Raw genomic sequence first — 57,671 nt, 5'->3', positions numbered from 1 at the left:
TTATTTTTGTAAGCGAAGATGCTAGCAACTGGAAATACGCCGTACAAGCCGCAACCATAGTAGAAAATGGAATTATCACTATTACCGAAAGTGAAACTACAACCGTAACACAAGCACAACTTGCAGCTATTATTAACGCACTACCATAACACCTTTTTTGCCCCACTGTGCTCGTCTACTCAAAACGAGACAGACCTAACCTAATTTTTAACCCAGAAACTTTTGTTTCTGGGTTTTTAATTTGAAAAAAAGCCACTTATATAGGGTAACAAAAAGTATTTCTATTTGATATAATAGTATGAAGAAGAATCTCTTTTTAAAAATATTAATAATCTGTATTGTAGTTATACTCTGGGCAAACCTAGTTGTAATCTACACGCACTTTTTTAAGTAAAAAAGACCTTAAAAACACTTTATAATTTTTATCGACATTCTCTTTTGTATATTTATAAGCATATTAACTAAATGGTACTATGAAAAAATACAGCTTCCTACTTTTAACAATAGTCTTCCCTTTATTTATTCTTGGTCAACAACACATTACCGACACCATTACTAGAACCGCTACAATTAAAGCAAACGTTACCAACAACTCCGTTTTATTAACACCAGAAACACCTGCTTTAACACAAATAGCTGGTGCTCCAAAAGCCTTTTACACCCATTACTGGGAAATGGGAGATGGCACATACAGCACAGATCCCGAAGCAAGGCACACCTATAAAAAGAAAGGTGAATATGAAGTAAAACTTTGGGCAACCAATAATTACGACACCGGAAAACCACCAACAACACGTCCAAAAAAAATAAACATCACCTCTATTACCGATGATTATCAAGATGAAGCTTCTATGGAAGACGATTTCACGCTTAAAAGAAATAGAGAGCCAGTTCCTGAAGAAGAAATTGTAACTATTTTAAGCTACAAAAACATAAAAAACTATACTACCAACGGAAAAATATATCTATTTTATAATGAACATAAATACAAAGCTGATAATTTCGAGTTAACAGAAACTAGACTACATCATAACGAAAAAAACATATCAACCGATGCTTTTGCTTACACCAAAAACGTTGAAAACAATAACACCTATTTAGCATCTTCAAATAGCGAAATCACAAATTTTAGAAATGTAGAACAAGATTCTACCCTAAAAACCAATTTACCACTAACCTTATCAGAAGCTAAATCCATATACAAAAATTGGCGTGTTCTAGAATTCGATAACATGCAACCCGAAGAAGAACGTAATATCTTTTTCAGCTTAAAAACTACACCGGAAATGGTAAAAGATACCAGTGCCATAATTTCTGTTCGTGGTATTTATATTCCTGATGCTAATTACGACAATCATAAAGTGAAAGACATGGAAATGGAAATTGTAACCTCTCATGACCCCAATAAAATGTCGTCTAACGCTACATTTATGAATTATCGTTTGGTGCGTTTTAAAACTTTAAAGTATAAAATAAAGTTTCAAAATAATGGCGAAGGACCTGCAAATACAATCCGTTTAGAAACTGATATTCCAGACATGTTAGACAAAACGACCTTGAAGGTTCTCGATATGTATCCCAAATGTGAAATATGCCCAAAGCGTGAAGTGCTCTACAGTTGCCTCGATACTGCATTCACAAAAACGCAAGCTATTTTCACCTTTAAAAACATTTACTTACCTGGTAGCGAACAGAAAAACGTAAAAGAATACGATTCTACAAAAGGCTTTGTACAATACAGCATAAAATTTGCTAAGGATTTTCATAAAACAAAAACAAAAAGTAAAACGGCTATTATTTTTGATAAAAACGATCCCATAATTACTAATTATTCCACCACTCGATTTTTACCCGGAATATCCATTGGCGCCAAAATGGGTTATAATTCCTTTACTGATTTACGTAATTCCGAAAGTTATTTTATAGGAGCAACACTTTCTCCTTATAAATCGTACAGATTATATTGGCAAGTTGAACTTATGAATAATTTTCATAATTACGATAGTAACATCGAAGTAACAGAAGAGTTTGTAGACGGCCCGCAAGGTTTTCGCTTCTTTCAAAGTACCACAACCGAAACTTCTAACAAAAACATAGATTGGGACGTTCCCGTTTTACTGCGCTACAATTTAAACAACTATATTGGTCTTGGTGCAGGTGTACAAAACACTATATCTGTAAGTGAAAAATCTACTCAAAATATACTTATTGAACAGTTTGACGGTGATACATCTGAAGGTGATCCATTTAACACCTTTACAGAAACTAGCAGCACAAACGAATCTTTCACAAACTTAAGGACCGGTTTATTATTTGAAGCTACAGCTGGTTTTGCGAGAATAGGTCCTAGTGTAGGCGCACGATATATTCTAAATTTTGAAGACGATTTTAACTACTGGCAATTTTATGCTATATGGAAGTTTTAAGTATTACAATCTATAAAAAACAAAACTGCGATTTTGGATAAATACATGATTTCCAATATAACATGAAAACAATTAGCTTTCTTCTTTTTCTTATAACGTCACTTAGCTTCTCTCAAAATTTAGAGGAAACTATTTATTTAGCTGCAGAAACTTTTATTGAAGCTCCTAGCAGCAATACACTTAGAATTTTAAATAAAAAAGAAGAAACCTTTAAGCGGCAAGTAAAATCGAAAGATGAACAGTTGGCTCTTGTATTTTTACAGACGCACAAAGGCTTTTACTTATTTCAAGAATCGGAATTATCAAAAGCAATTTCTACTTACGAAGATGCTTTAAAACGCTATAATAGTAACGAACTCTCTCTAATTTCAGATTTCGATATTATTGAAAATTGCTTAAATCCGCTAGGTACATTATACACCAAAACTGGCGATTTCACTAATGCCTTAAACACCATAAATCAATATATATACTTAGCTAAAAACAACAAAAACAGCTCACACCAAATAAGTGGCTTCATTAATTTAGCTAAACTATATTACACTTTAGGCAAACATGAAACATCAATAAGCACAGTGGAAGAAGGCTTAAAAATCAAACCTATTACTCAATTACAAAAAACACGACTACTTCAAATAAAAACAGAATGCCTTGCTGCTTTAAATCAATTAAAGAATACTTCAATCAAAGATAGCGACAGAAATAATTATTTATTTCATCTGAAAAATAAAAGTTTTAAACAGGCCTTTATAGCTTTTTCATCATATAAGAAAAACCAATTAAAGCACGGTGCTACAAAACGTAAAATAGCCCAACTAGATATTGAAGAAGCCCAACTTCACTACCTTTTAAAACAACCAAACGAAGCCATAAAAAGCTTGCACGCTGCAATAAAAACGTTATTACCAACACACAACAGCAATAACTTACCAAATAAAAATCAATTATTTGCCGATAATACCTTTATTGATATTTTCGATATGTATGCTGAAATTGAAACAAACCCAAAAATAGCTCTAGAAAGTTTAGATCTTAGTTTTTATGTTTCTAATTTAATGCAAAACAGCTGGACCTCTCAAGAAACTAAGATATTAAACGAAACAAACAACCGCATACGAAGCGAAAAAAGCATAGACATTCTTTATGACACCTACGCTAAAACAAAAAACAAAACACTTTTAAAAACAGCACTCGAATATGCCGAAAACAGCAAGTCTTCGGTATTAAAAACTATATTTTTAAAGAAAAAACGCTTACAACATTTTCCTAATGACAGCTTACTCATAGAAGAGTTTCAACTTTTAAAAACTCAAGAACAGCTTACAAGTTTATTAGTAAAAGAAGATTTATCAGCTTCACAAATTAACAATTTAAGTAGTAAACTTAGTAGCATTAGTATTCAATTAAAAAAACTTAATTCAAAGATTTCAAAAAAACACCCAAACACTAATAAACCTTTTAATTTCAACAATTTAACATCTAAATTAAAAAAAGACAACGCCGTATTAATCGAATATTTTTATGGAAAAAATAGCATTTATCAATTTATAATTTCAGAGCAAGACATAAATTTAAATCGTATCCATTTCACCTTAGACATTAAGCAACAAGTTTCTAATTTCATCAACTTATTTAACAAGGCTTCAACCATAAATAATGATATTCAAAATTACACAACACAAGCTTTTGAGGTTTACAAGCTATTAAATCTTGACAAGGCTCCTTCAAGCAAAAACATAATTATAATTCCCGACGGTCTAATCAACTTTATCCCTTTCGAGGCTTTATTAACAAACAAGACTAAAACCACATTGTATTCTAAAATGCCTTTTTTAATCAAAAAGCAAAACGTAGTCTACAACAGTAGCACTGTTTTATATTTAAATGAAAGCATAAAGCAAAACACGAATACCGTTTTAGGTTTTTTTCCGGTTTTTGAAAATGAAACTCAAGCATTAACCTATTCTGTTAAAGAATCTGAAGCCATTGAAAAACACATGCCTTCAAAACTATTCATGAAAGCGAAAGCTAGTAAAAGTAACTTCTTCACAAATGCTCCAAACTACAATGTTATACACCTATCAACACATGCGAGCAGTGGCGATTTTGTAACCTCATCAAACTTATCCTTTTTTGATGACACCTTATTTTTAAATGAGCTTTATAGTTTAGATTTAAGCCCTAATCTAGTCGTTTTAAGCGCCTGCGAAACGGGTATTGGCAAATTATACAAAGGCGAAGGCGCCATGAGCATAGCTCGCGGATTTCAATATGCAGGAGCTCAAAATATTTTGTTTTCACTTTGGCAAATAAACGATTTATCTACGGCTCAAATTATGGAGTCTTTTTACAAAAACTACAGTACATCACAATCTGCATATACCGCCAACCAAGCCTCTAAAATAAGTTATATTAAAAACGAGTCGATTAATAATTCTAAAAAATCGCCATATTATTGGAGTGCTTTTGTTTATTACGGCGACCTTACGGAAGTTAAATCGCAAAACTTCACAATTTATGTTTGCATTGGTATATTTATTGTACTGTTTATAGTACTTTTAGCAATGAAATTAAAGCGTAAATGACAACAAACCTCCAAGAATTTCTTTTAAATAAGGGTTACACTAAAGTAAAACTGCATTTAACGAAAACAAATCATTTTGAAATAAAAGCGTCCATTAATGGTAAAAAAGGTTTGTTTATTCTAGATACTGGAGCTTCCAGCTCTTGTGTTGGTTTTGAAGCTATTGAAACCTTTAATCTTAATGCCGAAGACTCACTAATTAAAGCTGCAGGTGCAGGAGCAACAGACATGGAAACCAAAATGTCTAAAAAAAACAAAGTAAAAATCGGCAAATGGAGCAACAACAAAGTTGTTTTAGTTCTATTCAACTTATCTCACGTAAATACAGCTCTTATAAATCATAATGCAAAACCGGTAGACGGTATCATTGGTGCCGATATTTTGAAAAAAGGAAAAGGCATCATTGATTATGAAAAGAAATACTTGTATTTAAAGTTATAATTATTTAAATTACTTCGATATAGCAATTAACCTCTTCCTAGCAAATAAATAATGAACACAAATATCGTCATAGCAGATGATCATCCGTTAATGCTGCGTGGTCTTACCGATTTTTTAACCAACAAAGGGTTTAATATTATTGGAAGCGCCGAAGATGGTAAAGCGGCCTATAATTTAATTATAAAATTAGAGCCAGAAATTGCCATTCTTGATATTAGAATGCCCTTTAAAACAGGTTTAGAAATTGCTGAAGCCTGTAAAAAACACAATCTTCCCACCAAAATTATACTAATTACTTTTGATAAAGAAGAAGAAGTTTACGATCAAGCCATTCAATCTGGGGTATACGGATATATTTTAAAGGAATTTGCTGTTGAAGAAATTGAAACCTGTATTCAACACGTACTAGACGGAAAACGCTATTTTAGTGAAGAAATAGCATCTTACCTAAACCACAATAACAACGCGAGACCAAAGAATTTAGGGCTTTTAACTAAATCTGAATTAAGAATAGTACGATTAATATCGGAAAGCAAAACAAGCCAAATCATTGCTGAAGAGCTTTCTATTTCTGTAAGAACGGTAGATAAACACCGTAGCAATATAGTTTCTAAATTAAATTTGGATAAAAAACCAACATCTCTTGCCATTTGGGCAACCGTTAACAAAGAATTTTTATAAAAATAAGTAGAAGTGCGTATTTTTTCTTACGCAAATATAGTATATCTTTACAGTGCTATTAATTAGTTCTTAGGGAGAATTAAAAAAAGACTCTAAATCGTTATGATTTAGGGTTTTTTGCTTTTTACTACTTTCCAAAATATGGAAAAAACTTGCTTTGCATTCAACATCTTCTGCATTATAAAAATACGTACAATTGCGTATTTTTTTTTTCGAACCTGTAACATACCTTTACGGTGCTATTAATTACCAACAAATCCAGCGCAAGTCCAACCCTTAAAATTCTAGACAAATGCTTAAAGATCAAATCATGGAAGAAAAAAGCAACCCTGTAAATAAACTAGCACTCGCTGTTGTTTTTATTTTGGCTGTTATAATTGTATCGTTTAACTTATATATGTTGTTGTCTTAGTCTCTCTCAAATAAAACGACTAAAACAAATAAAAAAAGGGTGTTTCATAGATATGAAACACCCTTTTTAGCAATTAAAAATTATTATTTACTAAAGCTCTAAAGCCTTTTTAACATCATTATTCATCAATAATTCAGTTGGGTTTTCTAAAGCTTCTTTTACAGCAACTAAGAATCCTACACTTTCCTTACCATCAATAATTCTATGATCGTAAGATAAAGCTACGTACATTATTGGACGGATTACAACTTGACCGTCGATTGCCACAGGGCGCTCTACAATGTTATGCATTCCTAAAATTCCACTTTGCGGTGGGTTAATAATTGGCGTAGATAACATACTACCAAATACACCACCATTGGTGATTGTAAATGTACCACCTGTCATTTCATCAACTGTAATCTGACCGTCTCTTGCACGTAGAGCTAAACGTTTTACTTCAGACTCTACACCTCTAAATGATAAGTTTTCAGCATTACGAATTACTGGCACCATTAAACCTTTTGGTCCTGATACAGCTATACTAATATCGCAAAAATCGTATGATAACATTTCTTTACCATCCATCATTGAATTTACTGCTGGATACATCTCTAAAGCTCTAACAACTGCTAAAGTAAAGAAACTCATAAATCCTAAACCAACACCATGCTTTGCTTTAAACGTTTCTTTATACTCAGAACGTAATGCAAAAATAGGAGACATATCAACCTCGTTAAACGTAGTTAACATAGCTGTTGTATTTTTAACCTCAACTAAACGCTCTGCTACTTTTCTACGTAACATAGACATTTTACTTCTTGAAGTACCACGACTACCACCAGTTGGTGTTCCCATAGAAGGCACAGCGTTTACAGCATCTTCTTTGGTAATACGACCCGCTTTACCAGTACCTGAAACAGATGCAGCATCAATTCCTTTTTCAGCTAATACTTTTTTAGCAGCAGGACTTGCAGAACCTGTTGCATAAGTTTTAGCTTCAGCAGCTTTTGGTGCTTCTGCTTTTGGTGCTTCCACCTTAGCTTCTGCTTTTGGTGCTTCACCACCTGCTGGTTTTTCTGCACTTGTATCAATTAAACAAACTACAGCTCCAACTTCTACAGCGTCACCTTCTTCCGCTTTAAGCGTAATAATTCCGCTAACTTCTGCTGGTAATTCTAAGGTTGCTTTATCACTATCAACTTCTGCAATAGCTTGGTCTTTTTCAACGTAATCGCCGTCTTCAACTAACCAAGTCGCTATTTCTACTTCTGTGATAGATTCGCCTGGTGAAGGCACTTTCATTTCTAAAATCATTCTTTATAATTTTAATGGTATATGAATTTTATTCTTTTTATTTAATTTCCGAAAACCTCATCGATTACACGACGTTGCCTTCTTTTATCTCTAGTACTAGATCCTGGTGCTGGTACAGAATTAAATGGACGTGATATTACTTCTAACTTCACTAAATCCATGCGCTGTGCCATATGGCTCCAAGCTCCCATATTTCTTGGCTCTTCTTGTGCCCAAATATAATTTTCTACATTTGGATACTTGTCTATTACACTTTGTATTTTTTCTAAATGAAGTGGGAATAATTGCTCTATCCTTACTAAAGCAACATCTTCATTTCCTAATTCTTCTCTTTCAGCTAATAAATCGTAATAAAATTTACCTGTACAGAATACTAATTTCTTAACATTTGTTGGATTAATAGTATCGTCGATTACTTCTTCAAACTGACCAGAAGCTAAGTCTGATAAACTAGACACTGCTTTTGGATGGCGTAATAAACTCTTTGGAGTGAAAACAATTAATGGTTTTCTATAGTTACGTTTCATTTGACGACGTAACAAGTGATACATATTACCTGGCGTTGTACAGTCTGCAACAATCATATTATCCATTCCACATAACTGTAAGTAACGCTCTATTCTTGCCGATGAATGCTCAGAACCTTGCCCCTCGTAACCATGCGGTAATAATACAACAATACCGTTTTGTGATTTCCATTTATCTTCCGCAGCCGATAAATATTGATCGAATATAATTTGAGCACCATTACTAAAATCTCCAAATTGAGCTTCCCAAATGGTTAATGTATTTGGGTTTGCCATGGCATAACCATAATCGAAACCTAACACACCATATTCTGATAAAAAGGAATTGTAAATATCCATTTTACCCTTATTTTCAGGATTTGTATTTAGTAAGTTAATACGTTCTTCTGAAATTTCATCGCGCAAAATAGCATGACGGTGACTAAATGTACCACGCTCTACATCTTGCCCAGAAATACGAACATTGAATCCTTCTTCAAGCAAACTTCCGTAAGCTAAAGTTTCTGCCATACCCCAATCTAAGGTATCGGTTTCAAAAACCATTTTTTCACGTCCGGCAAGTATACGTTCAGCTTTACGTAAAAACTTAACACCTTTAGGAACTGTTGAAACAATTTTAGAAATCTCTTCTAACTTTTCTTTTGGATAGCCAGTATCTTCAGAAATAAGCATAGATTTTTCATCTTGACGTTCAAAATCTGTCCAGCGTTCTTGCATAAACTCACGAACTATAGAAGATTTAGCTTCTTTAGCTTTAGTATACTCTGCTTCTAAAGTCTCTTTAAAATCAGAAATAATACCATCTACATAAGCTTGATCAATTGTTTTTTCAGCAATTAATTTATCCGCATAAATTTTAAACGGGTTAGCGTGCTTAGCTATTTCTTTATATAATTTAGGCTGTGTAAATCTTGGTTCATCACCTTCATTATGGCCATATTTTCTATACCCTAATAAATCGATATAAACATCTTTCTTATATCTCATTCTGTATTCTAATGCCATTTCTACGGCATGAACAACAGCTTCTGCATCATCAGCATTTACGTGTAAAACTGGAGATAAAGTGACTTTAGCAACGTCTGTACAATAGGTACTAGAACGTGCATCTAAGTAATTAGTTGTAAACCCAATTTGGTTATTTACAACAATATGTACAGTTCCTCCGGTTTTGTACCCTGCTAACTGACTCATTTGTGCTACCTCATAAGCAATACCTTGCCCAGCAATAGCAGCATCACCATGTACTATAATTGGTAATATTTTAGAATCATCACCATCGTAATCCGTATCAATTTTTGCTCTTGTAATCCCTTCTGCTACTGGAGCAACGGTTTCTAAGTGCGATGGGTTTGGCACCAAATTCATCTTGATATCCTTACCGTTTTGGTAAGTTTTATCGAGTGTTAACCCTAAATGATACTTTACATCACCATCAATATCCATATCTTCAAAATCTTTACCATCAAACTCACTAAAAAGTTCGTGCAAAGGTTTTCTAAAAATATTAACCAATGTATTTAGACGACCACGGTGAGCCATACCTAATACACATTCTTTAACACCATATTTTTCTACGGCATAAAAAAGCACATTACTTATAGCAGGAATTAAAGACTCTCCTCCTTCTAAAGAAAAACGCTTTTGCCCAACATATTTAGTTTGCAAAAAGTTTTCGAAAGTAACCGCTTGGTTTAATTTTGAAAGTATATATTTTTTTGTTTCAGCCGAAAAATTTGGTTGATTATCATTTCTGTTAAGTTGTCCTTGCCACCAAGCAATAACTTCTGGGTTACGCAAGTACATATACTCTACACCAATAGAACTACAATATATATTGTCTAGGTGTATAATAATTTCACGAAGTGTTCTAGTACCAATACCTAAAATTTCTCCGGCAGTAAAAACGGTATCTAAATCGTTTGCGTTAAGTCCGAAATTCGAGATTTCTAGAGTTGGTGAATAAGTACGACGATCACGTACTGGGTTTGTTTTAGTAAACAAATGCCCACGCATTCTGTAGCCATCAATAAGTCTTACAACTTGAAACTCTTTTTGAAGTTGTTCTGGCACATCTGCCGAAACACCTCCTGTTGTTTCCCCGTCTAATTCCGAGTTTTCGCTACCAAAATCATAACCTTGAAAAAAGGCTCTCCAGCTCGGTTCTACCGAATCTGGGTTTTGTAAATATTGATCGTATAAGTCAGCAAAATATGCTGTGTGTGCTGTATTTAAAAATGAAAATTTATCCATTGCTATTTTTAATCCCTTGTAGGTTAGTCAAAATATTTTTCAAAAATACAACTTTTAGTAAAATTAGAGGTTTCTTTAACTATATTTATGGCAAATAATGTTCATTTCACGAATATGGCAGTGAAAACTGTTAAATTATTAATCATTTCTAATTCTTATGAAACTTTTTTTCCCAATTAACAAAGCAGTTATTGTTTTTTCAATATTTTTTATATCTCTGGTTAACCAATCTAATTCTCAAAATTTCAAAAGCGATTTTTGGGAGCATGTAAGATATGGAGGAGGTATTGGTTTAAATTTCGGAGACGGATTTTTCAGTGGTACTTTAGCTCCAAATGCAGTTTACGAGTTTAACAACTCCTTTTCTTTAGGTATAGGTGTAAATGGTACGTACAACAGTCAGAAAAATGTTTATAAATCTACTATTTTAGGAGGAAGTTTAATAGGTTTTTACAACCCAATTAACGAAATTCAACTATCTGCCGAGTTCGAGCACCTTAATGTAAACCGCAGGTATAATGTAAATTTAGATATCCCGAACGATAATTATTGGATTCCTGCCTTATATTTTGGAGCCGGTTATAGAAGTGGCAACGTAACTTTTGGTATTCGTTACGATGTATTGTACGACCAAGATAAAAGTATATATTCTGAAGCTTGGGCCCCATTTGTACGGTTTTACTTCTAAAAACAGACACACTTATTACATGTTCTAATCCTTTACTTATAAAACTGACTTTTGTCATATTTTACGAGTAAGCTTAGTATTATTTTTGATAAATCTTAATTAAGATAAATTTATCCTAATTAAAATTTAAATAAAATCACTAAAAAAATAATACTAATGAGACCATCCAACCTTTTATTAAGCTTAACTTTTCTAAGCACCCTACTATTAACGTCTTGTTTTAAATCGAAAGAACAGGAGTATGAAAATACCGCAGACATACCTGTAAGCAGAGAAATGATTGCAGAGTTAACATCTCCGCCAAACGTGCCAACTCCAGTTGGCCGACGTAAAGCAAAAAAACTGATTGTAAAAATGGAGATTCTTGAGAAAGAAGGCGAAATGACAGACGGTGTAAAATATATGTACTGGACATTTGGTGGCACCGTACCAGGCAGTTTTATTAGAACTCGTGTTGGTGACGAGGTAGAATTTCATTTACAAAACCACCCAGACAACAAATTACCACACAATATAGATATGCACGCCGTAACTGGCCCTGGTGGTGGAGCAGAATCTTCTTTTGTAGCACCTGGCCACGAAAAAACTTTCAGCTTTAAAACCTTAAATCCTGGTTTATACGTTTATCACTGTGCAACAGCCCCTGTTGGAATGCACATTGCCAACGGTATGTATGGTTTAATTTTAGTAGAGCCCGAAGGCGGTTTACCTCCTGTAGATAAAGAATATTACATTATGCAAGGTGATTTTTACACTAAAGGTGCTAATGGTGAACGTGGCTTACAACCTTTTGATATGCAAAAAGCCGTTGACGAAAAAGCCGACTACGTGGTTTTTAACGGAAAAGTAGGCGCTCTTACTGGCGACAATGCATTAACAGCTAAAGTAGGCGAAACCGTGAGACTCTTTGTTGGTAATGGTGGACCAGGATTAGTATCTTCCTTTCATGTTATTGGTGAAATATTCGATAGAGTACATGTAGAAGGCGGCGACCTTATTAACGAAAACGTACAAACCACATTAATTCCTGCCGGTGGCGCTGCCATGATGGAGTTTAAAGTTGAAGTACCTGGCACATTTATTTTAGTAGACCACTCTATTTTTAGAGCCTTTAATAAAGGAGCCTTAGGAATGCTTAAAGTTGAAGGAGAGAAAAACAAAACACTTTATTCTGGCGAAATACGCGATGATATTTACTTACCAGAAGGTCCTGGAATACAAAACATGCCAACAACAGATGAAATTATAGCTTCGGAAATTCCCGCAAAATCGTTTGAAGAACAAATGGAATTTGGAAAACAAGCCTATATGCAAACTTGTTTTGCTTGTCACCAAGGTGAAGGCCAAGGTATTCCACATGCCTTTCCCCCTTTAGCAAAATCCGATTATTTAAATGCAGATGTAGATCGTGCTATCGGTATTGTTCTTCATGGTAAAACCGGCGAAATTACAGTTAATGGCGAAACTTATAATAGTGTTATGACAAGACAAATGCTATCTTCAGATGAAATAGCAAACGTACTAACCTATGTATACAACAGCTGGGGTAACTCTAAAAAAGTAGTTACAAAAGAAATGGTAGACAAAGTAAAAAACAGTAAATAATTAATATTATGAAAAACCTAACCTTTAGATTCTTGCTTGTTTTGTTGGTTGTCCAAACATTGGCACATAGCCAATCTAAAGGTATGGTTTTTATAGAAGGTAGCCGATATATTCCTCTATATGGCAGGGACTCGACGGTTGTAGAAGTTAAAAATTTCGAAATGGACATCTACCCTGTTACAAATTTAGAGTATCTCAATTTTTTAAAAGAAAATCCAAAATGGCAAAAATCTAACATTCTAAAACTATTTTCGGATAAAAGCTATTTGGCAAACTGGAATTCTAATTTAGAATTAAAACCTACAGAAAATTTAAACAGTCCAGCAACCTATATATCTTGGTATGCAGCTAAAGCCTATTGCGAATGCCAAGGTAAGCGCTTGCCAACCGTAGACGAATGGGAATATGCAGCCATGGCAGACGAAACCACAAGAGATGCACGCGTTAAACCATCGTTTAATAAAAAAATACTAGCTTGGTATGAAGCGCCGCACTCTAATGAAGACACTATCGGGTTACACCCGAAAAATGTTTGGGGTGTTTACGATTTACACGGTTTGGTTTGGGAATGGACACTCGATTTCAATTCTGTTTTAATTACAGGTGAATCGCGAAAAGATGTTGATAAAGATTCAAATTTATTTTGCGGAAGCGCCTCTTTAAACGCCACCGATTTAATGAACTATGCTGCCTTTATGCGCTATGCTATACGCGGAAGTTTAAAAGCAAAATACGCTATGAAAAACCTAGGTTTCCGTTGCGTGAAACCTGTTAAAAATTAATTATTATGAAAGCATTAAAATTCATCCTTATACTATTTACTTCAGGGTTGTTACTACAAAGCTGCAAGTCTGATAAAAATACTGAAGTTTCTCAAGTTTTTAAATGCCCAATGGCCTGCGAAGGTGATAAAACTTATAGCACATCAGGGAATTGCGCTGTTTGTAAAATGGATTTAGTAGCCATTAATGAAACAGCTAAAATTATAAAAAACGACGATAACATTTCCGAGGAATCGATATTTAACCTAACCTCAAAATGGCAAACCGAAGAAAACAAAACCATTGAACTCAAAGCACTAAAAGGAAAAACTTTAGTGATGGTAATGATTTACACCTCGTGCAAAGCAGCATGCCCAAGATTAGTTGCCGATATGCGAAACATTGAAGCACAACTTCCTCCTGAGAAAATTAAAGATATTCAGTTTGTTTTAATAAGTATCGATCCATTAACCGATACACCAAAACGCTTAAAATCTTTCGCTATTGAGAATATTATGGATGGTGAACAGTGGATGTTTTTGCAAGGCACAGAAAGTAGCGTTCGCGAATTTGCTAATGTACTTTCTATGAAATACAAACAAATTTCTCCTATCGATTTCTCGCACTCTAATATTATAAGTGTGTTTAATCCGGCTGGTGAATTAATACATCAACAAGAAGGTTTGGGAGTTGATAATAAAGAAACTATTGAAACCATACTTAAAACAGTGCATTAATAGGTGTATTACATTTCTGTTTACAACTAAAACAAAACCTTTTAATCTTGTTTTTTTCGAATTAAATTAAACAGTATTAAAGTGATTCCGAAAGGCAATAAAATACTGAAATAAAACAATAATTGGTAATAATTTGGTAGCAACCCGCTTCCTGTAAAAAACTTATACCCCTGAATAAGCAACATTAATTCCGTTAAAACAAAACCTCCTAAAAAACTATATATCCCAAGATAAGCAGTTTTAGAATAAGAGAGTAAATTGTTTTTCAGAATGAAGGCAAACAAAAACCCAGAAACCACACCAAGCATTAATAAATGGATAAAACCAATTATAAAATTGCGATGTCCATAAACCGCATTGGCAAATTCCGAAAAAATAGAAGATGCTTGACAAATGGTTTTTAAAACAAAACACAACACAGCAAAACGATACAAATTAATTACGACAAGATTATCTCCACTAGCCACTTTATTCTCCTTAAACTTAATAAGTTTTACAAATAAAACAAGTAGAACTAATTGTAACACAACGCCAACACCATTTATCAAAGGGAATACCATATGCGGTGCAAACCATTGAATAGGTAGAGCAAACGTTAATACAGTTGACACGATTAAAACCCAATAGAAAGCACTAAATAATTTAGAATTTCCTATTTTAAAAAGATGAAAAAACACAGCCAAAACAGCAATTAAAAACCAACCATTAAATTGAAAATGTAAAAAAAATTGAATTGCTATTTGATAAAACGCAGAAGCTTGCCCCAACATAGAAACAGCAGGACCTAAACACCAAACCCCAATAGTAGAGGTTACCATAAACACGAGCGCTGTTTTTAATAAACGGCTAGTAACTGGTGATTCCGTTTTATGATGTTTCCAAACTAAGTAAGCAAAATAATAACTACAAAAAATATGCAAGGTTGAAAATGAAATTGAAACCACAGCATAACCTTGAAATGGAAAACTTAAAACCATACCCAAAACAGCAAACTGAGTAACCCAAAATAACTTGTTGTATACCGGCTTTTTTTCAGGAATAAAATAATGTACAATACAAACATAAAGCATTAAATACACCCAACCCAACATAGCAACATGAGAGTGCGCATGGGTTAAAAACCTATAATTTAAACCTATAGAATTTAAAAAGGAATAACGTAAAGCTAAACCCAATAAGGCTGCAATTAAGAAATTAAATAAACAAATTACTACTAACTTTTTAGGCATTATTATGGTTTCTGGCACACTAAATATAGTAAACCTTTTTATGGTAAATAAATATAAAACTAATTGTGCAACACGAGTATAGGTTTTGGTAATTTAGAAATATTGATTTTAGTATTTCCTTTTGAAAACAAATGCTCTAAAAAGCCTTCATGCCTTACAAACAAAGCCATAAAATCAACAGTATTTGTTTGCAAATAACCTAATACAGCATAATCTATAGGTACCATGTTTACAACATTATATTTACAATTTAATATAGATAAGCTAGATCTATCTTGTTTTACTATGTCTAGATTTTCTTTATTCGGCATAAGCCTTAAAACATTGAGGTGTAATTGATAGGTTTCCATAAACTCTAACAAATCGGTAAATTGATTTCCGTCTATAACATCTCTAGGCCCTACAGATAAAAGTAACTCTTTAATAGGTGTAAACCTGTAACCTTCTGGAATAGCCAATATTTTACAATCCACTTTCCTGATAACATTAATGGTATTACTGCCTAATAAAATTTCTTTGGCACCAGTAACACCATTGGTTCCCATAACAACAAAATCTATATTTCTGCTTACTACAGCCTGATTAATAGCATCAATAAATACATCAAAATCAATATGAATTTCAAATTGATAATCGAAGTTTTTATACGTATTCTCTAATTCTGCCTTTAGCACATAAAGTTTCCCTTTAGGCTCTCGCGTAATAGATTGATAAATACTTTCACCAGGGAAACGCATTAAATCATCGGAAGTGAAACTCCCAATTTTATGCACATTCATGAGATGAAATTTACATTTTTGATTCTTAAAAAAATGCATGGCGTAATGTATGGCGTTTATGGAATTAGCCGAAAAATCCGAAAGTAAGAGTATATTTTTCATAATGTTGCCGATTAGTCCTTCAATTTATTTTAAAAAAACTAAAAAAAACATGACCAAAATCACATAAACACCAATTAAACAAATAGTTAAACACTTAAACCTTATTAAAAACCGATACTTATAGACAAACAAAAACCCTAGAATATTGTTAGACCAATACTCTAGGATTTCGGAATTAAAACAACAATTACACTGTGCGTTTAAGCAAAACGTTTCTCTAATTTTATCGCCTCTGGAAATAAAATATTATTTTCTAAATGTATGTGTAAATGCAAATCTTTCTCAAACTCATCAAGCATAGCGTAGGTTACTTTATAAGTATTACAGGCATCTGCCGGCGGGTTGTAATTATCTGTAAGTTCAGCTATTTGTCTAAAACGTTCACCTTCATTATCATGTTCACTCATCATCATAGCTATTGGGTTTTTAACTGTACCAAAATGTGGTGCTTCAATAGCGTTATGATCTAAAGTTGCTTTTACCATTTTTTTTACAAAAGGAAAAAGCACAAGTTCTTCTTTTTTTAGATGAGCCGATAACTCTCCTGCCGAAGCTGTAAACAATTCGTTCACTTTAAAAAGTTCGGGATGGCGTTCTCCATGCACTCTACAAAGCTTATCTAAAAACTGGCGCAGCACCGGTATTTTCTCTTCCACATATCTGTGGTGCGTTTTTTCAATATATTCTGCCAGTAAATCTAATGGCCAAGATTTATAATCTATAGATTGGCCAGTAGTTGTGCTCAGTACAGACTCCAATTCTTCTAATAACATATTACTATCTATTCCCTTTTTTTCGCAAGCAGCTTCCACAGATCGATTACCATTACAACAAAAATCTATTTTATACTTAGAAAAAACAGCAGCAGTTCTAAAATCTTCTGCTACAAATTGCCCGATGTGTTTTTGTGCGTCTTTATGTAGTGTTTCCATAATTATTTTATTTCGGATAAATTTATCCTATTTATATTCAAATTTTTTTATGTCTTTAAAAATGCAGATCCCGATTTAATATTAAGCGCCAACTCTTCTAAAGTTGTGTTCTCTAGCATATTCTGAAGTTCATCTCTAACAATTTTAAATTTATCGTGTGCCGGACATGGGTGATTCTCATCGCATTTTTCCAAGCCTAAACCACAGCCTATATAAATACTGTCACCATCGATCGCTTTTACAATTTGGGCTAATTTAACCTGACTAATTCTATCTTTTTGTATTTCAAAACCACCGTAAGCCCCTTTAACAGAACTCACAATATCATTACGTACTAAAGATTGTAATATTTTTGCAGTAAATGCCTGAGGCGAATTAATTTTCTCGGCTATTTCTTTGGGACTAACACGCTTGTCTTCATAGGATTTTGTAGCAATAAAAATTGCTGCTTTAATTCCGTACTCACAAGCTTTAGAAAACATAATACTTATTTTATAATACAAATATATGAAGATATTTTTAAATAGGATAAAAACATCTTTATTAAATTTTAAGAATATTTATTTTTAAACCAAACCTTCTGCCATTCTCGTTTCAAAATTAAAAACATAACTTCTTCCGATAGTTTTAAAACATCATCTCCATTTAAAGCTTTCACATCTTTTTCGGGAACATCTATAATGTAAAGCAAATTTAAATACTCGTTAAATTTTTCTTGAATAAGCCTGTAAACCGTTTCATGAAGCAGTAACTTCAAGCTAGACGGTAAAACTTCTTCATGAAAATCTAAATCTACATTGGCCAACAAAAAATCTTTGTTAAGCTGTAAAATCAGTTTTTTATATAAATTTAAAGCATTTGCTTCTTCAATTAAATTATCAAAACTAGTGGGTAACTGCATCATGTAAATTTACACTTCCGTGGAAAAAATAAAAACTTAAACCGTACGGTTCATTAAATTACTACCAAACGTTTTAAGCATGGCTTTTTTATCCTCTGAAATATTTAAAGATTCCAACACCGCAAAGGCTTTTTCAGTATAAGCTAGTATTGCTTTTTTAGTAGCTTCCGCCGAACCTGAATTTACAAAGTATTGTTTTGCAGTTTTTATTTTAGCTGTAACATCTTCTGGATTAGAAGCAAATAATTGGCTTAATGCCTTAATATCTTCCTCATTAGAAAACTCTAAAGCTTTTAAATATAAATAGGTTTTTTTATTCTCAATAATATCACCACCAACTTGCTTTCCAAAGGTTTTTGGATCACCAAAAGCATCTAAATAATCGTCTTGTAATTGAAATGCTATACCTAAATAACGACCAAAACTATAAATATTATCCTGATCTTCTTTTGAAGCTTTCGCAACAATGGCTCCCATTTTCATGGCAGCAGCAACTAAAACCGCAGTTTTGTATTCAATCATTTTCAAATACTCAGGTACACTAACATCTGTTCTAGTTTCAAAATCAACATCATATTGCTGACCCTCACAAACCTCTAAAGCCGTTTTACTAAACAACTTAGCAAGCTCTAAAAAAACCGGAGCCTCGTAATTTTCAAAAAGTTGGTACGCCATAATAAGCATAGCATCTCCCGAAAGTATAGCTGTATTTATATCCCATTTTTCATGCACCGTTTCATGTCCTCTACGCAAAGGTGCATCGTCCATAATATCATCATGAACTAAAGAGAAGTTATGGAACACCTCAATACTTAAAGCGGCATTTAAGGCATTTTTATAATCGTCTCCAAAAATATCGGCAGCCATTAAGGTTAAAACTGGCCTTAATCTTTTGCCGCCTAACTCCAAAATATATTGAATTGGCGCGTAAAGATTTTCAGGCTCTTTTACAGTAGAATACGTTTCTAAATATTCTATAAACTCGTGTTGGTATTTTTCTATTGAAAGCATCGCGCAAAAATAAAGGAATTGAACATATTAAAAACCCTGAAAGTAAATTTAATATTAAAAAATGATTAAAACTCAGGAAACTATTTTTGTTTTTAAAGTTTCCTGTTGTACATTTGCCACGAATTATGAGAGAAAAAATAGTACATAAAGCCACCGATTTGTTTTTAAACCTAGGGTTTAAAAGCGTTACAATGGACGATATTGCTCACGAAATGGGCATTTCTAAAAAAACCATTTACGTGCATTTCGCCAATAAAACCAAGTTAGTAGAAGCGGTTTCTTTTTCTGTTTTCGATGTTATTTGCAATGGCATAGACAATATTTGCTGTAATTCCATAAACCCTATTGAGGAATTATACGATATAAAAATGTTTGTAATGAATCATTTAGAGAGTGAAAAATCGTCTCCTCAATTTCAACTTAAAAAATATTACCCTCAAATTTATGCAACGCTGCATTTAAAACAATTTGAAAAAATGCACGATTCCGTTAGTGATAGCCTTCAAAAAGGTATCGACACCGGCCTATTTCGTGCCAATATAGATATCAATTTTATTTCTAGAATGTATTTTAATGGAATGACGGGTATTAAGGATGGCACCATTTTTCCAACAGATTTATTCTCTATGGATTACTTAATGGAAAGTTACTTAGAATACCACTTAAGAGCCATTGTTACCGAAAAAGGATTTGAAACTTTAAATAAATTTATAACAAAAACTCAATCATAAAATGAAAAACAAACTAATTATATTTTTTAGTTTATTAGTTTCTATAACGGCTATTTCTCAAGAAGAAACCAATAGCTTTTCTTTAGATGCTGCTATAAATTTTGCCCTTGAAAATAATAGAACGGCAAAAAATGCTTCTAGAGATATAGATGCCGCTAAAGAACAAAAATGGGAAACTACCGCAGCAGGTTTACCACAACTTAATGCAGCCGTAGACTACCAAAACAGTATAAAGCAGCAACTACAAGTTGTTGAAGCCTCTGCTTTTGGTGGTCCAGAAGGCGAATACACAGCACTTGCTTTAGGCTTGGAACAAAGTTTAATTGGTTCTGCAACGCTAAGTCAGTTACTTTTTGACGGTTCTTACATTGTTGGTTTACAATCGGCCAAAGTATATTTAGAAATATCTAAAAATGCTAAAACTAAAACAGATTTAGAAGTTAAAAAAGCAGTAGTTAATGCTTATGGCAACGTTTTGCTAACAGAAGAAAGTGTTGCTATTTTAGAACGTAATAAAACGGCACTTCAAAAAAATCTTGATGAAATTACCAAAATTTACGAAAACGGTTTAGAGGAAGAAGAAAGTGTAGAGCAATTAAAAATAACATTATCTAGCATTAAAAGCACCCTAAACAATAGCATTAGATTGAAAAAAGTAGCTTACCAAATGCTTAATATCACTTTAGGTTTAGATATTGATAACAATACAACACTTACCGATAACCTAGAAACGTTAACGGCTCAAAACATCGATTTAGATTTAATTGATAATCCATTCAGTGTAGAAAACACCATAGATTATAAAATTGCCGAAAACGATAAAACATCTAAAGAACTATTATTAAAATTAGAGAAATACAAAAATCTACCTACGCTTAGTGCTTTTTTAAGTGGTGGTTATAGCGCTTATAGTCCTGAATTTACGTTTTTCAATAGTGATCAAAAATACTACGGTTATGCCATTTTTGGAGCTAAATTAAGTGTGCCTATTTTTACGTCTGGAGCAACAAAATCTAAAATGCAACGTGCTCAAATCAACTTAGAAAAAGCTGAAGACGATTTAACAGAAACCGAGCAACAATTAAAACTTCAAATTGCATCGGCTAAAAGTGATTATCAATTTGCTATTGAAGAGTACACCAATAAAAAGGAAAACTTAAACCTTGCCGAACGTATTGAAACTAAAAACCAAACCAAGTTTTTTGAAGGTATTGCTTCTAGTTTCGATTTAAGACAAGCACAAACGCAACTTTACACAGCACAACAAGAGTTTCTACAAGCTATGCTTAATGTTATAAACAACAAAGTAGCTTTAGAAACCATAACTAGTCAAATAAACTAATTCATCATCAAAATAAAATTTACTAAAATCAACAATACAATGAAACATATATATTCACTCTTAGCCATAGCGTTAGTTCTTTCTTCTTGTGGTAGCGAAAAAAAGCAATCTGTAGAAGATGTTATTGCAACTAATAACCTAGAATTAATTCACCAAAAGAAAGCCGAGTTAGAAACTATTGAGCAAGAACTTGCAGGGCAACTAAAACTTCTAGAAACAAAAATTAAGGAAATAGACCCTCTAGAAAAAATTCCTTTAATTACTACTTTTGAAGCTAAACACTCCGTATTTCAACACTATGTGGAATTACAAGGTAACGTAGACACAAAACAAAACATTGTTATTTATCCAGAATATTCGGGCGTTTTATCTAATGTATATGTTAAAGAAGGCCAACGTGTAACTAAAGGACAATCGCTTGCTAAAATTGACGATGGTGGATTAAACCAACAATTAGCTCAATTAAAAATTCAAACCGCTTTAGCAAAAACAACCTTTGAACGTCAAGAACGTTTATGGAACCAAAAAATAGGTAGCGAAATTCAATACCTACAAGCTAAAGCTAATTACGATGCACAAGAGCAAGCTGTTGGACAACTGCAACAACAGTTAAGTAAAACTATTGTTAGAGCTCCTTTTTCAGGAACTATAGACGATGTTATTACAGAGCAAGGTAGCGTAGTCTCTCCAGGACAATCGCAACTTTTTCGTATTGTAAACCTTCAAGACATGTACATTGAAACTGATGTGCCTGAGCGTTACATTACTGAATTAGCACCAGGGAAAGATGTAAAAGTAGACTTCCCTATTCTTAACAAACAAATAGATGCTAAAGTGCGTCAGGCAGGAAACTTTATCAACCCATCAAACCGTACGTTTAAAGTTGAAATAGCTATCGATAATAAAGACAGAAGTATTAAACCTAACCTAACGGCAAAGCTTAAAATTAACGATTACACCAACAACAGCGCTATACTTATTCCGCAAAGTATTATTTCAGAAAATGCTGAAGGCAAACAATATGTTTATTCTATTAGCGACAAAACGGATAACCAAGCTAAAGCAAAACGTGTTTTTATTGAAACAGGAAAAACGCAAGGCGATTACATAGAAATTCTTTCTGGACTAGAAAACGGAAGCGAAATTATAAACGAAGGTGCCAGAAGTGTAAAAGATGGACAAAGTGTAAAGATTTTAAACATTGAATAAAATCATTCTAAATTCTAGACCAATAATACTAACGTCTAAAGATTAAATACTGATGACTAAAAAGAAGAAAGAAGTACTAAAAGAATTTCGCTTAGCGTCTTGGGCAATAGACAATAAAACAACAATGTATGTTTTAATTGCGCTCATACTTTTTCTCGGAACAGGTTCTTACTTTAGCATGCCTAGAGAGAACTTTCCAGAAATTAAAGAAACTAAAATTTATATTAGTTCTATTTACCCTGGGAATACTGCCGAGGATATTGAAAAACTAATAACCGACCCAATTGAGGATAAATTAAAAACCTTAAGTAATGTTGTTGAAATCACCTCAACATCGCAAGAAGATTACTCTATTGTAGTTGTAGAATTCGACGAAAAAATTACTGTTGAAGCTGCCAAACAAAAGGTTAAAGATGAAATAGATTCGGAATCTTCGGGAGAAGATTGGCCAACATTTAACGGAGCTAAGGTAGAACCTAATGTTTTCGATTTAAGTATGTCGGAAGAAATACCCATTCTAAACATTAATATCTCTGGAGATTATCCTGTAGATAGACTTAAGGAGTTTGGAGAATATCTTGAAGATGAAATTGAAAACCTTCAAGAAATTAAACAAGTTGACATTCGTGGTGCTCAAGAAAAAGAAGTTGAGGTTGCTGTAGACATCTACCAAATGATGGCTGCTCAAGTAAGTTTCGACGATATTATTAATGCCATCGGAAGAGAAAACATGACTATGTCTGCCGGAAATTTAATTTCTAGCGGACAACGACGTACCATTCGAATTTTAGGTGAAATTGAAGACCCGAAAGAACTAGAAGGCTTTGTTGTAAAATCTGAAATGAACAACCCTATTTACTTGAAAGACGTTGCTAAAGTCAGCTTTAAAGACGAAGACAAAACTACTTACGCTAGAGAATTCGGACACCAAGTGGTAATGCTAGACGTTAAAAAACGTGCTGGTAAAAACATGGTAGCAGCAGCCGAACAAATAGAAGTTATTGTTAGTGATGCCATAAAAAACGTATTTCCACCAGATCTAAAAGTTACTATTGCTAACGACCAATCTTCTAAAACCATTGGGCAAGTAGACGATTTAGTAAACAACATTATTTTTGGTATCATACTAGTTGTCACCGTTTTAATGTTCTTTTTAGGATTTAAAAATGCACTTTTTGTTGGGTTTGCGATCCCGATGTCTATGTTCATGTCTTTAATGATATTAGACTTATTAGGCTACACCATGAACACCATGATTCTTTTCGGACTTATCATGGGGCTTGGTATGCTGGTAGATAACGGTATCGTAGTAGTAGAAAACGTATATCGCCTTATGAGTGAAGAAGGCATGAGTCGTGTTGAAGCTGCTAAAAAAGGGATTGGCGAAATTGCTTACCCAATTATTATATCTACAGCAACTACAGTTGCCGCCTTTATTCCTTTAGGTTTATGGCCTGGCGTTATGGGGCAGTTTATGAAGTACTTCCCGATTACGCTTTCGGTAGTTTTAGGATCTTCATTATTTGTGGCTATCTTTTTTAACTCTGTTTTAGTATCTAAATACATGACAGTTGAGGATAAAAATATGCCTTTAAAACAAATTATAAGAATTTCAGTAATATTTGGAGTCATCGGGCTCTTAATCATGCTCTTAGGCGGTACTTATAATGCCTTAGGAACACTAATGGTATCTGTTGTTGTTCTACTTTGGATTTACCGTTTATTCCTTAGAAATTGGTCTAATAGCTTTCAAAATAAAATATTACCTGTTTGGGAGAGAGCTTACGAGAAATCGCTACGTTACGCCTTGAGTGGCAGAAAGCCAATACTTATCACCGTTGTTACATTTATCTTGTTAATTGTAGCCTTTATGGGCTTTGGCGCATCGGTAGGAAGTCAACGTACTAAAGTAGAATTTTTTCCCGACAATAAACCAAATCAAATTATTGTTTATATCGAGTACCCTGAAGGTACAGATATTAAAAAAACCAATGCCATTACAAAAGAAATCGAAGGTCGTGTTTATAAAATCTTAAACGACGATATGTACATGAGTGGAGATTTCAACTTTTTAACAGAAAGCGCTGTGTCTCAAGTTGGTGAAGGCGCTGGAAATCCGCAAACCGATGGTGGTTCTGCTGCAGAAATGCCACACCGTGCTAAAATTACCGCGAGTATGCGCGAGTACAAATTTAGAGAAGGTGCAGATAGTCAAGAACTACTTAAAAAGGTGCAAGCCGATTTAAAAGATGTTTATCCTGGTATTGCTATTTCTGTCGAAAAAGACGCCAACGGACCGCCTGCAGGTTACCCTATTAACGTTGAATTAGAAGGAAATGATTATAGCGAACTTATTGCTACGGCAGAAAGCATGCGCGATTTTATAAACTCTAAAAACGTACAAGGTATAGATGAATTAAAGATTGATGTAAATAAATCTAAACCATCCATGCAAGTTATTGTAGATAGAAAGAAGGCCGGAGAACTAGGTGTTTCCACAGGGCAAGTTGGTCAGCAATTACGTAATGCAATTTTCGGATCTAAAGCCGGTATTTATAAAGAAGATGGTGAAGATTACGATATTTATGTACGTTTCAATAAGGAAGACCGTTATAATACTAGTGCTATTTTCAATCAGAAAATGACATTTAGAGACATGGCTTCTGGGCAAGTTAAAGAGATTCCGGTTTCTGCAGTTGCCAAACAAAGCAACACCTCTGGTTTTAGTGCTATAAAACATAAAGATGTAAAACGTGTTGTAACACTTTACTCTGCATTGGCTCCTGGTTATACCGATGCCGCTGCTATTGTTTCTAAAATACAAAATGAAATGAAAAGCTTTACCCAAAAGCCTTCTGATGTTACTATAGATTATACGGGGCAAATTGAAGAACAAAACAAACAAATGGCCTTTTTAATGGGCGCTTTTTTTACAGGTTTAGGTTTAATTTTCTTCATATTAATATTCCAATTTAACTCGGTGTCGAAACCAGGAATTATTATGCTAGCCATCTTTTTAAGTTTAATTGGTGTGTTTGGAGGAATTGTACTTACAGGAAGCTCTTTCGTTATCATGATGACCATGATGGGAATTATTTCACTTGCCGGAATTGTAGTAAACAACGGTGTGGTACTATTAGATTACACCCAACTTTTAATAGACAGAAAGAAAGCGAAACATAACCTAGAAGAAGATCAGTATTTACAAACAGCTGAACTTCTAGAAGCTATTATTACAGGAGGAAAAGCACGTTTACGCCCAGTATTATTAACAGCTATCACAACAATTTTAGGGCTAGTACCGTTAGCTATTGGATTAAACATTAACTTTTTCACCTTATTTAGTGAATTCAACCCTCATATTTATATGGGTGGAGATAACGTTATTTTCTGGGGACCATTAGCATGGACCGTAATTTATGGTTTATTTATTGCAACCTTTTTAACACTAATAGTTGTACCTATTTTATTTTACTTAGTAACAAGGTCTAAAATGAAAATATACAGCAATCGCGTTGTAGCTTTAAAACCAATTGATAACAAAGAAGTTTTTAATACGAATAAAAGAATAGAAGATTAATTTAATTGTGTGACTAACTCGATTAATAGCGAAAACCCAGACTTTCTTAATTGAAGCGTCTGGGTTTTTAGTTTTAGGAAAGCATCTGTAATCGCTAGATAGACGTATGCTCATGAAATTTTTTCGCGACACCTCATAGTCGGTATGACTTAAAAATAAGATAATTATATAAACTAAAAAGCCTCGTAAATCGATTGATTTACGAGGCTTTTAATATTAATAAACACTTTAATTCTTATTTTAAAACAAATGTTAATCTACCAAATACATAACGTCCGTTAAAACCAAATTGAGAGGTTCTACGTGAAAATATAAATTGATCTCCGTATTGAGAACCTTCAAAAGGAACCTCATCTGGATAAACATCTAATAAATTATTAGCTCCTGCTGTAAGTTTTAGGTTATCAGAAAAACTATAAGTTAAAGATAAATCTGTAATAATTTTTTCTCCGTAAGTAACTGGTGTAGTTGAACCTCTAAAATCAGGATCATTTACCGAACCAAAATAAACATTACGTAACATAAAATTCCAATCACCATTAGAGTAATTATTCGTTAAATTCACCTTAGCTCTTGGCATTGCATCTTCAATATACCCTTTAAGTGTTTCATCTAAAATTTCTGTTCCAAGAATAGATTTAACATTCTTTACTTCTGTTTTAGAAAACGTTCCAGATAATATATTATTTAAAGTTCCATTAGCACCAATACTTGTTTTATGATCTATTACAATATCTAACCCTCTAGACTCTGTATCAAAACCATTAGTAAAGAATTTAGCAGCACCTGCAGCTGCAGCATCAAAAATTTCTTGTTGCTCTGTTGTAGAAGGTGTATAACTTCTTGTTATACCAACCCTATCATCAACATTAACCATATATCCATCAATAGTTATTTTTAAACCAGCGCTCGGTATTTTAGCAGTAAACCCTAAACTAGCGTTAAAAGAAGTTTCTTCTTCCAGTTCTGGAATCGACAACAAATCGGCTAATCTACTATTATTTGCAAAAGTCCCTTGCTCAATTGGAATACCTGCAACAAATTGCGTTGCGGTAGCATTAAAATAAATTTGATGTAAATCTGGAGCTCTAAAACCCGTACTTATTGCACCACGTATTGCTGTGTTTTCTGATAATTTATATCTAGAAGATAATTTCCAGTTGAAGGTTTCTCCAAAATCGTTAAAATTCTCGTAACGCAATGCTGCACTTAATAAAAAGGCATCTGTTAAATCTGCTTCCAAATCAACATAAGCAGCATAACTATTCCTATTTTGATCCACTTCATTTTCTGGTCTATATCCAGGAAAAACTTGAGCCCCACCAGGAACACCTTCACCAAAATAACTCGTTACAATATTACTCGCATCTGTGTAGTTTGTAACAATTTCTCCGTTTGTATCATATTTTGAATAAGAAGCTTCTTCACCTGCAATTAACTGATAATTTTCAAGCCTATATTCCGCACCAAAAGCAACATTTAAACCTTCAAAAGTATCCTCATAAAAATTTGATAAATCGAAATTTGTAGTGTTTTGAGAAAAAGAAAACCCACCTGCTTCAAACTCTCTTGGTGACGATGCACCTAAGGTTGCATTAACCGTATTCTTAATTGTGAAATCGAAACTATTTACACCATAAGTGTTAGAGAAATCGATATCCCAATCACCTATTTTTCCTTTAATACCTGTTGCTAAAGACCTATCAATAACGCGAGAAGAAATATGTGGTAAGAATCCATCAGGTAAAGCCGCTGTATTTGCCCTTCCATCTGTATAGGCTGGCCTTCTATGAAATCCTGCTGCAATACCATCTCTAAAACTCATGCCGCCAAAAGAGTAAAACGCAGAACCATTATCATCTAGAGGTATTTCCATGTTCATCATAAACTGTCCACTTCTTAATTTAGACTGTCCAACTTTCATTCTAAAATCATCACGAGTTAAACCACGTTGTGCCAATTCGTAATCAGAAATAGGAGAAGAATTTGCTGTATCACCAACAAAAGTTGCCGAATCTGAATTAATAATATCTAAAAAAGAATTGCCTGCCGCAACACCATTATCATAAACAGTTTGTAATGTTGGATCTAAACCTGCAACGTAATTAGCTAAATCACTTGGATCCATAGCAAAAGCATTATCATAACCTAATGTTCTAGTAGCAATATCAAACATAGTATAAATAGGTTGCCCCATTGAATCACTTCTGTTGGTTGCTCCTCTTGTACTTAAAGAACCCGTAAAGTTAATATATCCGCCATTATCTCCTAAATCTAAACCGTAGTTAGCATCTAATTGAAATTTTTCACCATCAGTACCACCATCATTATATTGATTAGAGTGCTTACTCATATTTGCACCCGAATTCACGTTTAAAGTCAGCTCGTTTGTTGCTTTTTTAAGAACAAGGTTAATCACCCCAGCAATAGCATCAGAACCATATTGGGCTGCCGCACCATCCCTTAAAACTTCTATTCTTTCAATTGCTGCCGTAGGAATAGAGTTCATATCTGTACCAACTGTACCTGTACCAACTGTACCATTTACATTTACTAATGATGATTTATGCCTTCTTTTTCCATTAATTAAAACCAAAACCTGATCTGGCCCTAAACCTCTTAAAGAGGCTGGATCAACGTGATCTGTACCGTCTGAAACCGTTTGGGTTGTTGATGTAAATGAAGGCGCTACATAATTTAAAATCTCAGTAATAGTTGTTTGCGGTCCTGATGTAGCAATTTGCGACATATCAATAACATCTACTGGCACCGGTGTATCAATAGATGTTCTAGATTTATTTCTAGATCCAATTAACACCACCTCATTTAAGGCAACACCAGATTGCATGGTAACGTTCATAACCATACCTGTAACGGTTTTGTCTTGCGTTTCATAACCTACGTACGAAAATACTAAAACATCACCTGTTTTTGCTTTTACATTATACTTTCCGTCAAAATCTGTGGTTGTACCTGTTGACGTACCTTTTACAATTACAGAAACTCCGGGTAAGGCACCAGAATCATCTTTTACAGTTCCCGAAATTTCTTGGGCTAATGCCGCTCCTGATAGACCTATACAAAATAGAAACATCAGACATTTTAAATGTAGAATTTTACTCATAGTTATAATTTATTTGAATTAGTTCTAGCTAAGATATACATATTATCTTGTAATTTAAACACTTACCGATAAAACATTACTTACAAAACGGCTTTTTAACAGTAAAAACTTACAAGTAAAAAAATCTATTTTTAATCATTATTTCATAAACCTAAAAAGAAATAATCCTCTCAACCCCATGACACTCAACACGCTAAAAAATAAAAAAACAACTATTCAATTAAAAATAAAACGTACAATTAACGTTTTATTAGCGTTTGAGGATTATTTTAATTTTTCTAAAAAAAATGTTAAACTTAAAACGAAACCCCATATTTTGGTGTTTTTTCCAAAATCTGGGGTTTACATAAAACAGAAACGCTTAAATAAACATCTCTGCCAAAACAATAAAATGAGCTCTAGAATTTAAAAGCTAAGCTTGCATTTAAAACAGTACCATTAAATCCAAATTGATTTACCTCCCAAGGGTATTTAAAACGCCCTCCAAGATCGGTAACCACATCGCCTTTAGCATCCAATTCATCTGGATATACATTAAGTAAATTATTTACAGAAATATTACCCGATAGTTTTTCACTAAACTCATAACCAACAATTAAATCGGTGATTACTTTTCCGGCAAAAGTTTGATCTAGTGCTGGACTACTACCGTGTTGCCATGTAACTTCGCCAAAATAAGTGTTATTCAAAATAAAATTCCATTTATTCAAATCATAATCTAAACCTAATAACACTTTAGATTTCGGTCTTGATGATGTAATTCTAGCTTGCTCTTTTCTATTAAAGATATCATACCCGTTAGCCTCAAATAAAGCTGGAGCATCAATTTTACCTTTAATTGTAGTCTCATTAAAATTCGCCGCTAATGCAGCATTCAAAATACCTTCACCTAATTCAATATTAGTGTAGTTAACCACTAAATCAACACCCGAAGTATTAGTACTTACAGCGTTTACGAAAAACTTCAAACTTGTAATAGAATTAGCCACCAACACACTCTCAACAGGATTCATTGACGAGTCATCTCCATCAAACCCAATTTCACCAGTAAATAAAACACGATCATCAACTTTAACATTATAAAAATCCGCTGAAACAGAAAGGTTAGGCTTAATTTTATATGTAATACCAGCCGATATATTTTTAGACGTTTCTGCCGTAAGTTGTGGCACACCTAAATCTTCTCTAATAACAGGATCTACATTACTAAAGGTTCCTTGATTTGAAATACTCCCTCCAGAAACTAAGGTTTGCACATTACTTAAATATATTTGATGTAACGATGGCGCTCTAAACCCAGTACTATAAGAAGCTCTTATCGCACCCTTATCTCCTAAAGAATAACGCCCACTAACTTTCCATGATACGTTATCGCCAAAATCACTAAAATCCTCATAACGGATAGCTCCACCAATCAATAAATCTTCGGTAGGTTCCCATTCTAAATCTCCATAAACACCATAATTATGTCTATCGGCGCGCACTGCATTAGATGGCTGCAAACCTGGGAAAGATTGTGCATTACCATTCCCAGTAGGGTTGAAATAAGATGCAGCATCTCCAGCTCTAGCAGAAAAGTTTTCTTGCTTAATTTCTGCTCCAAAAGCAATATTAAGTTGCCCTAAATTTCTTGAGAAATCTAAATTCGCCAATGTATTACTAAACGTATAACCTCCAACTGCAAATTCTGTAGGACTGCTTGCTCCCAAATCTGGATTTAACGTGTTGTTCACATCGTAATCAATTCTATTTCTTCCGTAAGTCCCACTAAAATCAACATCGAAATTAAACAATTTCCATTTTACACCAGCTGTTAAGTTGTTATCCATAACATCGGTTTCAAAAGTAGGCTGAAACCCATTATAATCAGACCCCGCTTCATGTAATAAGTTATAAGGATCTCCCACCCAATAAGGCGCTCTGTATAAAGCAAAACTTGTTCCTTGTCTAGAAGTAAAACCACCAAAGGAGTAAAACTCACCAGAATCATTTTTAAAAGGAATTCCAGCATTAAAAAACAAATCGATTTTTTGTAATTCAGGCTGACCAACATTCATTCCTAAATCTGGATTATCAGCTAACCAAGCTCCCCAAGTTGGATCATTAGCCTCTACTCCAATTAAAGCATCTGATCCTGGAGACCCCGGTCTATTCGTTTTTTCTTGCTCATAATATCCAGCAGTAATATTTAAATAACCACCATTTTCACCAGTTAAACCTGTGTTTAAATCAACTCCAAAATTAAAACCATCGCCCTCAGTAGTAACACCAGAATTTACGTTTACCGTAGTATATTCAACATTCTTTTTTAACACCATATTAATTACACCAGCAATCGCATCCGATCCGTACTGAGCCGAAGCTCCATCACGCAAAACCTCGATACGCTCAATGGCTGCAGCTGGAATACTTTTTAAATCCACACCTACTTCACCTTTTCCAGGTGTATCATTAATATAAACTAAAGCACTTTGGTTTTTACGTTTTCCATTAACTAAAACCAATGTCCTACTTGGCCCTAAACCACGCAAATCTGCTGGATCAAAATGCGCAGTTGCATCAGATACGGCTTGGGTTGTAGAATTGAAAGATGGCACTTTATAAGTCAACATTTTATCTATTGTTGGTTGCCCGGTACTACGCATTTCATCTAAACCTATATTATCAATAGGCACAGGAGAATCTAAAATAGTTCTCGGTTTCGATCTATTACCTGTTAACACAACTGCATCTAGAGCAACACCAGATTGCATAATAACGTTCATTTTATTTCCACTAACAGTGTTTTCTTGTGTCTCATAACCCACATAAGAAAACACTAAAACAGCACCGTTACTAGCATTAATAGAATACTTACCATCGAAATCCGTGGTAGTTCCACTAGACGTTCCCTTTACAATTACCGATACACCTGGTAATGCTCCAGAGTCGTCTTTAACCACACCGGTTACTTGCTGTGCAATTACTAAAGCTGGAGCACCTAAAAAAAAGAGGAACATCAACCATTTTGTGTTCAAAAATTTACTCATAATGTTATTTTATTTAAAAGTTAGTTAATGCTAATATATGGATATAATTATTTCATTTACAAGAATATCGCAAAATATTAAGCTTAATTATTAGATTTTAATAGCTTTAAACACAAAAACCTAAAACATCAGTAAAATACAAATTCATATTATCACCTCATTACACCTATACAATCTCAACCTATTTTATCTCCTAACAATTTTAAAAGCTTCATTTACTCAAAAAAACAATTATAAAAATTTATACTCCGGCCTATTTCATTAAATTTGCACCTCAATTTTACAACAATGTACAGAAGTCATAATTGCGGCGAATTAACAGCCACACATATTAACACAGAAGTAACCCTATCTGGTTGGGTTCAAAAATCTAGAGATAAAGGTTTTATTGTTTGGGTCGATTTACGTGACCGTTACGGTATTACACAACTTGTTTTTGATGAAGAGCGCACTAGCAAAGATTTAATAGAGCAAGCCCAAAACTTAGGCCGCGAATTTGTAATTCAGGTAAAAGGAACGGTGATTGAACGTGCTTCAAAAAACCCAAATATCCCTACAGGAGATATCGAAATATTAGTTTCTGAGCTCGAAATTTTAAACCAATCGGTGCTCCCTCCATTTACTATTGAAGATAAAACGGATGGTGGTGAAGATATTAGAATGAAATATCGTTATTTAGATATTCGTCGTAATCCGGTAAAAAATAGTTTAATTTTCAGATCGAAAGTTTCTCAAGAAGTTAGAAACTATCTATCTAAAGAAGGTTTTATTGAAGTTGAAACACCATATTTAATAAAATCTACACCAGAAGGCGCAAGAGATTTCGTAGTACCATCTCGTATGAATGCAGGAGAATTTTACGCCCTTCCACAATCGCCACAAACCTTTAAGCAATTGCTTATGGTTGGTGGTATGGATAAGTATTTTCAAATTGTAAAATGCTTTAGAGATGAAGATTTACGTGCCGACCGTCAGCCAGAATTCACACAAATTGATTGTGAAATGGCCTTTGTTGAACAAGAAGATATTTTAAATGTTTTTGAAGGTTTAACCCGTCACTTACTACAGGAAGTTAATGGTGTTTCCATTGATAAATTCCCAAGAATGCTTTACGATGATGCCATGCGTTTATACGGAAACGATAAACCAGACATCCGTTTTGGAATGGAATTTGGCGAATTAAACGCAGTAACTCAACACAAAGATTTTGGCGTTTTTAATAATGCAGAATTAGTTGTTGGTATTGCTGTACCAGGAGGAAATAGCTACACAAGAAAAGAAATTGATAAATTAATAGATTGGGTTAAGCGTCCACAAGTTGGTGCCTTAGGCATGATTTACTCGCGTTGTAATGATGACGGAACCTTTAAATCTTCAGTAGATAAGTTTTACGATCAAGACGATTTAGCAAAATGGGCAGAAGTTACCGGAGCTAAACCAGGCGATTTAGTTTGTGTACTTTCTGGCGACAAAAATAAAGTACGCGCGCAATTAAGTGCTTTACGTATGGAATTAGCAGAACGTTTAGGTTTACGCGACCCGAAAGTATTTGCTCCATTATGGGTTATCGATTTTCCTTTATTGGAACTTGATGAAGAAACTGGACATTACCACGCCATGCACCACCCGTTTACATCTCCTAAACCAGGTCAACTAGAATTACTAGACACAAACCCAGGCGATGTAAAAGCAAATGCATACGATTTAGTTTTAAATGGAAACGAAATTGGAGGAGGATCTATTCGTATTCACGATAAAGAAACACAAGCCACAATGTTTAAACATTTAGGCTTTTCTGAAGAAGAAGCAAAAGCACAATTTGGTTTCTTAATGGATGCTTTTCAATACGGAGCACCGCCACACGGTGGTTTAGCTTTTGGACTAGACAGATTGGTTGCCATTTTAGGAGGCCAAGAAACCATTCGAGACTTTATTGCTTTCCCAAAAAACAACTCAGGACGCGATGTAATGATTGATGCACCTGCTCGAATTGATGATGATCAATTAACAGAATTGAGTTTAAAACTTAATTTAAAATCATAATATTAAAATCCTGCTTTTGCAGGATTTTTTAGTAAACTGAATATATGAAAAACTTAACCTTCTTTCTATTAGTTTTCGCTTCAACAATAGCCCTAGCTCAAACTATAACAGGCCCAGAATTATTAAAAAGATCAATCCAGTTTCACGATCCAAATAACAATTGGGAAACTTTCGATGGTAGTTTTATAGTAAGTATGAAAATGCCAAACAAACCCGAACGACAAAGCAATATTACAATAAGTTTACCTAAAGAATATTTTTCTTTACAAACCATAAAAGACAGTTTGGTAATAGAATCTGTTATTAATAAATTAGACTGTACCCTATCCATAAATGGGAGTACCGATTTATCTGAAACACTAAAAAAAGAACACAACCTAAATTGCAAACGTGCTAATTTATTTAAAGACTACTACACCTATCTGTATGGTTTGCCAATGAAATTAAACGACGAAGGCACCATAATACACCCAAACGTAACTCAAAAAATATTTAAAGGAAAAGACTATTTAGTTCTAAAAGCAACCTACTCCAAAGAAGTAGGTAAAGATACTTGGTATTTCTATTTTAACCCAGAAACCTTCGCCATGGAGGTTTATCAGTTTTTTAAAGATGAAACTAAAAACGATGGTGAATATATTTTGCTAACCGAATTAGAGACTATAAACGGAATTAAAATGCCAAAAAATAGGGCTTGGTATTACAACAAAAACGATAAGTATTTAGCTACCGATATTTTATCGAAAAACGCATCAAAATAAAATGCCTAAACAAACCGTTTTAAAACAGATACTTATTTGGAGAGCTAAGCATATTTCCAAAAAGCAATTCGTATACCTATTAAGTATCATTATAGGTTTTACCGCAGGTATGGGAGCGGTTGTTTTAAAGAATTTAACCCATTTTATTCAGCATTTATTAGAGGCTAAACTAATAAAACACTACCATCACGCCTTCTATTTCCTATTTCCTATTCTAGGTTTAACCTTAGTGTATTTAGGTATAAAATATATTATAAGAAATAAGGTAAGTCACGGTATTCCTTCTACGCTTTACGCTATTTCAAAACGTAAGGCAATCATGAAACCTTTTCAAATGTTTGGCTCTATTTTAACCGCGCCACTAACCGTTGGTTTTGGTGGGTCGGTAGGACTGGAAGGGCCAACCGTTGCAACAGGCGCAGCATTAGGCTCAAACATTGCCAGAATGTTCCATATGAACCAAACCACAAGAACACTACTTGTAGGTTGTGCTGCTGCTGGCGCCATGAGTTCTATTTTTAAAGCTCCCATTGCGGCTATTATTTTTGCAATAGAAGTGTTTAGTTTAGATTTAACTATTGCGTCAATGCTACCATTATTATTAGCTTCTCTTTCGGCAATTTTAACTTCTCAATTTTTCTTTGGAGACGATGTAATTTTACCATTTAGAATTGAAGATAAATTCTACCTTTCCGACGCACCATTTTACATCCTTTTAGGGGTTATAGCTGCTTTTATTTCTATTTACTTTACTGAAGTTTATGATCGCATCCAAAAACTTTTCGATTCTTTAAAATCGCCTATTAAAAAACTAATAGTTGGTGGTACCGGTATTGGTTTGCTAGTTTATTTAATTCCGCCATTATACGGTGAAGGGTTCGATGTAATTAACAACCTCATTGTTGGAACTCCCGAAAAAGCTCTCGAGAATAACATATTTGGTTTAGACCTATCAAATATCTGGAATGTTGTTGTTCTCCTTATAGCTCTTATGCTTTTTAAAATTGTTGCTAGTGCGCTTACTTTTGGAGCTGGTGGTGTTGGTGGTATTTTTGCTCCAACCTTATTTATGGGTAGCATTATGGGGTTTTGTTTATCTAAAATCATCAATCATAGTGGTTTATTAAACTCACCGCTTTCCGAAAGTAATTTCACCTTAGTTGGTATGGCCGGACTTTTAGCTGGAGTATTACATGCGCCACTTACAGCAATATTTTTAATTGCAGAACTTACAGGAGGTTATGAACTTTTTGTACCGCTAATGTTAACATCGACCATATCTTTCAGTATTACAAAATACTTTAAACCACACTCTGTTTACAACATGGAATTAGGCCGAAAAGGAGAATTAATAACTCACGATAAAGATCATGCGGTTCTAACTTTAATGGACATTGATAGAGTTATTGAAACCAACTTTACGGTTTTATATCCAACAATGACTTTAGAAGAAATTATTCAAAAGGCTGTAAAAAAATCAAAACGAAATATTTACCCCGTTATTAACAAGGAAAGCAAAAAACTCGTAGGCATTATTTTACTAGATGATTTACGCTCAATTATGTTCGATCAATCCCTTTATAAAGAAGTTACCGCTTCAGACTTAATGCAAAAACCGCCAGAAGTTATTAATTTAGATAAGGATAAAATGACCGATATTATGAAGAAATTCCAAGACAGTAGCGCATGGAATTTACCGGTTAAAAAAGATGGAAAATATTATGGTTTCATTACAAAATCAAAACTTTTAACATCATACAGACGTCAATTAATTAATTTACAAGCCGAATCTTAAATCTAATTTTTTATTCAAAACTTAAAATTTGTCCGATAATATCATGTAATGCCAAAAAAATTATTGAAATTCGTGTATTGGTGTCAAAACATGTAAATACAAACCATGATGAGTAAATGATACAGACGTTTAGTAATTTTTAATCATGCCTACAACTACTAAAAAAAGACTACGTAAATTTTTAATTTGGAAATACAAACATGTTTCCGAACCTCAATTTGTATATATTCTTAGTATTCTAGCTGGTTTTTTAGCCGGAATGGGCACAGTTGTACTTAAAAACCTCACACACTACATCCGTTTACTTTTTGAGTACGAAACGTTCAAAAATCACCACCACGCGCTCTATTTTATTTTTCCTATCATTGGGTTACTACTTGTGTATATTATAAAACAAACTTGGCTAAAAAAGCATATTGGCCACGGTATTTCTTCAACACTACATGCTATTTCAAAGTTAAATGGCATTATACCGAGATATAATATCTACGCATCATTAATAACAGCACCGTTAACAGCTGGTTTTGGTGGTTCGGTAGGTCTACAAGGCCCTGCAGTTAGTGTGGGTTCTGCGTTAGGGTCCAATGCCGCTCGCCTGTTTCATATGAGCAGTAAAACAAGATTACTACTCATTGGCTGCGCTGCTACGGGAGCTATGGCATCTATGTTTAAAGCCCCAATTGCGGCCATTGTATTTGCTGTAGAAATTTTTAGTTTAGACATTGCTTTCACATCACTAGTTCCTTTATTACTCGCGTCAGTTTCAGCTGTATTAACATCATATATGTTTTTAGGAACCGATGTTTTACTTCGTTTTGAACTAACTGATAAATTTGAAATTAAAGACATCGGTTTTTATGTACTTCTTGGTTTAGTAACCGCCATAGCATCAGTATATTTTTCTAAAGTTTTTTTCGCGATTACTAACTTTTTTAAACAGTTTGAAAGTAGAGCGGTCCGCCTTATCATTGGTGGTTTAGCCATAGGTACCATGTTGTATTTTATTCCGCCATTATATGGTGAAGGTTATGGGTTAATGAACAACCTATTAAAAGGCGACCATTTGGCTGCTATTGGCAGAACACCTTTTGATTTAGACCTCTCCAATATATGGATTGTTATAGCCCTACTTATTGGTATTTCAATATTTAAAGCCATTGCCATGACAACGACTTTTGGAGCTGGTGGTGTTGGCGGTGTGTTTATCCCAACATTAGTTATGGGTAGTGCTTTAGGAAATGCTTTTGCCAAAATTATTAATAATATCGGACTCGGATTTCACGTTTCAGAATCTAATTTTACGCTTATTGGAATGACAGGTTTAATGGCAGGTGTACTACACGCACCACTTACAGCTATTTTCCTTATTGCTGAAATTACGAGTGGTTATGAGCTTTTTGTACCATTAATGCTTGTTTCTGCTATATCTTTCAGCTTTACAAAATATTTTATTTCGCATTCTATCTACACATTGAAATTAGCTGAACGTGGCGAATTAATGACTCATGATAAAGACCAAAATGTACTTATGGTTTTAGATATCGATAAAGTTATTGAAACTAATTTTATAACGCTGAAGCCAGAAATGAAATTGGGAGATATCCTGAATAATGCAGTAGCAAAATCTTCTAGAAACCATTTTCCGGTGGTTAATGACGAACATGAATTTCTTGGTGTAATTAGACTAGATGATGTACGACATATTATGTTTAATTCTGATTTATATGAAACCGTAACAGCCGAAAGCCTTATGCATGCAGATGCCGGAATTATAGATTACGATGCCGATAACATGAACACCATAATGGAGAAATTTAAAACCAGTGGTGCCTGGAATTTACCAGTTATTAAAAAAGGTAAATACTTTGGATATATTTCTAAATCTAAACTTTTAACCGCATACAGACAACAGCTTATAAAATTCACAAAATAACGCTGTTCACCATAAAAAAAGAATAAATTAAAGCATGAAATACCTTATCACAATATTAACCATAGCGGCATTTACCAGTATTCTTCTCGGATTTTTTTTAGAAGTAGATTACGCTCAAAAACTTATAGGTTTTGGGGTTACCGGACTCTTCTTGGTTGTTTTCCCTATATTTTCATACTACAGATGGAAAGATAAAGACCCTAAAGATTATATGCTTACTAAGGAGAATTTAGAAAAAATGAACGCATCGCAACGCGACAAAAAATCTTAAATCCCGAAGATTTTATTAAGATAAACATAGGCTAACTACCTCCGTTTCATCTTTAAATTCTCAAATTAAATTTACTCTTAAAACAACACATGAAATACACAACACTTCCAAATACAGATATAAAAGTTAGTAAAATATGTTTAGGTTCCATGACATGGGGAAACCAAAACAGTGAAGCTGAAGGTCATTCACAATTGGATTTCGCATTAGAACAAGGTGTAAATTTTATTGACACAGCCGAACTTTATCCTGTTCCTGCAACAGCTGATACACAAGGCAGAACTAGTACAATTATTGGCACTTGGTTGAAAAAAACAGGGCACAGAGAGAAAGTAATTTTAGCGTCTAAAATTGCAGGTGTTGGCGATTACACAGCTCACATTCGTACAACTGGTTTTAGTCCGGAATCTATTCACAATGCCGTTAATGGTGAATTAAAACGCTTACAAACCGACTATATAGATTTGTTTCAATTACATTGGCCAGAAAGACAAACAAATTACTTTGGAACACGCGACTACAAACACAATCCGGACGATGCTTGGGAAGATAATTTTAATGAGATTTTAAATACTTTAGATAGTATTATCAAATCTGGTAAAATTCGTTATATCGGTATGTCCAACGAAAAAGCCTGGGGAGCCATGCGTTACCTAACAGAATCTAAAATTAACAACTTGCCCAGAATGGCAACCATACAAAATGCCTATTCTTTAATAAACCGTGTTTTTGAAGGTGACATGGCAGAAGTTTCAATACGCGAAAACTTAGGCTTACTCGCCTATTCACCTATGGCATTTGGAGTGCTATCTGGTAAATACATAAAGGGAACCGAAGCTAAAAATTCTCGACTTAACCTATTCCCTAGATTTGCAAGATATAGCAGTCCGCAAGCTACCGAAGCCACAAAATGCTACTTAAAAATAGCAGAAGACAACAATATGTCGCTTGCAGAAATGTCGCTTGCCTTTGTTAATCAACGTCCGTTTCTTACTAGTAATATTATTGGAGCAACGAATTTAGAGCAATTGAAAGAAAATATAAACACTATTAACATCACTTTAAACGAAGATATTTTAGAGCAAATAAACGCTGTACATGCAGAGATACCAAATCCCGCCCCGTAAAAAACAATTCCTTTTTATAAACAACGGACTTAGAAAAACAGATTTTATATTTATTTAAAATGAATATAAAAAACAATTTTGAATGACAACTATGTAGTGTTTTATACTTATTTCCAATAAATTAATAACCTTTTAAACACAGTACCAGATTTCACGTTAGCCAATGCGTTTCAACATTAAAACACTAATTACAGTTGCTGTTATATTGCTTTTAGTAAGCTCCTATTCTATATATCACGAATACCTTGAGACAAGCAGGATATTGCGACTTACAACTGCTATTAGTTTTTTTATTTTATTTCTTATAAATAAAGGCTATAAATACTACAAACTTCTGTTTGCTTTTTTATGTTTTGTAGTTTCTGATGTCTTTATGCTATTCTATGAAAACATTGTACTGAACAAACTCACATCCATGGTAACTGTAATAGGTTATGTTACCCTAATTAGCTATATAATTAAAAAGGTACAGGTAAAAAACCTTAATAAATATGTTATTAGTTTTTTTGTTGCTTTAATTCTTTTTAATGTTTACAAACTATACGACATTATTCACACTATTAAATACGTGCTTTTAGATCATGTTCAAGAAATGTTACTCTATATGTACGGAGCCTCATTAATAACCATGTGTGCGTTATCTGTTAATCATAATTTTAAAGAAAACACTAAGCGATCTATGTATTTCATGCTTGCAACATTTAGCTTAGCACTATCAGATCTTTGTGCTTTTACAGGCTACTACCACAAGATTTATTCAGTTTACTACGCAGATCGAGCTTTTTACATCTTAGCTCTATATTTTATTGTTCGCCACACGCATCAACTCTCACAGAAGGGAGACGAACCTATATTTTTCGTAGAATAATAAGCCTCTTCAACTTTTATTCCAGTAAAAAAAATAACAACTTAAAAAGCACTTTATTTCACTAACAGACAAACAAATAAGCCACAAAAACAGCTAATAATACAATATCCTTATGTGATAAAGAAATGTTAAACTCGATATAACGATTAAACACTAGAGTTTTTATATGGTCTAAATGGTATTAATAACATTAAAAAAAATATCATGAAGACTATATTAAAAACAACAATTGTCCTTTTATTAGTATTAGGTTTTTCAGCAACAAGTGTCGCACAAAACAATAAAAAAAACACAAAAAGAACAACTGTTACTAAAACCGTAACAAAAACAACAACCAAGGCAAAGCCTATTTCACGAAGTAAAGTCACTTACAAAACACCTACAAGAAAAGTAGTATCGGTTAGAAGTATACCAAAATCTTCTGTAGCCATAAAGCACAATGGTGTTTCTATATACTATACAAACAATAAGTTTTTTAGATTAAATGGTGGCCGTTATTTGCCAGTTGTACCAAGTGTTGGTTTTCAAATAAGAACACTTCCAGTAGGCTACAAAAGAGTTAATTTTAACAACAGAAGTTATTATGCACACAACGGTATTTATTTTGTGAAGGTAAATAACTACTATGAAGTCATTACTCCAGAAATTGGAACTGTAGTTTACGAACTACCTGAAGATGTTGAAAAAGTAACTATCGATGGTGCTAGATATTACGAATTTAACAATGTGCTTTACGAAAAAATACAAGTAGATGGCACAAGAGCTTACGAGGTTATTGGCTTTGTTGAAAACTAATTAACCGTTTTTTTATACGGCGTAAAAAGAACTTATTCGTCTAAAAACTCGAAGCCTTCTAGCCAACTTACAGCAGCCTCGTGCGTAGAAAACACTTTGTATTTATACTTTTTATTTCTAGCAATTGCACCATAAAGCGTGCTTATTGCGGCAGTTGCGGGGCTGTTTATTACAACAGCGCTTACTACTATAGTGTAGCATTTTAAAGACTCTGTTTTTACTTTATTAAAGGATTTTAATGCTTTGTATGAAAATGAAAAGGTAGCGTCTCTAGCATCGACCATGGTTCTTAATTGCCTTGGGTAACTTGTTTTCTCTTGAAAAGATTTTAAGTAACCAACGATGTCGTGCATACTAACATCGTCTTTAAATTGAGTTTCTAGAATCTTTAATTCTTCGTTATAAACGGAATGTATCATGCGAGGTTAAGTTTGTAAGATTTCGTTTTTTTTGGGGTCTGCAAAGGTATACATTAAAGATTATTATATTTAACATGATTACCGTAAAGTACTAAAAATTAACGAAACGCAACTAATTTAGTCGACAAACTGCGTTAGGGATTGGAGCATTGTTGGAGCTCTTTTTGTGTGGTTGCACCTATGCAACACAAAAAAGCGACTGCGGAAAGCCCGACCCTTGTGGTAACGCCTAGAATATGATTCATAAAAAAACCCTTACTAGATATTAGTAAGGGTTTTTTATATTATTTAATTTGATTACCATCTTCATCGAAAAAATGGTATTCTAGATACGTGTAAGCATCTCTTGGTAAAATTTTAACCCATTTTTTGTGTTCAAAAAACCATTTTGAACGCATAGATGGAAAGCCCTTGGTAATAAAGGCTGCTATAAAAGGATGTGTGTTTAAAGTCAACTTTTTATAGTCTTTTTTAATAAGTCTTTCTAGGTCGTGAGTAATTTTTTCCACGATACCTATTGGCGCTTCTACCTCGGAACCATTAATTATTACGTCGGGATTTTCCTCTCGTGTTTTAATGTTCATTTCTGGCCGAACGCGTTGTCTCGTTATTTGTATTAGTCCAAATTTACTTGGTGGCAATATTTTGTGTTTTGCCCTGTCATCCTTCATTTCGTCACGTAAGTGATTGAAGAGTTTTTGCCTGTTTTCAGCATTGGTCATGTCTATAAAATCGACTACAATTATGCCTCCCATATCGCGTAAACGCAATTGGCGAGCCATTTCGGTAGCTGCGATTAAGTTAACCTCTAGCGCTGTGTCTTCTTGACTGTTGGCTTTATTAGATCGGTTTCCGCTGTTTACATCTATAACGTGTAGGGCTTCGGTATGTTCTATTACCAAATAGGCGCCTTTTGCCATAGATACGGTTTTACCAAACGATGTTTTAATTTGTCGTTCGATGCCGAATTTTTCGAAAATCGGGGTTTTGGACTGGTGCAATTTAACGATTGATTCTTTTTTAGGTGCAATTTCTTGCAAATAGTCTTTAATTTGATCGAAAAGCGTTTCATCATCCACGGTAATTCCTGTAAAGGTGTCGTTGAATATATCTCGTAAAATTGATGAGGCTTTATTCATTTCGCCCAATACTTTACTGGGGTGTTGTGCTTTCGGTAATTTTTTACACATTGCGGTCCAACGACCTAACAATGTTTGTAAATCTTTATCCAGTTCGGCTACTTTTTTGCCTTGTGCTACTGTACGAACAATAATACCAAAACCCGGAGGGGTTATGCTTTTTACCAATCGTTTTAATCGGTCTTTTTCTTCACGGTCTTCTATTTTTTGAGAAATAGAAATACGGTTTGAGAAAGGAACTAAAACGATATATCTACCAGCAATAGAAAGCTCTGAGCTTATTCTAGGGCCTTTTGTAGATATTGGTTCTTTTACTATTTGTACTAATAGCGATTGGTTTGATTTTAAGGCATCGACAATTTTACCGTCTTTATCGATGTCTTTTTCAAATGGGAAATTTTTTAAAGAAAAATCTTTAAGTTTACCTGTGCTTACACGTTTTGTGAATTTTAAAAGTGAAGGTAGTTTTGGCCCTAAATCGTGATAATGCAAAAATGCATCTTTCTCGTAACCTACATTAACAAATGAGGCATTTAGACCAGGAACCGTTTTTCTTATTTTGGCAATAAACACATCGCCAACCGAAAAATTGTTACCATCTTCATCTTTCTGTAATTCAATAAGTTTTCCATCTTTTAATAAGGCAAAATCAACATGCTCGGAACTAGATCGAATAATCAATTCTTTATCCATTTTGTTAATTTTTATCCACCTCGAAAAAACCGAGACAGATGGATTATACAATATTTTGGTTTGGTAAATTGCTTCACCAAACTCACAGGATTTTTTAATAAATCTGTGGAGTCCATTATTTTTAATTGAATGAACTCATTTCAAAGAACTTTGTTTGTTTTTTAAAACCAAAAAAAGTAGCTAATCTAACTACTTTTTTGATTTATTTTTTCTTCTTGTGACGGTTAGCGCGTCTACGTTTTTTACGTTTGTGAGTTGCTACCTTATGTCTCTTACGTTTTTTACCACTTGGCATAAATAGAGTGTTTTAAAATTAATAATTCTGTAATACTGAAGCGATTCCAGTACTTGTGTTTTTATTTTACGTCTACATTTGTTTTAACGCCTTCTACAAATACTTTTGCAGGCTTAAATGCAGGGATGTTGTGTGCAGGTATTTTAATGGTAGTATTTTTTGAAATATTTCTACCTGTTTTTTCTGCTCTAGTTTTTATGATAAAGCTACCAAAACCTCTTAAATATACATTATCTCCACCTTCTAAAGAAGTTTTTACCTCTTCCATGAATGTTTCAACAGTTGCTTGAACATCTCCTTTTTCAATTCCTAACTTCTCAGAAATTTTTGCTACTATATCAGCCTTTGTCATTATTGCTATTATTTTTAATGTTACTATAAATTCTAAAAGGGATGCAAATATAGGAATTAAATTTTCAATATTTCAAACCTAATTCATTAAAATTTAAGATTATAAACGTTTATTTTTGCAGCCGCTATAAATTCGATTATGATATTCTCAAAAATTTTAATTAACTGGTACTCAATAAATAAGAGAGAACTACCATGGCGAAAAACTACAAACCCTTTTTACATTTGGCTATCTGAAATAATTTTACAGCAAACTCAGGTTAAGCAAGGGTTACCTTATTATGACGCTTTTACCGCTAAATACCCTACCGTTTTCGATTTAGCAAACGCAAATGAAGACGATGTTTTAAAACTTTGGCAAGGCTTAGGATACTACTCTAGAGCCAGAAATTTGCACGCTACAGCGAAACATGTAGCAACCAACTTAAATGGCAATTTCCCAAACACCTATAAAGAACTCTTAAAACTAAAAGGTGTTGGCGATTATACCGCAAGCGCTATAGCTTCTATTTGCTTTAACGAAGTTGAGGCTGTAGTAGATGGTAATGTTTACAGAGTACTATCTCGCTATTTTGGTGTTCCGACACCTATAAACTCCAGTAAAGGCGCAAAAGAATTTAAATTACTTGCACAAAAATTAATAGACAAGAAACAGCCTGCAGAATTCAACCAAGCTATTATGGAGTTTGGTGCTACGCAATGCAAACCAAAAAACCCAGATTGTAGTGTATGTCCTTTTAGTAAAGGCTGCATTGCTTTTAATAAAAATTTAATTGGCGAGTTACCAGTAAAAATTAAATCGGCCAAGGCTAAAAAAAAGCATTTCAATTTTTTAGTTTTTATTTCTGAAGATGAGCAAACTATTTTACAACAGCGCCAAGGCAAAGGCATCTGGCAAAATTTATATCAATTCCCTTTAGTTGAAACGGAAAGTACTGTAGATCCAAAAAGCTTTAAAAGCTTAATAAAAACACACGAATTACTCGCAAATCAACAATTTGAATTACTCTTATATAATAAGGAGGCTATTGTGCACAAATTATCGCACCAACATCTTTACACTCAATTTTGGATTGTTAATGTTGGAAAACTCCCTATAAATGGTATTCCTATGGAAAACATTCGCGATTTTGCTGTCCCTATTTTAATTGGTGACTTTATTGAAGCTTTTAATTTTTAACTAATTAATACACACAAACAATATTTTTTTATTAATTTTAGAAAAAGGAATAGAAAATACTTTTTTGCAAAAATTACGATCTACTTCGGTTGATTTTAAATAAAGATAAATAGGAATTATTTATCTATTTTTGCTTTCTCTTAAAACAAGAAATTATGTCTGGAACATTAAATAAGGTTATGCTAATTGGGCATTTGGGCGACGAAGTAAAAATGCACTACTTTGAAGGTGGCGGCTGTGTTGGTCGTTTTCCTTTAGCAACTAACGAAACCTATGTTAGCAAGCAAACCAATGAGCGCGTTACTAACACCGACTGGCATAATATTGTTGTAAGAAATAAAGGCGCAGAAATTTGCGAAAAATATTTAAGCAAAGGCGATAAAGTATATATCGAAGGCCGTTTGAAAACCAGAAAATGGCAAGACGAAAAGGGTAACGATAGATACTCTACCGAAATACAATGCAGTGATTTCACTTTTCTTTCAACTAAAAAAGAAAGTGAAAGCAATGCTAACAACGCAGCAACACAACAAAAACCTGCCGCAGCTAGTCCGCAACCTGCAAGTAAACCTATTGAAGACGCCGATGACGACTTACCATTTTAATTTTATTCTCGATGCTTTTTCGAGAACCCTGTGTTTAACTAAAACTCAAGCTCTTGGATCCTGACCCCACAAGTTTAATCAGTTTATTTGTAGCAATAGATTTTTCTGTTGCCTTAGGATACTTATTATTATTTTTACTTTTATTTTGCTCTGCACTTATTTCTGGAGCCGAAGTCGCTTTATTTTCATTATCAAAATCTGATATTGAAGCCGATTTGGAAGCGAAATCTAAACGTATTCAAATTATTTTACAACTTCTTGAACGTCCAAAAAAACTATTAGCCACTATTTTAGTTGCCAATAATTTTATAAATATTGCAGTTGTTATTTTATTCGCCTACCTAAGCAGTAGTTTATTTGAAGGCATAACAAACCCCGTTTTAAAATTCACTTTAGAAGTTATCATTGTAACCTTCTTAATTTTATTATTTGGCGAGATTTTACCAAAAATTTATGCCAGCAGAAACAACTTAAAATTCGCCAGCTTTATGGCTTATCCGTTAAGAGTTCTAGATGTTTTGCTTTCACCTATTAGTTTACCTATGCGCAGCGTAACATTAGCCATACACAGTAAATTAGGTAGGCAGAAATCGAATTTAAGTATAGATCAATTATCGCAAGCTCTAGAACTTACTAGCGAAGAAGATACTACTAAAGAAGAACAACGCATTCTACAAGGTATTGTATCTTTTGGAAATACAGACACCAAACAAGCCATGCGGCCTAGAATAGATATTTTCGCTCTTAATATTGATCAAAAATACGTGGATATTATGCCAGAAATTGTAGAAAACGGCTATTCTAGAATTCCTGTTTACCAAGATAATATAGATAATATAAAAGGCATCCTTTATGTTAAAGATTTACTACCTTTTATAGACAGAAAACAATTTGATTGGGCTACCTTAATCCGTGAGCCATTTTTTGTTCCTGAAAATAAAAAGCTAGATGATTTGATGGCGGAATTTCAGGAGAAAAAAGTCCATTTAGCCGTTGTTGTAGATGAATACGGTGGAACTTCGGGTTTAATTTCTTTAGAAGATATTATTGAAGAAATAGTTGGAGATATTAGTGATGAGTTTGACGATGAAGATTTAAAATACTCCAAACTAGATGATAATAATTACGTTTTTGAAGGCAAAACAGCTTTAAAAGATTTTTATAAAATTATTAAAATTGAAGATGAAACTATTTTTGAAGACCATAAAGGTGAAGCAGAAACAGTTGCCGGCTTTGTTTTAGAGATTTCAAGAAGTTTTCCGAAGCTCAACAGTAAAATAAATTTTAAAAATTACGTTTTCACTATTGAGGCTTTAGATAAAAAAAGAATAAGACTCGTTAAGTTTACAATAACATAATTATGAAAAAGTTTTACGCGTTTTTTTTAGCCATAGCGTGCTTATCTTGTAATGAAGATTACATACCAAAACCCAAAGCTTTTTTAAGCTTAGAGTATCCTGAACCAAATTATTCTAATACACACTTAGAGGCGCTACCTTTTACGTTTGAAACAAATGCTTTAGCTGAACAAATTAAAGTAAAACCACTACGTGCTTCAACGGAAAGTTATGGTCTAAACATTGAATATTCAACATTAAAAGGCACCATTTTTTTAACTTATAAAGCTATTGAAAAGGATAAAAACAACTTGGTTGATTTTATTGAAGACGCACAAAAACTAACACTAGAGCACACCAAAAAAGCTGATGAAATCCCCGCTTATCCATATGAAAATAACGACCGAAAGGTTTACGGCTTATTTTCTGAAGTAAAAGGAAACGTTGCCTCCCCCGCGCAGTTTTACATTACAGATAGTATCAATCATTTCTTAACAGCTTCACTTTATTTTAAAACAAAACCTAATTACGACTCCATACTTCCAGCAGCTCACTATTTACAAAATGACATGAAACGCATTATGGAAAGTATAAAATGGAAATAAAAAAAACGCTTCAGTTTAAAAAACCAAAGCGTTTAAAATATATTACTTAGTAAAAGTGTTAAGCTTTTTTAGCACAACAAGCTTCTTTACAATCGGTAGCGCAACTCATTTTTCCTCCTTCTTTTAAACCTGCAGTACAACAAGATTTTTCACATCCTGGCTCACATGCTTTTGCAGTTTCTTTTCCTGCTGAAAAAGCATTTACAGTCTTCATATCTTTTACGCTATAAATATCAGCAACACTTGTTACTGTTTTTGTAAGAGATTCTGGAGAAACTTTAGCTTCATCATATTCTACCATTGCTAATTTTTTATCAAAATCAACTTTAGAAGATTTTACACCTTCCATTTTTGCTATTTTTTTCTCAATAGTAGCAGCACACCCCATAGCACAAGTCATACCTTCAATAGTAAATTCTGCTTTAGCATAAGTTGCGTTTGGATCTAATTGAGCTACAGCCTCACTAGCGTGTTCAACTGTTTTAACTTCAGCTTTAGCTTCATTTTTACAACTAAATGCAAAAATAGTAACCACTACAAGCATTAAAATATTCTTTATCATTTTCATAACTAGTTTTTTAAGTTTATGGAATAACAAAATTACTAAATCCTTGTTATTTAGAGCATAGAATTGAGATTTTTTATGATTCTTATAACAGACTGATTACAATATTTACAGTCAAAAAACATTTAAATATTATGATAAATCACAAATTTTCACGAAATTGAAAAGAACTAAACTATAAAAACCATGAAAAAAATGTCGCTCTCACTTAGATTCGGACTCGTAACAAGTGCTGTATTAATTGCATATTTCTTGGTGTTGGGACTATTCGATTTACACAAAAATCCTTTATTTAGCTTATTCAATTCTGTAATTACTGGTTTTGGCATATATGAAGTAATACGACTGCGTAAGCTACAAAACATTAACAGTTTTAGTTATGGTGAAGGTTTTAAAACAGGAGTATTCACTGGGGTTATAGCAACTTTAATTTTTACAACTTTTTTTTTAATTTACTCTACAGAAATAGATCTAAATTATTTACCCGAACTCACAAATTCCATGAACGGGAACTTCAACATTAATGCGGGTTTAATCATATTTATAGTTGCTGTAATGGGTTTAGCAACAACAGTAGTTTCAGCCTTTGTAATCATGCAACGCTTTAAAATAAGCCGAAATATGCCTGAAAAAGAATAAATCGTTTGTAAATTAATTAATTAGCAGTATATTTGCACCCGCTTATGGACAAAATAAGCACATTTTATAAACAAATTAATTAATAAAAACGTTACGCTATGTACGCAATTGTAGAGATAGCAGGGCATCAATTTAAAGTTGAAAAAGACCAAAGAGTTTTTGTTAACCGTTTAGCAACAGAAGAAGGTAAGGAAGTTTCTTTCGATAACGTTCTTTTAATTGCAGATGGTGACAATGTAACTGTAGGCGCCCCAGCTATAGATGGAGCACAAGTAAGTGCTAAAATCTTAAGACACCTTAAAGGCAATAAAGTTATTGTTTTCAAAAAGAAAAGACGTAAAGGTTACCGTGTAAAAAATGGTCACCGTCAATCTTTAACGGAAATCGTAATTGAAAGTATTGCTAGTTCTGGAGCAAAAAAAGCTGCACCAGTAAAAAAGGCAGAACCAAAAACCGAAGCTAAGCCAGCTGCTAAAAAAGCAAAAGGTAAAGCAGACGACTTGAAAAAAGTTGAAGGTATTGGACCAAAAATCGCTGAAACTTTAGCTGCTGCAGGAATTGCAACATTTGCTGAATTAGCAAAAACTGAAGCTTCAAAAATTTCTGAAATCATCGCTGATGTTCGTGGTAACCACGTAACTGACACATGGCCAGCACAAGCTCAATTAGCTGCTGATGGTAAATGGGATGAGTTGAAAAAATGGCAAGACGAATTAGATGGTGGTAAAGCTTAATTGCTAAATCACTTAAGTATAACAATATAAAACCTTAGATCATGGCTCATAAAAAAGGAGTTGGTAGTTCGAAGAATGGTAGAGAATCAGAATCGAAACGTTTAGGCGTTAAGATATTTGGTGGACAAGCTGCTATTGCTGGAAACATTATCATAAGACAACGTGGTAACACGCATCACCCAGGTGAAAACGTATACCAAGGAAAAGATCACACTTTACATGCTAAAGTTGACGGTCTAGTAAAATTTACTAAGAAAAAAGATAACAAATCTTACGTTTCTATCGAAGCTTTCGAAGCTTAGAAACTAACTTTCTTAATAAAATTAAAACCCTTTCTGTTTCCAGAAAGGGTTTTTGCGTTGACAAAAATTAATATTTTCTAAATGTTTTTTTAATGTTAACTACAGATTAAACTAAAGTATTTTCTTCTACACAGTTAACGTTAATTTAAAAAAAGCATAATCCAATTTCATTCTCATTTTTATTATTTCGTCGAGACAAAATAACTAACAATAATCATGAGAAAAAACAATGCAATTTTAATAATAACACTACTACTTTCGTTGACAGGAATATCACAAGAAGGTAATATTCAAGGTGTTATTACAGATAGCGATGGATTAAAAGTACCTTTTAGTAATATTATAATTGAATCTTTAAAAAAGGGAACAATTTCCGATGTTGACGGAAACTTTACACTTGTTGGAGTTCCTGCTGGTAACCAAACCGTAACAGTAAAATATATTGGCTATGATGATAGTAGCGCGGAAGTTAATGTAAAACCAAACGCAACTTCAACTTTAAACTTCACTATTACTCCAAAAGCATTAGAACTAGATGGCGTAACTATTACAAGCTATGTAAGCGGACAAGCAAAAGCGCTTAATGCACAGAAAAACAAACAAAACATCACCAATGTAGTCTCTACAGATCAAATTGGTAAATTTCCAGATGCCAACATCGGAGACGCTATAAAACGTATTCCAGGCATTACTATGCAAGTAGACCAAGGAGAAGCTAGAAACATTATTGTTCGTGGTTTAGCGCCACAATTAAACTCTGTAACTTTAAATGGCAGCCGTATACCTTCCGCCGAGGGTGACAACCGAAATGTACAAATGGATTTAATTCCAGCAGACATGATTCAGCTTATAGAAGTTAGCAAAGCAGTAACACCAGATATGGATGCCGATGCTTTAGGTGGTTCGGTAAACTTAGTAACCCGAACGTCTCCAGAAGGTTTTCGAGTTTCAGCTACAGCCGGATCGGGTGTTAACTACATCTCGAATAAAAAAATACTTAATGGTTCTTTTTTAATAGGAAATAGAAGTAATAACGGAAAGTTTGGATGGATGCTTTCTGCTTCGGTTAACGACAACGATTTTGGAAGTCATAATTTTGAAGCCGAATGGGAAGATGAATTCGAATATAACGCAAATGATGACGAAGATAATTTAGAGGAGGTAAACGTTAATCCTTATGCAAAAACCTTTGAAATTAGAGATTATATTGTACAACGTACACGACGTAGTTTTTCGGCTAACTTAGATTATAAGCTTGATCAAAATAATAGTATTTATTTTAAATCTATTTACAATTGGAGAGATGATCGTGAAAATAGATTTAGGTTAGAGCACGAAATTCTAGACGGCGAAGATATTGCTTCAGGCGATTTTACTGTAGATTCTAGTGGTAACTTAAGTATGTTCCCTATAGAAGCAAAACGCCAAACTAAAGGTGGTATTAACAACGATAGAAACCAAAACACCAGATTAGAAGATCAACGCATGCAAAACTACAATATTGGCGGTGCACACTTAATTAACAAACTACAAATAGATTGGATGGCAGCTTACTCTAAAGCTTCTGAAGAGCGTTTAAACGAGCGCTACCTAGAATACGAAAGTGAGTATACCATTAACTACAACAACGACTCTAGACACCCTCTATTTACTCCCGTTGACAATAACGATGCCCTTTACAATAGCTTTGAATTTGGTGAATTAACCGAAGAAAACCAATACACCGAAGAAAAAGACTTTAACGTTGTGGCGAATTTCAAGTTACCTTTAAACTTATTTGACGATAATAACGGATCATTAAAATTTGGTGTAAAAACAAGATTGAAAAATAAAAACAGAGATAACGATTTTATTGAATATAGCCCAGAAGACTCAAGCTTCGATCTATTAGGAGGTATCCCAACCAGAGATTACAGTAATCCAGATTTTTTAGCAGGCAATCAATATGCTATCGGGTCTTTTGCAACTACCGAATTTCTTGGACAATTAAATCTAAACGACGCTACTTTATTTGAAGCTGAAGACTTACCAGAAGAATACCTAACAGCAAACTTTGACGTCGACGAAAATGTATTTTCTGGTTACGCCATGACAAGCCAACAAGTAACCGATAAATTAAACATTTTACTTGGTATTAGATTAGAGCACACCAGTATTAACAGCACAGGTAACGAAATTATTTTTGATGAAGATGGTGATTTTGAAGGAAACAATAGTGTTACAGATAAAAACTCGTACACCAATGTTTTACCTGGTTTACATTTAAAATACGACTTAACAAAACAAACCGTTCTACGTTTTGCATGGACCAATACTTTGGCAAGACCAAACTATATTGACCTTGTTCCGTTTAGAGAAATAAACAATGAAGATGAAGAAATTAAGTTAGGAAACTCAGAACTAGATCCAACAACATCTATGAATTTTGATGTTATGGCAGAACATTATTTTAAATCTGTCGGTGTTATTTCTGGAGGTGTTTTCTACAAAGATATTCAAGATTTTATTTATGTTTTTCAATATGAAGATGAAAATGAATACGAAGTTTACCAACCTTTCAATGGAGACCAAGCTTCTATTTTAGGATTTGAATTTGCGTTCCAACGTCAGTTGGATTTCTTACCAAGTTTTGCAAGAAACTTAAGTGTTTACTTAAATTACACCCATTTATCATCTAGCGCAGATGGCATTAGAAATGAAGATGGCGAAGAACGTACAGATTTAGATTTACCAAATACAGCGCCAAATATGTTTAACGCATCGTTAGCTTATGCAGACAAAAAATTTAACGCTAGGCTTTCTGGTAATTATTCAGGAGCTTATGTAGATGAAATTGGCGGTCGTGCTTTTGAAGACCGTTATTACGACAAACAATTTTTCTTAGATTTTAACGCTGGTTATAAATTCAACAAAAATCTAAGTATTTACGTAAGTTTAAATAACATAACAAACCAGGCTTTACGTTATTATCAAGGTGAAAAATCGAGAACTATGCAGTCTGAGTCTTATGGACAACGCTTAACTTTTGGCTTAAAATACGATCTATTTAAAAGAAACTAAACATAATGAATTACAATAAAATAATATTACTAGGAAGCTTAACATTATTAACTGCATGCGGCACTCAATTCCCAGAAATTGCACCAGATGTTATTACAGAAAACACGTTGCACGATACTGATGACCCTGCCATTTGGGTAAACCCAAACGATGCCTCAAAAAGTATCATTTTCGGGACAGATAAAGAAACCAATGGTGCTATTTACGCCTTTGATTTAGATGGGAAAATTATAGAAAACAAAACCATTAGAAACATAAAACGACCAAACAATATCGATTTAGAATATGGTTTTAAACTTAACGACTCTACCCAAACCGATATCATCGCCTTTACGGAAAGAGAAAACAGAACCATCCGTTTGTATTCGGTGCCAGATATGAAACCTTTAGACAACGGTGGTTTTCCTGTTTTTGAAAATGAAACTACGCCAGAGTTCGATGCTCCAATGGGTATTGCGCTTTATAAGTCGCCAAAAACAAATGATATCTACGCTATTGTTGGACGTAAAAACGGACCAAAAGAAGGCTATTTACATCAATACTTATTAACTTCAGATAGTTTAGGTGTGCACTCAAAACTAGTTAGAACCTTTGGAACTTTTAGTGGTAAAAAAGAAATAGAAGCCATTGCTGTAGATAACGAAACAGGTATGGTTTATTATTCTGATGAAATGCACGGTATTCGTAAGTATCACGCTGAGCCATCGCAAGGAGATAAAGAAATTTATGCTTTTGGAGGTGAATATTTTGAGCGCGACATTGAAGGTATTGCTATTGCAAAATACGCCGACAAATCGTTTTTAATAGTATCTAACCAACAAGCACATACGTTTTGCATTTTCGATTTAAAAACAAATGCTTTTATTAAGGAATTAAATTTAGGCACTTTGGAAACCGATGGTTGCGATGTTACAACAGTGGCTTTAGGTGATAAATTTCCGAATGGTGTTTTTGTTTCTATGAATGATGAAAAGAATTTCTATTTCCACGATTTAGCAAAGTTGAAATTATTAGAATAAATCACTTTAAATTTTAATTAAAAAGGTTCTTTGAAAGCATTTCGAAGAACCTTTTTTTATGATTTTAAAATATCGCGTATAATTTTTAAGTGATGATTGGTATGGATTTCTAAAAAATGAACAGTCTGCTTTTTATTAAGCATGCCAAACATAGGGTGATTAAAATAAGCGTTTTCCGGAAGCGTTTCTAGTTTTTTAATATGCGTTCTAGCAACTTGTAACTGATTATGTATTTCTGTTTCTACAATCGTTTCTGGAGGTCTTACTGATTTTGGCGCTCTAGCTTTACCTCTTGGAAAAAAACCTAATTTAAATAACACTACGCGCATAAAGCTAAAGTTCGATTTATAGGTTTCGGGATTAGAATCTATAGCTTGCTCACTTACCGAATTAATCACTTTTAGGGCATGATCTAAATGCCAACCCACGGTAGATTTAGAAATTTGGCTATTCTTTTTATCTTTAGAAGAAACACAATTCTCCAGTTTAAATAACATTTCTATTAAAATAATACTCATTCAATGTTAATTTAATAATTTTATTGAAAGATATTGAATAAATCATTAACTTTAGAGTATTGTGTTTGCAATTCCTTAATGTTTAATTTAATACTTACGCCTATGCTACCGTTTAGATCTGAAATTAGAAATTCCCCGAACCAGCAAGCTATCAAGATTTTTTTGAGCGATGAATCGTTAGACTCTAGAATTAAAAAGCATTTAGAACATTTTAATGAGATTGAAACCATTGAAATTACAGAAAGTATCGGACAAAATAGAGTTAGCGAAAATATCACCGTAGTTTTAAAGGATCATGCCGATATTACCAAAATGAAATCGTCTATAGATTCTAGTTTATGGTGGTATTTTGAAAAAGACCATGTGGATTAATTTGGTTTGACCTTGTATAAAAATAATTCTATTTATTATGAAATAACACTTTATTTTAAATGATAAGGTGTTATTATTTTACGTTAAAATTAATACCAAAAAAATAAATGAGCTTAACAACCATTAAAAAATCGAACTTAGCTTCGGATTTAATTATACTAAAAGGCAAACTAGAATCTGAAGGTATTACCTGTTACTTAAAAAACGAGTTTACAACGCAATTAATGCATTATGTACCTACTTGTGAAGTTGAACTTCAGGTGTTAAATTCTGATCTAGAACAGGTTGAGAAAATAATGAGTGCCATGCAAGTTTAATTGCATTACTATTCAATAGGTCGCAGAACTTTACGCGATAGTAATTGCAGCGGCATCCTTTTTGTAAAGCATTTAAATAGGCTATGCTTTAATTTTTAACTGAAATTTCTTTGGAATTGAACAGATCCTGAAACAAGTTCAGGATTGCTTTGCAAAAAGATATAGCGGAAAGCGCGGTTTATTTTGGCCATTAAAAGCCAAAATAAAATTGCCCAAATTATACTAAAATAAGTGCTTTGGATTAAATATTTATTACTTTAGTTGCATGATATTAGTAACGGGAGGAACAGGTTTGGTTGGTGCGCATTTGCTGTATAAATTGACTAAACAAAACGAAAAAGTTAGAGCAATTTATAGGAGTGAACATAGGTTGCCGTTGGTAAAAAATGTATTTGAGTCTTTGGATACTGATTTTGAATTGCTTTTTGATTCGATAGAATGGGTGGAGGCAGATCTTTTGGATATTCCTGCATTGTTGGACGCTTTTTTGGGGATTACCCACGTCTATCATTGTGCCGCTTTTGTGTCTTTCGAGCCTAATAAATACCATCTTTTAAGGCGTACAAATATTGACGGGACTGCTAATATTGTTAACTTATGCTTATCGGAAAAAGTTGAAAAACTTTGCTACGTAAGCTCGATTGCGACTTTAGGCAGCGAGTTAAACAACAAGCCTGTTAGCGAGGAAACCATTTGGAATCCGGAAGCAGACAATAATGCTTATGCTATTACTAAATACGGTGCCGAAATGGAAGTTTGGCGCGGTACTCAAGAAGGTTTGGATGCTGTAATTGTAAATCCTGGTGTTATTTTAGGTTCTGGTTTTTGGGACAATGGCACCGGTAATTTATTTAAAAAAGCTAAAAAAGGGTTTCCGTTTTACACCTCGGGAACTATTGCTCTAGTTACTGTTAATGATGTGGTACGCGCTATGACAACTTTAATGAATAGCGAGATTGCTAATGAACGTTTTGTTTTGGTGGCAGAACATTGGACTTACAAACGTTTTTTAGAAACTTTAGCGACAGCTGTTAATGGGAAACCACCTAAAAAACTAGCATCAAGTTGGTTACTAAATATAGGTTGGCAATTAGATTGGGCCAAAACTAAACTTACAGGTATACGTAGGCAATTAACGAGAAATTTGGTGCGCACGCTATCTACCGATACGCAGTACAATAGCGATAAAATAAAAACAGCCTTAAATTTTGAATTTAAAGCTGTTGATGATATTATTCGCGAGACCGGACGTCTTTATCTGAAATAGGTTTAACTAATTTCGATTTTATTTTTGAAAGTTTTTGGCGGTCTACACTTTCAATTTTCTCCAACACATCGTCGGTAACGGTTTTATTTTCTTCTATAATTTTATTAAACTTCTCTTTTAGCAAGGTTGTGTCTAATAAAATTTCTTTTTGAAGACGTGTTTTAATAGAATCATGAAGTTTTAAATTAGAAATAGAATCTTTTAATGTGGTTAGCATTTGCAAAGAATCTTGCTTTCTTTTTCTAGCAACTTCGGCTTCTTCTTTTTTCTCTACGTCTTTA

49 protein-coding genes (2 of these 49 running past the window's edge) are annotated in these 57,671 nt (G+C 33.6%); 33 read left to right on the top strand and 16 right to left on the bottom strand.

What is annotated here, in order from left to right:
• From BM246_RS07755 to BM246_RS07735, 5 genes are all read left to right on the top strand, one after another.
• On the top strand, nucleotides 1-149 hold the 3' portion of the coding sequence (locus BM246_RS07755; protein ID WP_074936937.1) for a hypothetical protein. The gene continues 829 nt to the left of window position 1, outside the view; 149 of the gene's 978 nt are visible here — the last part of the coding sequence; its start codon lies beyond the left edge, outside the window; its stop codon occupies nucleotides 147-149.
• A 324-nt stretch (nucleotides 150-473) separates the two neighbouring features.
• Nucleotides 474-2,426 (top strand): DUF7849 domain-containing protein, encoded by a 1,953-nt coding sequence (locus BM246_RS07750; protein ID WP_074936935.1) that lies wholly within the window; start codon nucleotides 474-476, stop codon nucleotides 2,424-2,426.
• A gap of 62 nt (nucleotides 2,427-2,488) precedes the next feature.
• Nucleotides 2,489-5,011 carry a CHAT domain-containing protein gene (locus tag BM246_RS07745; protein ID WP_074936933.1) on the top strand — a complete coding sequence of 841 codons (2,523 nt, stop codon included), beginning with the start codon at nucleotides 2,489-2,491 and terminating at the stop codon, nucleotides 5,009-5,011.
• On the top strand, nucleotides 5,008-5,451 hold the full coding sequence (locus BM246_RS07740; RefSeq protein WP_074936931.1) for a retropepsin-like aspartic protease: 444 nt from the start codon (nucleotides 5,008-5,010) through the stop codon (nucleotides 5,449-5,451). Before BM246_RS07745 ends, BM246_RS07740 begins: the two co-directional genes overlap by 4 nt.
• A 51-nt stretch (nucleotides 5,452-5,502) precedes the next feature.
• Nucleotides 5,503-6,132, top strand: a complete 630-nt coding sequence (locus BM246_RS07735; RefSeq protein ID WP_042502537.1) for a response regulator — start codon at nucleotides 5,503-5,505, stop codon at nucleotides 6,130-6,132.
• A 502-nt stretch (nucleotides 6,133-6,634) separates the two neighbouring features.
• Here the strand turns inward: BM246_RS07735 and odhB are convergent.
• Both odhB and BM246_RS07725 read right to left on the bottom strand, forming a co-directional pair.
• Nucleotides 6,635-7,840 (bottom strand): 2-oxoglutarate dehydrogenase complex dihydrolipoyllysine-residue succinyltransferase, encoded by a 1,206-nt coding sequence (gene odhB / locus BM246_RS07730; RefSeq protein ID WP_042496515.1) that lies wholly within the window; start codon nucleotides 7,838-7,840, stop codon nucleotides 6,635-6,637.
• A 41-nt stretch (nucleotides 7,841-7,881) separates the two neighbouring features.
• On the bottom strand, nucleotides 7,882-10,620 hold the full coding sequence (locus BM246_RS07725; protein WP_074936928.1) for a 2-oxoglutarate dehydrogenase E1 component: 2,739 nt from the start codon (nucleotides 10,618-10,620) through the stop codon (nucleotides 7,882-7,884).
• Between the two features lie 157 nt (nucleotides 10,621-10,777).
• Here BM246_RS07725 and BM246_RS07720 point away from each other — a divergent pair, with 157 nt between their 5' ends.
• The 4 genes from BM246_RS07720 to BM246_RS07705 all read left to right on the top strand — a co-directional run bounded on the left by BM246_RS07720 (nucleotide 10,778) and on the right by BM246_RS07705 (nucleotide 14,411).
• Complete coding sequence (locus BM246_RS07720) at nucleotides 10,778-11,308, top strand: hypothetical protein (RefSeq protein WP_042496510.1); 531 nt, start codon at nucleotides 10,778-10,780, stop codon at nucleotides 11,306-11,308.
• A gap of 156 nt (nucleotides 11,309-11,464) precedes the next feature.
• Nucleotides 11,465-12,913 carry a copper-containing nitrite reductase gene (gene nirK, locus BM246_RS07715; protein WP_074936927.1) on the top strand — a complete coding sequence of 483 codons (1,449 nt, stop codon included), beginning with the start codon at nucleotides 11,465-11,467 and terminating at the stop codon, nucleotides 12,911-12,913.
• A gap of 8 nt (nucleotides 12,914-12,921) precedes the next feature.
• On the top strand, nucleotides 12,922-13,695 hold the full coding sequence (locus BM246_RS07710; protein ID WP_074936924.1) for a formylglycine-generating enzyme family protein: 774 nt from the start codon (nucleotides 12,922-12,924) through the stop codon (nucleotides 13,693-13,695).
• A gap of 5 nt (nucleotides 13,696-13,700) precedes the next feature.
• On the top strand, nucleotides 13,701-14,411 hold the full coding sequence (locus tag BM246_RS07705) for an SCO family protein (RefSeq protein ID WP_074936922.1): 711 nt from the start codon (nucleotides 13,701-13,703) through the stop codon (nucleotides 14,409-14,411).
• A 41-nt stretch (nucleotides 14,412-14,452) separates the two neighbouring features.
• On the opposite strand, the gene BM246_RS07700 is transcribed toward BM246_RS07705, so the two are convergent.
• From BM246_RS07700 to BM246_RS07675, 6 genes are all read right to left on the bottom strand, one after another.
• Nucleotides 14,453-15,640 (bottom strand): hypothetical protein, encoded by a 1,188-nt coding sequence (locus tag BM246_RS07700; RefSeq protein WP_074936919.1) that lies wholly within the window; start codon nucleotides 15,638-15,640, stop codon nucleotides 14,453-14,455.
• A gap of 59 nt (nucleotides 15,641-15,699) precedes the next feature.
• Nucleotides 15,700-16,521, bottom strand: a complete 822-nt coding sequence (locus BM246_RS07695; RefSeq protein WP_074936917.1) for a universal stress protein — start codon at nucleotides 16,519-16,521, stop codon at nucleotides 15,700-15,702.
• Nucleotides 16,522-16,721: 200 nt separating this feature from the next.
• Nucleotides 16,722-17,453: an iron-sulfur cluster repair di-iron protein gene (ric, locus tag BM246_RS07690; RefSeq protein ID WP_074936915.1), complete on the bottom strand. Its 732-nt coding sequence runs from the start codon at nucleotides 17,451-17,453 to the stop codon at nucleotides 16,722-16,724.
• 47 nt (nucleotides 17,454-17,500) lie between these two features.
• Nucleotides 17,501-17,935 carry an RrF2 family transcriptional regulator gene (locus BM246_RS07685; RefSeq protein ID WP_074936913.1) on the bottom strand — a complete coding sequence of 145 codons (435 nt, stop codon included), beginning with the start codon at nucleotides 17,933-17,935 and terminating at the stop codon, nucleotides 17,501-17,503.
• A 68-nt stretch (nucleotides 17,936-18,003) separates the two neighbouring features.
• Nucleotides 18,004-18,354, bottom strand: a complete 351-nt coding sequence (locus tag BM246_RS07680) for a hypothetical protein (protein ID WP_042496792.1) — start codon at nucleotides 18,352-18,354, stop codon at nucleotides 18,004-18,006.
• Between the two features lie 36 nt (nucleotides 18,355-18,390).
• On the bottom strand, nucleotides 18,391-19,365 hold the full coding sequence (locus tag BM246_RS07675) for a polyprenyl synthetase family protein (RefSeq protein ID WP_074936911.1): 975 nt from the start codon (nucleotides 19,363-19,365) through the stop codon (nucleotides 18,391-18,393).
• A gap of 125 nt (nucleotides 19,366-19,490) precedes the next feature.
• Here BM246_RS07675 and BM246_RS07670 point away from each other — a divergent pair, with 125 nt between their 5' ends.
• From BM246_RS07670 to BM246_RS07655, 4 genes are read left to right on the top strand one after another with little or no spacing between them, the layout of a single operon-like run.
• The gene (locus BM246_RS07670) at nucleotides 19,491-20,096 is read left to right on the top strand and encodes a TetR/AcrR family transcriptional regulator (RefSeq protein ID WP_042496500.1); all 606 of its coding nucleotides are present in this window, start codon (nucleotides 19,491-19,493) and stop codon (nucleotides 20,094-20,096) included.
• A gap of 1 nt (nucleotide 20,097) precedes the next feature.
• Complete coding sequence (locus tag BM246_RS07665) at nucleotides 20,098-21,438, top strand: TolC family protein (protein WP_074936909.1); 1,341 nt, start codon at nucleotides 20,098-20,100, stop codon at nucleotides 21,436-21,438.
• Nucleotides 21,439-21,477: 39 nt separating this feature from the next.
• Nucleotides 21,478-22,647, top strand: a complete 1,170-nt coding sequence (locus BM246_RS07660) for an efflux RND transporter periplasmic adaptor subunit (protein WP_042496498.1) — start codon at nucleotides 21,478-21,480, stop codon at nucleotides 22,645-22,647.
• Between the two features lie 52 nt (nucleotides 22,648-22,699).
• Complete coding sequence (locus BM246_RS07655) at nucleotides 22,700-26,227, top strand: efflux RND transporter permease subunit (protein WP_074936907.1); 3,528 nt, start codon at nucleotides 22,700-22,702, stop codon at nucleotides 26,225-26,227.
• Between the two features lie 235 nt (nucleotides 26,228-26,462).
• Here the strand turns inward: BM246_RS07655 and BM246_RS07650 are convergent, their stop codons facing one another.
• Entirely contained in the window at nucleotides 26,463-29,351 is a 2,889-nt protein-coding gene (locus BM246_RS07650; RefSeq protein ID WP_074936905.1) for a TonB-dependent receptor, read from the bottom strand.
• A gap of 398 nt (nucleotides 29,352-29,749) precedes the next feature.
• On the bottom strand, nucleotides 29,750-32,380 hold the full coding sequence (locus tag BM246_RS07640; protein ID WP_074936901.1) for a TonB-dependent receptor: 2,631 nt from the start codon (nucleotides 32,378-32,380) through the stop codon (nucleotides 29,750-29,752).
• A 288-nt stretch (nucleotides 32,381-32,668) separates the two neighbouring features.
• Between BM246_RS07640 and aspS the strand changes: the two genes are divergently transcribed.
• The 8 genes from aspS to BM246_RS07600 all read left to right on the top strand — a co-directional run bounded on the left by aspS (nucleotide 32,669) and on the right by BM246_RS07600 (nucleotide 41,973).
• On the top strand, nucleotides 32,669-34,423 hold the full coding sequence (gene aspS / locus BM246_RS07635) for an aspartate--tRNA ligase (RefSeq protein WP_042502524.1): 1,755 nt from the start codon (nucleotides 32,669-32,671) through the stop codon (nucleotides 34,421-34,423).
• Nucleotides 34,424-34,467: 44 nt separating this feature from the next.
• The gene (locus BM246_RS07630; RefSeq protein WP_042502523.1) at nucleotides 34,468-35,184 is read left to right on the top strand and encodes a DUF6503 family protein; all 717 of its coding nucleotides are present in this window, start codon (nucleotides 34,468-34,470) and stop codon (nucleotides 35,182-35,184) included.
• A gap of 1 nt (nucleotide 35,185) precedes the next feature.
• Entirely contained in the window at nucleotides 35,186-36,979 is a 1,794-nt protein-coding gene (locus BM246_RS07625) for a chloride channel protein (protein WP_083415733.1), read from the top strand.
• A gap of 145 nt (nucleotides 36,980-37,124) precedes the next feature.
• Nucleotides 37,125-38,912, top strand: a complete 1,788-nt coding sequence (locus BM246_RS07620) for a chloride channel protein (protein WP_042496494.1) — start codon at nucleotides 37,125-37,127, stop codon at nucleotides 38,910-38,912.
• Between the two features lie 34 nt (nucleotides 38,913-38,946).
• A complete protein-coding gene (locus BM246_RS07615) occupies nucleotides 38,947-39,183 on the top strand; it encodes a hypothetical protein (protein ID WP_042502521.1) in 237 nt (78 codons plus the stop codon).
• A gap of 89 nt (nucleotides 39,184-39,272) precedes the next feature.
• Nucleotides 39,273-40,310: an aldo/keto reductase gene (locus tag BM246_RS07610; protein ID WP_074936896.1), complete on the top strand. Its 1,038-nt coding sequence runs from the start codon at nucleotides 39,273-39,275 to the stop codon at nucleotides 40,308-40,310.
• 415 nt (nucleotides 40,311-40,725) lie between these two features.
• Nucleotides 40,726-41,178 (top strand): hypothetical protein, encoded by a 453-nt coding sequence (locus BM246_RS07605; RefSeq protein WP_074936894.1) that lies wholly within the window; start codon nucleotides 40,726-40,728, stop codon nucleotides 41,176-41,178.
• A 204-nt stretch (nucleotides 41,179-41,382) separates the two neighbouring features.
• Nucleotides 41,383-41,973 (top strand): DUF6515 family protein, encoded by a 591-nt coding sequence (locus BM246_RS07600; protein ID WP_042496483.1) that lies wholly within the window; start codon nucleotides 41,383-41,385, stop codon nucleotides 41,971-41,973.
• A gap of 32 nt (nucleotides 41,974-42,005) precedes the next feature.
• Here the strand turns inward: BM246_RS07600 and BM246_RS07595 are convergent, their stop codons facing one another.
• The 3 genes from BM246_RS07595 to BM246_RS07585 all read right to left on the bottom strand — a co-directional run bounded on the left by BM246_RS07595 (nucleotide 42,006) and on the right by BM246_RS07585 (nucleotide 44,871).
• Nucleotides 42,006-42,392: a hypothetical protein gene (locus BM246_RS07595; protein WP_074936892.1), complete on the bottom strand. Its 387-nt coding sequence runs from the start codon at nucleotides 42,390-42,392 to the stop codon at nucleotides 42,006-42,008.
• A gap of 284 nt (nucleotides 42,393-42,676) precedes the next feature.
• The gene (locus tag BM246_RS07590) at nucleotides 42,677-44,224 is read right to left on the bottom strand and encodes an Rne/Rng family ribonuclease (RefSeq protein WP_042502514.1); all 1,548 of its coding nucleotides are present in this window, start codon (nucleotides 44,222-44,224) and stop codon (nucleotides 42,677-42,679) included.
• Between the two features lie 356 nt (nucleotides 44,225-44,580).
• Complete coding sequence (locus BM246_RS07585; RefSeq protein ID WP_042496479.1) at nucleotides 44,581-44,871, bottom strand: HU family DNA-binding protein; 291 nt, start codon at nucleotides 44,869-44,871, stop codon at nucleotides 44,581-44,583.
• 138 nt (nucleotides 44,872-45,009) lie between these two features.
• On the opposite strand from BM246_RS07585, the gene mutY reads away from it, so the two are divergent.
• The 4 genes from mutY to gldD all read left to right on the top strand — a co-directional run bounded on the left by mutY (nucleotide 45,010) and on the right by gldD (nucleotide 48,597).
• Complete coding sequence (mutY, locus tag BM246_RS07580; protein WP_074936890.1) at nucleotides 45,010-46,050, top strand: A/G-specific adenine glycosylase; 1,041 nt, start codon at nucleotides 45,010-45,012, stop codon at nucleotides 46,048-46,050.
• 155 nt (nucleotides 46,051-46,205) lie between these two features.
• Nucleotides 46,206-46,655, top strand: a complete 450-nt coding sequence (locus BM246_RS07575; RefSeq protein ID WP_074936888.1) for a single-stranded DNA-binding protein — start codon at nucleotides 46,206-46,208, stop codon at nucleotides 46,653-46,655.
• Between the two features lie 53 nt (nucleotides 46,656-46,708).
• The gene (locus tag BM246_RS07570; RefSeq protein WP_042502511.1) at nucleotides 46,709-48,013 is read left to right on the top strand and encodes a gliding motility-associated protein GldE; all 1,305 of its coding nucleotides are present in this window, start codon (nucleotides 46,709-46,711) and stop codon (nucleotides 48,011-48,013) included.
• A gap of 2 nt (nucleotides 48,014-48,015) precedes the next feature.
• The gene (gene gldD / locus BM246_RS07565; protein WP_042502509.1) at nucleotides 48,016-48,597 is read left to right on the top strand and encodes a gliding motility lipoprotein GldD; all 582 of its coding nucleotides are present in this window, start codon (nucleotides 48,016-48,018) and stop codon (nucleotides 48,595-48,597) included.
• Between the two features lie 58 nt (nucleotides 48,598-48,655).
• Here gldD and BM246_RS07560 read toward each other — a convergent pair whose 3' ends face one another.
• Complete coding sequence (locus BM246_RS07560) at nucleotides 48,656-49,159, bottom strand: heavy-metal-associated domain-containing protein (protein ID WP_231961831.1); 504 nt, start codon at nucleotides 49,157-49,159, stop codon at nucleotides 48,656-48,658.
• 189 nt (nucleotides 49,160-49,348) lie between these two features.
• Between BM246_RS07560 and BM246_RS07555 the strand changes: the two genes are divergently transcribed.
• The 5 genes from BM246_RS07555 (at nucleotide 49,349) to BM246_RS07535 (ending at nucleotide 54,916) form a co-directional block, all read left to right on the top strand.
• Nucleotides 49,349-49,801, top strand: a complete 453-nt coding sequence (locus tag BM246_RS07555; RefSeq protein ID WP_074936885.1) for a DUF4199 domain-containing protein — start codon at nucleotides 49,349-49,351, stop codon at nucleotides 49,799-49,801.
• 98 nt (nucleotides 49,802-49,899) lie between these two features.
• Nucleotides 49,900-50,535: a 50S ribosomal protein L21 gene (rplU, locus tag BM246_RS07550; protein WP_074936883.1), complete on the top strand. Its 636-nt coding sequence runs from the start codon at nucleotides 49,900-49,902 to the stop codon at nucleotides 50,533-50,535.
• 41 nt (nucleotides 50,536-50,576) lie between these two features.
• Nucleotides 50,577-50,837, top strand: coding sequence for a 50S ribosomal protein L27 (gene rpmA, locus BM246_RS07545; protein WP_074936881.1), 261 nt, complete (start codon nucleotides 50,577-50,579; stop codon nucleotides 50,835-50,837).
• Nucleotides 50,838-51,053: 216 nt separating this feature from the next.
• Nucleotides 51,054-53,897: a TonB-dependent receptor gene (locus tag BM246_RS07540; protein WP_074936879.1), complete on the top strand. Its 2,844-nt coding sequence runs from the start codon at nucleotides 51,054-51,056 to the stop codon at nucleotides 53,895-53,897.
• Between the two features lie 5 nt (nucleotides 53,898-53,902).
• Nucleotides 53,903-54,916 carry a phytase gene (locus BM246_RS07535; RefSeq protein ID WP_074936877.1) on the top strand — a complete coding sequence of 338 codons (1,014 nt, stop codon included), beginning with the start codon at nucleotides 53,903-53,905 and terminating at the stop codon, nucleotides 54,914-54,916.
• A 56-nt stretch (nucleotides 54,917-54,972) separates the two neighbouring features.
• Here BM246_RS07535 and BM246_RS07530 read toward each other — a convergent pair whose 3' ends face one another.
• Complete coding sequence (locus tag BM246_RS07530) at nucleotides 54,973-55,434, bottom strand: DUF1569 domain-containing protein (RefSeq protein ID WP_074936874.1); 462 nt, start codon at nucleotides 55,432-55,434, stop codon at nucleotides 54,973-54,975.
• 78 nt (nucleotides 55,435-55,512) lie between these two features.
• Between BM246_RS07530 and BM246_RS07525 the strand changes: the two genes are divergently transcribed.
• From BM246_RS07525 to BM246_RS07515, 3 genes are all read left to right on the top strand, one after another.
• A complete protein-coding gene (locus BM246_RS07525; RefSeq protein WP_042502502.1) occupies nucleotides 55,513-55,806 on the top strand; it encodes a hypothetical protein in 294 nt (97 codons plus the stop codon).
• 107 nt (nucleotides 55,807-55,913) lie between these two features.
• Nucleotides 55,914-56,123 (top strand): putative signal transducing protein, encoded by a 210-nt coding sequence (locus BM246_RS07520; RefSeq protein WP_042496465.1) that lies wholly within the window; start codon nucleotides 55,914-55,916, stop codon nucleotides 56,121-56,123.
• A 265-nt stretch (nucleotides 56,124-56,388) separates the two neighbouring features.
• Nucleotides 56,389-57,390 carry an NAD-dependent epimerase/dehydratase family protein gene (locus BM246_RS07515; RefSeq protein WP_074936872.1) on the top strand — a complete coding sequence of 334 codons (1,002 nt, stop codon included), beginning with the start codon at nucleotides 56,389-56,391 and terminating at the stop codon, nucleotides 57,388-57,390.
• Here BM246_RS07515 and BM246_RS07510 read toward each other — a convergent pair.
• Nucleotides 57,356-57,671: the final stretch of a DUF4296 domain-containing protein gene (locus BM246_RS07510; protein ID WP_081958597.1), read on the bottom strand. The gene runs 335 nt beyond the window's last position; 316 of the gene's 651 nt are visible here — the last part of the coding sequence; its start codon lies off the right edge, out of view; its stop codon occupies nucleotides 57,356-57,358. The two genes, BM246_RS07515 and BM246_RS07510, sit on opposite strands and share 35 nt — an antisense overlap.

It is taken from the genome of Algibacter lectus, assembly GCF_900112395.1.
GTDB classification, from domain to species: Bacteria; Bacteroidota; Bacteroidia; order Flavobacteriales; family Flavobacteriaceae; genus Algibacter; species Algibacter lectus.
The sequence above is the reverse complement of the archived record's forward strand: the minus strand, read 5'-3'. Positions and strand labels throughout refer to the sequence as shown.

Bases quoted from the DNA above. Each gene is read 5' to 3' on its own strand.
- BM246_RS07605 (WP_074936894.1), top strand. From the start codon at position 40,726: ATGGTAACTGTAATAGGTTATGTTACCCTAATTAGCTATATAATTAAA.
- BM246_RS07750 (WP_074936935.1), top strand. From the start codon at position 474: ATGAAAAAATACAGCTTCCTACTTTTAACAATAGTCTTCCCTTTATTT.
- BM246_RS07705 (WP_074936922.1), top strand. From the start codon at position 13,701: ATGAAAGCATTAAAATTCATCCTTATACTATTTACTTCAGGGTTGTTA.
- BM246_RS07725 (WP_074936928.1), bottom strand. From the start codon at position 10,620: ATGGATAAATTTTCATTTTTAAATACAGCACACACAGCATATTTTGCT.
- BM246_RS07610 (WP_074936896.1), top strand. From the start codon at position 39,273: ATGAAATACACAACACTTCCAAATACAGATATAAAAGTTAGTAAAATA.
- BM246_RS07630 (WP_042502523.1), top strand. From the start codon at position 34,468: ATGAAAAACTTAACCTTCTTTCTATTAGTTTTCGCTTCAACAATAGCC.
- nirK (WP_074936927.1), top strand. From the start codon at position 11,465: ATGAGACCATCCAACCTTTTATTAAGCTTAACTTTTCTAAGCACCCTA.
- BM246_RS07650 (WP_074936905.1), bottom strand. From the start codon at position 29,351: ATGAGTAAAATTCTACATTTAAAATGTCTGATGTTTCTATTTTGTATA.
- BM246_RS07620 (WP_042496494.1), top strand. From the start codon at position 37,125: ATGCCTACAACTACTAAAAAAAGACTACGTAAATTTTTAATTTGGAAA.
- ric (WP_074936915.1), bottom strand. From the start codon at position 17,453: ATGGAAACACTACATAAAGACGCACAAAAACACATCGGGCAATTTGTA.
- rpmA (WP_074936881.1), top strand. From the start codon at position 50,577: ATGGCTCATAAAAAAGGAGTTGGTAGTTCGAAGAATGGTAGAGAATCA.
- BM246_RS07535 (WP_074936877.1), top strand. From the start codon at position 53,903: ATGAATTACAATAAAATAATATTACTAGGAAGCTTAACATTATTAACT.
- BM246_RS07660 (WP_042496498.1), top strand. From the start codon at position 21,478: ATGAAACATATATATTCACTCTTAGCCATAGCGTTAGTTCTTTCTTCT.
- BM246_RS07555 (WP_074936885.1), top strand. From the start codon at position 49,349: ATGAAAAAAATGTCGCTCTCACTTAGATTCGGACTCGTAACAAGTGCT.
- BM246_RS07670 (WP_042496500.1), top strand. From the start codon at position 19,491: ATGAGAGAAAAAATAGTACATAAAGCCACCGATTTGTTTTTAAACCTA.
- odhB (WP_042496515.1), bottom strand. From the start codon at position 7,840: ATGATTTTAGAAATGAAAGTGCCTTCACCAGGCGAATCTATCACAGAA.
- BM246_RS07540 (WP_074936879.1), top strand. From the start codon at position 51,054: ATGAGAAAAAACAATGCAATTTTAATAATAACACTACTACTTTCGTTG.
- aspS (WP_042502524.1), top strand. From the start codon at position 32,669: ATGTACAGAAGTCATAATTGCGGCGAATTAACAGCCACACATATTAAC.
- BM246_RS07640 (WP_074936901.1), bottom strand. From the start codon at position 32,380: ATGAGTAAATTTTTGAACACAAAATGGTTGATGTTCCTCTTTTTTTTA.
- BM246_RS07600 (WP_042496483.1), top strand. From the start codon at position 41,383: ATGAAGACTATATTAAAAACAACAATTGTCCTTTTATTAGTATTAGGT.
- BM246_RS07520 (WP_042496465.1), top strand. From the start codon at position 55,914: ATGAGCTTAACAACCATTAAAAAATCGAACTTAGCTTCGGATTTAATT.
- BM246_RS07700 (WP_074936919.1), bottom strand. From the start codon at position 15,640: ATGCCTAAAAAGTTAGTAGTAATTTGTTTATTTAATTTCTTAATTGCA.
- BM246_RS07625 (WP_083415733.1), top strand. From the start codon at position 35,186: ATGCCTAAACAAACCGTTTTAAAACAGATACTTATTTGGAGAGCTAAG.
- BM246_RS07615 (WP_042502521.1), top strand. From the start codon at position 38,947: ATGAAATACCTTATCACAATATTAACCATAGCGGCATTTACCAGTATT.
- BM246_RS07680 (WP_042496792.1), bottom strand. From the start codon at position 18,354: ATGCAGTTACCCACTAGTTTTGATAATTTAATTGAAGAAGCAAATGCT.
- rplU (WP_074936883.1), top strand. From the start codon at position 49,900: ATGTACGCAATTGTAGAGATAGCAGGGCATCAATTTAAAGTTGAAAAA.
- BM246_RS07685 (WP_074936913.1), bottom strand. From the start codon at position 17,935: ATGTTTTCTAAAGCTTGTGAGTACGGAATTAAAGCAGCAATTTTTATT.
- BM246_RS07590 (WP_042502514.1), bottom strand. From the start codon at position 44,224: ATGGATAAAGAATTGATTATTCGATCTAGTTCCGAGCATGTTGATTTT.
- BM246_RS07745 (WP_074936933.1), top strand. From the start codon at position 2,489: ATGAAAACAATTAGCTTTCTTCTTTTTCTTATAACGTCACTTAGCTTC.
- BM246_RS07525 (WP_042502502.1), top strand. From the start codon at position 55,513: ATGTTTAATTTAATACTTACGCCTATGCTACCGTTTAGATCTGAAATT.
- BM246_RS07695 (WP_074936917.1), bottom strand. From the start codon at position 16,521: ATGAAAAATATACTCTTACTTTCGGATTTTTCGGCTAATTCCATAAAC.
- mutY (WP_074936890.1), top strand. From the start codon at position 45,010: ATGATATTCTCAAAAATTTTAATTAACTGGTACTCAATAAATAAGAGA.
- BM246_RS07735 (WP_042502537.1), top strand. From the start codon at position 5,503: ATGAACACAAATATCGTCATAGCAGATGATCATCCGTTAATGCTGCGT.
- BM246_RS07710 (WP_074936924.1), top strand. From the start codon at position 12,922: ATGAAAAACCTAACCTTTAGATTCTTGCTTGTTTTGTTGGTTGTCCAA.
- BM246_RS07675 (WP_074936911.1), bottom strand. From the start codon at position 19,365: ATGCTTTCAATAGAAAAATACCAACACGAGTTTATAGAATATTTAGAA.
- BM246_RS07665 (WP_074936909.1), top strand. From the start codon at position 20,098: ATGAAAAACAAACTAATTATATTTTTTAGTTTATTAGTTTCTATAACG.
- BM246_RS07515 (WP_074936872.1), top strand. From the start codon at position 56,389: ATGATATTAGTAACGGGAGGAACAGGTTTGGTTGGTGCGCATTTGCTG.
- BM246_RS07595 (WP_074936892.1), bottom strand. From the start codon at position 42,392: ATGATACATTCCGTTTATAACGAAGAATTAAAGATTCTAGAAACTCAA.
- BM246_RS07720 (WP_042496510.1), top strand. From the start codon at position 10,778: ATGAAACTTTTTTTCCCAATTAACAAAGCAGTTATTGTTTTTTCAATA.
- gldD (WP_042502509.1), top strand. From the start codon at position 48,016: ATGAAAAAGTTTTACGCGTTTTTTTTAGCCATAGCGTGCTTATCTTGT.
- BM246_RS07585 (WP_042496479.1), bottom strand. From the start codon at position 44,871: ATGACAAAGGCTGATATAGTAGCAAAAATTTCTGAGAAGTTAGGAATT.
- BM246_RS07655 (WP_074936907.1), top strand. From the start codon at position 22,700: ATGACTAAAAAGAAGAAAGAAGTACTAAAAGAATTTCGCTTAGCGTCT.
- BM246_RS07530 (WP_074936874.1), bottom strand. From the start codon at position 55,434: ATGAGTATTATTTTAATAGAAATGTTATTTAAACTGGAGAATTGTGTT.
- BM246_RS07575 (WP_074936888.1), top strand. From the start codon at position 46,206: ATGTCTGGAACATTAAATAAGGTTATGCTAATTGGGCATTTGGGCGAC.
- BM246_RS07560 (WP_231961831.1), bottom strand. From the start codon at position 49,159: ATGATAAAGAATATTTTAATGCTTGTAGTGGTTACTATTTTTGCATTT.
- BM246_RS07740 (WP_074936931.1), top strand. From the start codon at position 5,008: ATGACAACAAACCTCCAAGAATTTCTTTTAAATAAGGGTTACACTAAA.